At 42.0% G+C, this 57,671-nt stretch carries 41 protein-coding genes (2 of these 41 cut by a window edge); 14 read left to right on the top strand and 27 right to left on the bottom strand.

The window, feature by feature from the left end; all coding sequences use genetic code 11:
- From GS399_RS12955 to GS399_RS12940, 4 genes are all read right to left on the bottom strand, one after another.
- Nucleotides 1-2,355 carry the 5' portion of a SusC/RagA family TonB-linked outer membrane protein gene (locus tag GS399_RS12955; RefSeq protein WP_160845059.1) on the bottom strand. Its footprint begins 813 nt before the window's first position, so 2,355 of the gene's 3,168 nt are visible here — the first part of the coding sequence; the start codon lies at nt 2,353-2,355; its stop codon lies off the left edge, out of view.
- A gap of 449 nt (nt 2,356-2,804) precedes the next feature.
- Complete coding sequence (gene dnaA / locus GS399_RS12950) at nt 2,805-4,232, bottom strand: chromosomal replication initiator protein DnaA (protein WP_160845058.1); 1,428 nt, start codon at nt 4,230-4,232, stop codon at nt 2,805-2,807.
- Nucleotides 4,233-4,484: 252 nt separating this feature from the next.
- The gene (locus GS399_RS12945) at nt 4,485-6,032 is read right to left on the bottom strand and encodes an acyl-CoA mutase large subunit family protein (RefSeq protein WP_160845057.1); all 1,548 of its coding nucleotides are present in this window, start codon (nt 6,030-6,032) and stop codon (nt 4,485-4,487) included.
- A gap of 3 nt (nt 6,033-6,035) precedes the next feature.
- On the bottom strand, nt 6,036-6,563 hold the full coding sequence (locus GS399_RS12940; RefSeq protein ID WP_500778609.1) for a DUF7935 family protein: 528 nt from the start codon (nt 6,561-6,563) through the stop codon (nt 6,036-6,038).
- Nucleotides 6,564-6,657: 94 nt separating this feature from the next.
- On the opposite strand from GS399_RS12940, the gene GS399_RS12935 reads away from it, so the two are divergent.
- The 3 genes from GS399_RS12935 (at nt 6,658) to GS399_RS12925 (ending at nt 8,962) form a co-directional block, all read left to right on the top strand.
- The gene (locus GS399_RS12935) at nt 6,658-7,011 is read left to right on the top strand and encodes a HesB/IscA family protein (RefSeq protein ID WP_160845055.1); all 354 of its coding nucleotides are present in this window, start codon (nt 6,658-6,660) and stop codon (nt 7,009-7,011) included.
- Nucleotides 7,012-7,221: 210 nt separating this feature from the next.
- Nucleotides 7,222-7,536, top strand: a complete 315-nt coding sequence (locus tag GS399_RS12930; protein ID WP_160845054.1) for a hypothetical protein — start codon at nt 7,222-7,224, stop codon at nt 7,534-7,536.
- Nucleotides 7,537-7,627: 91 nt separating this feature from the next.
- Complete coding sequence (locus GS399_RS12925) at nt 7,628-8,962, top strand: sigma-54-dependent transcriptional regulator (protein ID WP_160845053.1); 1,335 nt, start codon at nt 7,628-7,630, stop codon at nt 8,960-8,962.
- Here the strand turns inward: GS399_RS12925 and GS399_RS12920 are convergent, their stop codons facing one another.
- The gene (locus tag GS399_RS12920; protein WP_160845052.1) at nt 8,963-11,461 is read right to left on the bottom strand and encodes an ATP-binding protein; all 2,499 of its coding nucleotides are present in this window, start codon (nt 11,459-11,461) and stop codon (nt 8,963-8,965) included. It lies immediately after the preceding gene.
- A 152-nt stretch (nt 11,462-11,613) separates the two neighbouring features.
- Between GS399_RS12920 and GS399_RS12915 the strand changes: the two genes are divergently transcribed.
- Complete coding sequence (locus GS399_RS12915) at nt 11,614-12,858, top strand: ABC transporter permease (RefSeq protein WP_160845051.1); 1,245 nt, start codon at nt 11,614-11,616, stop codon at nt 12,856-12,858.
- 62 nt (nt 12,859-12,920) lie between these two features.
- Nucleotides 12,921-13,406: a hypothetical protein gene (locus tag GS399_RS12910; protein WP_160845050.1), complete on the top strand. Its 486-nt coding sequence runs from the start codon at nt 12,921-12,923 to the stop codon at nt 13,404-13,406.
- On the opposite strand, the gene GS399_RS12905 is transcribed toward GS399_RS12910, so the two are convergent.
- Genes GS399_RS12905 through GS399_RS12885 form a run of 5 tightly spaced genes read right to left on the bottom strand, consistent with a single transcriptional unit; the run spans nt 13,384 to nt 18,568 of the window.
- Complete coding sequence (locus GS399_RS12905) at nt 13,384-14,130, bottom strand: tyrosine-protein phosphatase (protein WP_202409451.1); 747 nt, start codon at nt 14,128-14,130, stop codon at nt 13,384-13,386. The two genes, GS399_RS12910 and GS399_RS12905, sit on opposite strands and share 23 nt — an antisense overlap.
- Nucleotides 14,131-15,183, bottom strand: coding sequence for a dTDP-glucose 4,6-dehydratase (rfbB, locus tag GS399_RS12900; RefSeq protein WP_160845100.1), 1,053 nt, complete (start codon nt 15,181-15,183; stop codon nt 14,131-14,133). It lies immediately after the preceding gene.
- A 36-nt stretch (nt 15,184-15,219) separates the two neighbouring features.
- Nucleotides 15,220-16,251, bottom strand: a complete 1,032-nt coding sequence (galE, locus tag GS399_RS12895; RefSeq protein ID WP_160845049.1) for a UDP-glucose 4-epimerase GalE — start codon at nt 16,249-16,251, stop codon at nt 15,220-15,222.
- A 2-nt stretch (nt 16,252-16,253) separates the two neighbouring features.
- Nucleotides 16,254-17,243 carry a UDP-glucuronic acid decarboxylase family protein gene (locus tag GS399_RS12890; protein ID WP_160845048.1) on the bottom strand — a complete coding sequence of 330 codons (990 nt, stop codon included), beginning with the start codon at nt 17,241-17,243 and terminating at the stop codon, nt 16,254-16,256.
- Nucleotides 17,243-18,568 (bottom strand): UDP-glucose dehydrogenase family protein, encoded by a 1,326-nt coding sequence (locus GS399_RS12885; RefSeq protein ID WP_160845047.1) that lies wholly within the window; start codon nt 18,566-18,568, stop codon nt 17,243-17,245. The genes GS399_RS12890 and GS399_RS12885 overlap by 1 nt, the downstream gene beginning before the upstream one ends.
- A gap of 139 nt (nt 18,569-18,707) precedes the next feature.
- Here GS399_RS12885 and GS399_RS12880 point away from each other — a divergent pair, with 139 nt between their 5' ends.
- Nucleotides 18,708-19,946, top strand: coding sequence for a 3-deoxy-D-manno-octulosonic acid transferase (locus GS399_RS12880; RefSeq protein WP_160845046.1), 1,239 nt, complete (start codon nt 18,708-18,710; stop codon nt 19,944-19,946).
- Between the two features lie 60 nt (nt 19,947-20,006).
- Here GS399_RS12880 and GS399_RS12875 read toward each other — a convergent pair whose 3' ends face one another.
- From GS399_RS12875 to GS399_RS12850, 6 genes are read right to left on the bottom strand one after another with little or no spacing between them, the layout of a single operon-like run.
- Nucleotides 20,007-20,327: a Dabb family protein gene (locus GS399_RS12875; RefSeq protein ID WP_160845045.1), complete on the bottom strand. Its 321-nt coding sequence runs from the start codon at nt 20,325-20,327 to the stop codon at nt 20,007-20,009.
- Between the two features lie 38 nt (nt 20,328-20,365).
- Nucleotides 20,366-21,454, bottom strand: a complete 1,089-nt coding sequence (locus GS399_RS12870) for a family 10 glycosylhydrolase (protein ID WP_160845044.1) — start codon at nt 21,452-21,454, stop codon at nt 20,366-20,368.
- Nucleotides 21,455-21,456: 2 nt separating this feature from the next.
- Nucleotides 21,457-22,548: a carbohydrate-binding family 9-like protein gene (locus GS399_RS12865; RefSeq protein ID WP_160845043.1), complete on the bottom strand. Its 1,092-nt coding sequence runs from the start codon at nt 22,546-22,548 to the stop codon at nt 21,457-21,459.
- An 8-nt stretch (nt 22,549-22,556) separates the two neighbouring features.
- On the bottom strand, nt 22,557-25,214 hold the full coding sequence (locus GS399_RS12860; protein WP_202409449.1) for a glycoside hydrolase family 2 protein: 2,658 nt from the start codon (nt 25,212-25,214) through the stop codon (nt 22,557-22,559).
- Between the two features lie 54 nt (nt 25,215-25,268).
- Nucleotides 25,269-26,726, bottom strand: coding sequence for an alpha-L-fucosidase (locus GS399_RS12855; protein ID WP_160845042.1), 1,458 nt, complete (start codon nt 26,724-26,726; stop codon nt 25,269-25,271).
- Between the two features lie 9 nt (nt 26,727-26,735).
- A complete protein-coding gene (locus GS399_RS12850; protein WP_237487938.1) occupies nt 26,736-27,959 on the bottom strand; it encodes an ROK family protein in 1,224 nt (407 codons plus the stop codon).
- 316 nt (nt 27,960-28,275) lie between these two features.
- Between GS399_RS12850 and GS399_RS12845 the strand changes: the two genes are divergently transcribed.
- Nucleotides 28,276-31,440 carry a SusC/RagA family TonB-linked outer membrane protein gene (locus tag GS399_RS12845; protein ID WP_160845041.1) on the top strand — a complete coding sequence of 1,055 codons (3,165 nt, stop codon included), beginning with the start codon at nt 28,276-28,278 and terminating at the stop codon, nt 31,438-31,440.
- A gap of 26 nt (nt 31,441-31,466) precedes the next feature.
- Nucleotides 31,467-33,098 (top strand): SusD/RagB family nutrient-binding outer membrane lipoprotein, encoded by a 1,632-nt coding sequence (locus GS399_RS12840; RefSeq protein ID WP_160845040.1) that lies wholly within the window; start codon nt 31,467-31,469, stop codon nt 33,096-33,098.
- A 55-nt stretch (nt 33,099-33,153) separates the two neighbouring features.
- Here the strand turns inward: GS399_RS12840 and GS399_RS12835 are convergent, their stop codons facing one another.
- Nucleotides 33,154-34,356, bottom strand: coding sequence for an ROK family protein (locus GS399_RS12835; RefSeq protein ID WP_160845039.1), 1,203 nt, complete (start codon nt 34,354-34,356; stop codon nt 33,154-33,156).
- 301 nt (nt 34,357-34,657) lie between these two features.
- Between GS399_RS12835 and GS399_RS12830 the strand changes: the two genes are divergently transcribed.
- The 4 genes from GS399_RS12830 (at nt 34,658) to GS399_RS12815 (ending at nt 44,215) form a co-directional block, all read left to right on the top strand.
- Entirely contained in the window at nt 34,658-37,864 is a 3,207-nt protein-coding gene (locus tag GS399_RS12830; protein ID WP_160845038.1) for a SusC/RagA family TonB-linked outer membrane protein, read from the top strand.
- 5 nt (nt 37,865-37,869) lie between these two features.
- Nucleotides 37,870-39,462 carry a SusD/RagB family nutrient-binding outer membrane lipoprotein gene (locus GS399_RS12825; RefSeq protein ID WP_160845037.1) on the top strand — a complete coding sequence of 531 codons (1,593 nt, stop codon included), beginning with the start codon at nt 37,870-37,872 and terminating at the stop codon, nt 39,460-39,462.
- A gap of 122 nt (nt 39,463-39,584) precedes the next feature.
- Nucleotides 39,585-42,890: a VCBS repeat-containing protein gene (locus GS399_RS12820; RefSeq protein WP_160845036.1), complete on the top strand. Its 3,306-nt coding sequence runs from the start codon at nt 39,585-39,587 to the stop codon at nt 42,888-42,890.
- Nucleotides 42,887-44,215 carry a vanadium-dependent haloperoxidase gene (locus GS399_RS12815; protein WP_160845035.1) on the top strand — a complete coding sequence of 443 codons (1,329 nt, stop codon included), beginning with the start codon at nt 42,887-42,889 and terminating at the stop codon, nt 44,213-44,215. The genes GS399_RS12820 and GS399_RS12815 overlap by 4 nt, the downstream gene beginning before the upstream one ends.
- A gap of 27 nt (nt 44,216-44,242) precedes the next feature.
- On the opposite strand, the gene GS399_RS12810 is transcribed toward GS399_RS12815, so the two are convergent.
- On the bottom strand, nt 44,243-46,483 hold the full coding sequence (locus GS399_RS12810; RefSeq protein WP_160845034.1) for a GH92 family glycosyl hydrolase: 2,241 nt from the start codon (nt 46,481-46,483) through the stop codon (nt 44,243-44,245).
- A gap of 198 nt (nt 46,484-46,681) precedes the next feature.
- Between GS399_RS12810 and GS399_RS12805 the strand changes: the two genes are divergently transcribed.
- A complete protein-coding gene (locus tag GS399_RS12805) occupies nt 46,682-48,844 on the top strand; it encodes a glycoside hydrolase family 3 N-terminal domain-containing protein (RefSeq protein ID WP_160845033.1) in 2,163 nt (720 codons plus the stop codon).
- A gap of 3 nt (nt 48,845-48,847) precedes the next feature.
- On the opposite strand, the gene GS399_RS12800 is transcribed toward GS399_RS12805, so the two are convergent.
- The 9 genes from GS399_RS12800 to GS399_RS12760 form a co-directional block, all read right to left on the bottom strand.
- On the bottom strand, nt 48,848-49,357 hold the full coding sequence (locus tag GS399_RS12800; RefSeq protein WP_160845032.1) for a DUF4251 domain-containing protein: 510 nt from the start codon (nt 49,355-49,357) through the stop codon (nt 48,848-48,850).
- 52 nt (nt 49,358-49,409) lie between these two features.
- Nucleotides 49,410-50,426, bottom strand: coding sequence for a ferrochelatase (gene hemH, locus GS399_RS12795; protein ID WP_160845031.1), 1,017 nt, complete (start codon nt 50,424-50,426; stop codon nt 49,410-49,412).
- A gap of 100 nt (nt 50,427-50,526) precedes the next feature.
- The gene (locus GS399_RS12790) at nt 50,527-51,213 is read right to left on the bottom strand and encodes a fatty acid desaturase (RefSeq protein ID WP_160845030.1); all 687 of its coding nucleotides are present in this window, start codon (nt 51,211-51,213) and stop codon (nt 50,527-50,529) included.
- A gap of 9 nt (nt 51,214-51,222) precedes the next feature.
- The gene (locus tag GS399_RS12785) at nt 51,223-52,071 is read right to left on the bottom strand and encodes a 4-hydroxy-3-methylbut-2-enyl diphosphate reductase (RefSeq protein ID WP_160845029.1); all 849 of its coding nucleotides are present in this window, start codon (nt 52,069-52,071) and stop codon (nt 51,223-51,225) included.
- 36 nt (nt 52,072-52,107) lie between these two features.
- On the bottom strand, nt 52,108-52,710 hold the full coding sequence (locus GS399_RS12780; protein ID WP_160845028.1) for a carotenoid biosynthesis protein: 603 nt from the start codon (nt 52,708-52,710) through the stop codon (nt 52,108-52,110).
- A gap of 23 nt (nt 52,711-52,733) precedes the next feature.
- Complete coding sequence (locus GS399_RS12775) at nt 52,734-53,828, bottom strand: glycosyltransferase family 2 protein (protein ID WP_160845027.1); 1,095 nt, start codon at nt 53,826-53,828, stop codon at nt 52,734-52,736.
- Nucleotides 53,829-53,832: 4 nt separating this feature from the next.
- Nucleotides 53,833-54,456, bottom strand: coding sequence for a lysophospholipid acyltransferase family protein (locus GS399_RS12770; RefSeq protein WP_160845026.1), 624 nt, complete (start codon nt 54,454-54,456; stop codon nt 53,833-53,835).
- Nucleotides 54,457-54,491: 35 nt separating this feature from the next.
- A complete protein-coding gene (locus tag GS399_RS12765) occupies nt 54,492-55,538 on the bottom strand; it encodes a TerC family protein (RefSeq protein WP_160845025.1) in 1,047 nt (348 codons plus the stop codon).
- Between the two features lies 1 nt (nt 55,539).
- Nucleotides 55,540-56,511: a polyprenyl synthetase family protein gene (locus GS399_RS12760; RefSeq protein ID WP_160845024.1), complete on the bottom strand. Its 972-nt coding sequence runs from the start codon at nt 56,509-56,511 to the stop codon at nt 55,540-55,542.
- 341 nt (nt 56,512-56,852) lie between these two features.
- On the opposite strand from GS399_RS12760, the gene GS399_RS12755 reads away from it, so the two are divergent.
- Nucleotides 56,853-57,671, top strand: the 5' portion of a protein-coding gene (locus GS399_RS12755) for a hypothetical protein (protein ID WP_160845023.1). Its footprint extends 558 nt past the window's final position; only the first 819 of its 1,377 coding nucleotides appear in the window; its start codon is at nt 56,853-56,855; its stop codon lies beyond the right edge, outside the window.

Genomic DNA, 57,671 nt, shown 5'->3' with positions numbered 1-57,671 from the left:
CTTGCCGAGATTGTCCGAATTGATTCCCAACTCGAAGCCTTTGTTTTCAACACTGCCTACATTTTGAAGTGAGGTTGCGAATCCTGAACTGATAGGGATGGGTACATTTAAAAGAAGATCCGTTGTTTTTTTATAGTAGGCGTCTGCCACCAGACTAATTCGGCTGTCAAATAACCCTAAATCGATACCGGCGTTGTATTGAAGCGTTTTCTCCCATTTCAGGTTGGGATTCGACAAACTTGCCGGTGCAAACCCGGTAGTAAGCGAAGCGAAATTGTAAGTGACAGCATTAAGCGGAGCGAGCGCCTGGTAGTAACCTATTTCCTGGTTACCGGTAGATCCGACGCTGAAACGTATCTTCAGATTACTGATGGCATCAATATTTTTTATAAATTTTTCATCGCCGGCATTCCATGACAGGCCGACGGATGGAAAGTAGCCCCAGTAATTGCCTTTGCTGAATCGCGATGAACCGTCTGCCCTTCCTGAAAATGTAAAATTATAGCGATGCAGGAAAGAATAATTGATTCGCGCTAAAAAGGAATTTAATGACCACTCATAAGTACCTGACGATGGTGTATTTATTTGCGCCCCGCTTTGCAAATTATTATAAGTCGTCTGATCTGTTACAAAGTTTTTCGAGCCGGCAAGTACGTTTTCACTTTTTGAATGCTGCGTGGTGTAACCCGCCAGAACGCTCAGTGTGTGTTTGTCGTTAAACGAGTGGTTATAATTTACGGTATTTTCGTTCAACCAGCTATTCGTTTGCCTGCTTCCAACAGCGGCTGATCCTAAAAGCAGATAGCCGTTACTAGAATTTGAAGGCGCATAATAATTTTGCTTTGCGCCGATCAGGTCAGCGCCAACACTAACTTTCGCACTGAAATCCCTCGTAAACTTATATTCACCGAAAGCGTTGCCGAGTATTCGCGTAATATTGGTTTGGTTTGTTACCAGGTCCAGATCATACACCGGGTTTCCGGGTGTCGTCATGTAAGGGTTATTAAGATTAAAAGTACCGTCGGCATTGTAAAGCGAAATAACCGGCGAGGTAACAATTACATTAGTTATAGCATTAGGACTTGATAAGCTGGTGCTCGATGAATTTGTGGCCGCTCCCTGCGATGTACTATAACTGCCGGTTGAATTAATTCCGAATTTAAATTTGTCAGAAAAATCCCGCTCATAGTTAAACCTTCCCGCGTACCTGGTGAAATCCGTGTTTTTTACAATTCCGTCCTGAGAAAAATAATTTCCTGATACCGCAAACCGGGATTTATCGTCACCGCCAGCGAAAGAAAGCTCGTGGTTTTGCACTGGCGAGGTATGAAACGCCGCGCTTTGCCAGTCAGTTCCGTTACCAATTGCCGCGATCTGGTCGGGAGTAAACGACGCGGGTTGATTTGTGCTTGCAAGAATATCGTTTCGCAGCGAGGCCCACTGACTGCCGTTCAGCAAGTCGATCTTATCGGAAAGCTTTTGCGTTCCGTAATAACCCTGGTAGGATACGCTATTTGATCCTCGTCTACCTTTTTTTGTTGTTATCAGCACAACTCCGTTTGCACCACGTGATCCGTAAATAGCCGTCGCCGACGCATCTTTTAAAATATCAATCGATTCAATATCGCTCGGATTGATGGTAGAAAGAGCATTTGTGCCGGCGCCTGAACCAGCCCCGGTTGAGGTGTTGCCGTTATCATTGTAAATTGGAAATCCGTCAATTACATACAAGGGCTCGTTGCCGCCGGTGATAGAATTTCCGCCGCGTATACGAATGCTGGCAGATGCACCTGGCTGACCAGAGCTTTGTGTTACCTGAACTCCCGGGGCAGCGCCGCGAAGCAGGTTGTCAACAGACGGAGATACCTGATTTAAATTTTCACGTGGAACGGATGATACAGAACCTGTTACATCACTCTTGCGTTGTGTGCCATACCCAACAATTACTACATCGTTAAGCAAATTAACCGATTCTTCAAGCTGAATTTCGACAGTGCTTTCGCTAACAACCAACTCCTCCTTTTTGTATCCTATTAAACTGACGATCAGTGTATAAGGGAATTTCTGGCCGGTAACAAAATTAAACTGCCCCTGATCATCTGTCGCCACTTCGTGAGTAGTTCCTTTTATATGGACAAGCACACCGCCCAACGGAGATTTTGTTCGCGAATCGATCACCCGGCCCCGTAAGGTCGAGTTAATCAGCGGCCGCGTTGTCTGGGAAAACGCTGAAGAATAAATTAAAGAGGTAAGAAACAGACTAACCAGCATCTTCAGTGTCTTGCCTGTTTTATTTTGGGTGATTACCCGCAAAGCCGGAAAGGAAAGCGTCCCGGCTTTTCCAATATTTTGCATAATTTTACATGATTTAATTTGTGGATTGAAGCAGGCGACAACGCCAATTGAATACCTGTTTCATAAATTTTTGAATCCGGAGGGAATGCCATTTGCATTCCCTTTCGTTTTTAAGTACATATTATTTTCATACGCTAATTGAAATTAATATTAGTGATCAGTGGTCGGCAAAAGCCGCAAGAAGAATAAATGAGAGTTCAGCCGGAACCGCCAGAGATTAGTATCACATTCGGCAACAACACCAACAACGACAACACTTTGAGTAAGTGGCTCTATTGATTTGTGCTAATGTGTCCATTTTGTTTGCTTTGAAAAAACGTCTTATTCGTTTCGACATTGCAAATGTAAAATAAAGATTTATTTAAACAAATAAAATCTATAGATTTTATAGACTATTAATAAAAGCAATAAAAAAAACCGCTTTTTCAGCGGTTCCCTAAATCTTTTTATTAAGACATTTTAAGCTTTTTTTGGATGTCCTGCACATATGCCTTAAACTTCTTATCCGTATCAATCAGATCTTCAACGGTTTGACATGCATAAATAACAGTTGAGTGATCCCGGCCACCGAAGAACGCGCCTATCGATTTAAGAGACGTTTTAGTATGGCTTTTTGCAAGGTACATGGAAATTTGACGGGCTTGTACAATTTCACGTTTACGGGTTTTGGATTTCACCATTTCGACCGGAACTTCAAAGTACTCGCAAACCAACTTTTGAATATATTCCATTGAGATTTCCTTTGAAGAATTCTTGATGAAATTTTTCAGCATCGATTTAGCGAGGCCAAGATCAATTTCCTTACGGTTCAGTGTCGATTGAGCGAGTAAAGAAACCATCGCACCTTCCAATTCGCGCACGTTATTGTCGATATTATGAGCCACATACTCAACTACTTCGCCCGGTAGATCAATTCCATCGGAATACATTTTCTTTTTCAGGATGGCCATACGGGTTTCCAGATCCGGAATCTGTAAATCTGCAGAAAGCCCCCATTTGAACCTGCTTAATAAACGCTCTTCCAGGCCTGCCAGATCCTTAGGTGGTTTATCAGATGTTAAGATAACCTGTTTTCCTGACTGGTGGAGATGGTTGAAAATGTGAAAGAATATATCTTGTGTCTTTTCTTTACCGGCAAAGTTATGAACGTCATCCATAATGATCACATCCATTGCCTGGTAGAAATTCACGAAATCGTTAATCGTATTATTCTTTAACGAGTCGACAAATTGCTGACAGAATTTTTCGCAGGATACGTAGATAACCAACTTATCCGGAAGGCTTCTTTTGATTTCATTACCAATAGCCTGGACAAGATGGGTTTTACCCAAACCAACGCCGCCATAAATCATCAGGGGATTGAAAGAAGTACCACCCGGCTTTCCGGCTACCGCATAACCCGCAGAACGGGCAAGGCGGTTACAATCACCTTCTATAAAGTTCTCAAAGCTATAGTTTGAGTTCAATTGCGGATCAACCTGAAGCTTTTTTAATCCCGGAATAACAAAAGGATTTTTTATATCCTTATTTAATGCAACAGGAATTGGGATAGATTGATTTTTACCTTCAGCACCGTTTCCGTTGGATGGCATATTAGTAGTAAACGGTTTGCTGTTTGAAGATTTTTCTACAACAATATTATACTCAAGGCGACCTTCGTCTCCTAATTGCTTTTTGATAGTCTTTCTAAGCAATCCGACATAGTGCTCTTCCAGCCACTCATAAAAGAATAAACTAGGCACCTGGATAGTAAGAACATTGCCTTCTAACCTCAAAGCCGAGATCGGCTCGAACCAGGTTTTAAAACTCTGGGGAGGTATGTTGTCCTTAATAATCTGGAGGCAATTATTCCATACACTGGTACTAGTTTTTTCCATATAAAAATTCTAAAAATCTGATTTACAAGTAATGCCGAAGGAAAACATGGGGTCGCTTCGGAACATCGAATATTCGAAAAAAAATTTACTCTTTAAACTTATTTTTAAAAATAGTATTAAGTTATTGTTATCCAGCGAGATAATTCGTTTACCTGATACTTTTATTGTCTTAAACGTCCATAAAACACCGTTTTGGATTTCAGCTCCTTTTTCCATTCTGATCGGTAAAAAAAAGCTCGTATTTTCAGCCTTTTAATATTCACCAAACTGGCTTCGCAATGTATCGGCAATTTCGCCAAGAGTAGCGTACGCTTCTACGGCTTCTAAAATAAATGGTATCAGGTTATTGGCAGTTCGGGTAGCGTCTGATAGTTTATTTAACGCTTCTCTTACCAGTTCATTGTTTCGCTCCGCTTTTAATTTTTTCAGGCTTTCGATCTGAGATTTTTCGCTTCGCTCATCCACCCGAAACGGTTCTTCAACAAGCTTTTCTTCGGTGGTGAATTTATTCACTCCAACAATAATCCTTTCGCCGTTTTCAATAGCTTGCTGATATTTATAAGCCGATTTAGCAATTTCATTTTGCATGTATCCGGCTTCTATCGCATGCACGGCTCCCCCCATCGCGTCAATATTTTCGATGTATTGCCAGGCAAGCGTCTCAAGCTCATCTGTAAGCGATTCGACAAAATAGGAACCGGCAAGCGGGTCCGCGGTATCGGCTACCCCTGTTTCATAAGCAATAATTTGTTGGGTTCGCAAAGCGATCTGTGCCGCCTTTTCTCCGGGAAGCGAAAGGGCTTCATCATATCCGTTTGTATGAAGCGATTGAGCTCCTCCTAAAACTGCGGCGAGCCCTTGCATAGTAACTCTTGCAATATTATTTAACGGCTGCTGAGCCGTCAGCGTAGAACCGCCTGTCTGCGCATGAAACCGTAATTTTTGTGCCGCTTCCTGGCTCGCTCCGAACTGCTTTATAATTGTTGCCCACATCCGCCTTGCCGCCCTGAACTTTGCAAGTTCTTCAAAGAAATTGTTGTGACAGTTAAAAAAGAAGGAAATGCGCTTAGGAAAAATGTTGATGTCTAAGCCCCTTTCAATGCCTGCTTTAATATACTCTTTTCCGTTAGCTAACGTGAATGCCAGCTCCTGCACGGCATTTGCGCCGGCTTCGCGGATATGGTACCCTGATACGGAAATGGTGTTCCAAAGCGGAACTTCTTTTGCACAATATTCAAAAGTATCGGCAATGAGTCTCAGCGATTGTTCCGGCGGATAAATATAAGTTCCCCTGGCAACGTATTCTTTCAAAATGTCGTTTTGCACGGTCCCGCTCAATTTAGCCAATGAATGTCCTTTTTTCCTGGCGACCGCAATATACATGGCGAGTAAAATTGGTGCCGTGGCATTAATGGTCATCGATGCGCTCACTTCTTCGAGATCTATTCCATCGAGTAATATTTCCATGTCGTGCAACGAATCAATAGCCACACCAACTTTTCCAACCTCACCTTCTGCCAGCTCATGATCGGAATCATAACCGATTTGAGTCGGCAGGTCAAAGGCGATCGAGAGCCCCGTCGTTCCATGAGCCAACAGATAGCGGTACCGCTTATTAGATTCCGCCGCAGTTGAAAATCCAGCGTATTGGCGCATTGTCCAAAGTTTACCACGATACATATTTTTTTGTATCCCACGGGTAAAAGGAAAATGTCCCGGAAGTTCTTCATCTGGCCTGCCAGCCGTATAAACATCCTTTATTTCAATTCCCGAATCGGTTACCTTGTTTTTACTGGACATATATTAGAATAATTCGCTTATATCTTTTTTTATCAAATGCAACGCAGCGTCATAAACGTTGTCGGCTGAGGCAAGTTTGTTCAATATTGTACGGCTAAAATCACCGGCGTTACTGTCAGAATTCATCTGTGCAAAGCTCCCGTTAATCAAAATGATAGTATCATCTTTAATCTTCTTTAAAACAGCCCACGAACTTTCGGAGATATACAATTGCTGAGTAACGTTGTGCTGAAACTCCGTCCTGATCTCGGCTAAAATTAGCTTTTGCATTTCGGCGGCAGACAACCCGGCTACATGAAGCCTTAATAACATGTTACTCGGATTAATACGCTCGATAAAAAGAATAGCTCTCTCGTATGCTTGCAGACGAAGCGGTATGATATGCTGAGCGCTGGCTTTCCTTTGTTCAATAAGCATCCATTTGGTTTTACTTTGCAGATACGCTTTTAACAAAACCCAGGATATAAAAAATGCGATGGCACCAATAAAAAAATACAGTAAAAAAGAAATTAAATAGACGGATTGAAACATGGCTAGAATTTGTTTAGAGATGGTCATAAAACCACTGAGAGAACAAAAATGTATAAATTAACTTATATTTGTCACTCCCAATAAATAAAAGATTATGAGTACACTAACTGCAGCTGAAACTGCACCGGTATCATTAACAGAAGGCGCTATAAAAGAAGTAAAAAAACTGATCGATCAACAGGAACTTGGGCCCGATTACGGTCTGCGCTTGGGTGTTGAAGGCGGAGGCTGTGCCGGTATGAATTATATTTTGGGGTTTGACCAAATGAAGGATGGCGACCAGGAGTATAACATCGAAGGAATACGTGTTTTTATGCATAAAGCCCATGGTCTATATCTTGTTGGTATGCAGGTTGATTTCCAGGACGGCCTGAACGCCCGCGGTTTTACTTTTAATAACCCTAACGCTGCGAGCACGTGCGGTTGTGGCACGAGCTTTTCTGTTTAAGAAGTTCATTCAATAAAAATTTTTAAATCCCGCCCTGTGCGGGATTTTTGTTTTACGGCTGTTTCATAATTCGGCAAGGTGTTGATTTATTCAACACTATTCAACATTTCGCATACAGCCTAACACATTGAAAAACAGCTCCTTATTTTATTGTAATTTTTTTGGCACCATTATGTACCTAATGCATTCGTCAACATTTAGATACTATTTATGAAAAAGATCATTTTATCCGCTGCAGCAGTAGCCATTTTGGGAATCAGCGCTACTAAAGCAAGCACAATCACACGGCCCTACATCTCTACCAATACCATACAACAAGACAGTACACAAAAAGCTACTGTAAAATTAACAGATCTGCCTGAGGCTGTTAAAACAACATTAACATCGGATGAATTCAAAGAATGGATTCCATCAGCAGCTTTCCTTGTAAAATCGAAAGATGCTGAGTATTATGAAGTTCAGGTAACAAAGGGTCAGGAAACCAAAGCCGTTAAAATCGATAAATACGGCAAACCTGTCAGCTAAACACAGCTTTTTAAAATTAACAATTAAACCAACCCTTTGCGAAAGCCGGAATCCGTTCCGGCTTTTGTATTTTTGTCAGTAACACGATATTATGGCAAAAATACTTTTGATTGAAGACGATACTACTTTTGTTGAACTGCTGCGGTTCTTCCTCACCAAGCATGGCCACGAACTGCTTATCAAAAACGACATTAAAAGCGGCTTATCAGCATTAAACGAAGATACTTTTGATCTGCTCCTGCTTGACTACCGCTTGCCTGACGGAACTTCAATGGAGATTTTAAACTATAAAAGTGAAAGAGCGTTAACGCTTCCCGCCATTATGATGACCACGTTCAATGATGTGCGCATTGCTGTGAAGGCTGTCAGATCTGGTGCTTTTGACTATATAACGAAACCGGTCAATCCCGACGAGCTGCTTATGATTATCAACGAAGCACTGTTGGAGAAGAAAAACATAGAAAATTTATCCAGCCTGCAAACTTTGCCCGACTTCATCGAAGGCGATAGTGAAGAAGCTCAGAAGATCCAGGAATACAGCTCCCTAGTCGGTCCAACGGATATGTCGGTTTTAATCCAGGGCGAAAGCGGAACAGGCAAAGAATATGCTGCCAGGCTAATTCACCAGAAAAGCAATCGGGCAAAAAATCCTTTCATAGCAATAGACTGCGGTGCATTATCAAAAGATCTTGCAGCAAGTGAGCTATTCGGACATGTAAAAGGGGCCTTTACGGGTGCTATACAAGATAAAAAAGGTCAATTTGAACATGCCAGCGGCGGCACTCTGTTTCTTGATGAAATTGGCAATCTTAGTTATGAAGTTCAGGTAAAACTTTTGAGGGCATTACAGGAACGTACTATACAGCCTCTGGGCAGTCTGAAAAATATCCCGGTTGACGTACGAATTATTTCTGCAACTAACGAAGACCTACTGAATAGTATTGAAAAAGGAGATTTTCGCGAGGATTTATATCACCGCATTAATGAATTTAAAATACAGGTGCCTGCACTACGTGATCGCGGAAACGATATCGACTTGTTTATCGAACATTTCGTAAAACAGTCAAACACAGAATTAAACAGAAACGTAAAAACGGTTTCAACTGAGGTAAAAGAAATATTCCATCGTTACGAATGGCCGGGGAATCTCCGCGAACTGAAAAATGTGATTAAACGAATGGTTCTGCTAAGTCCTGGTGAAAAAGCCGAACTAGCAACTCTTCCTGAAGAAATGATTGCCGCAGTTAACGATCAGCCACAGAAAAACACCGGATCGGACATCAAAGCAGCTAACGAAGCCACGGAGAAAAAACTTATTCAGCAAACTCTGGTCAAAGTCAAATACAATAAATCGCTGGCCGCGCGCTTACTCAATATCGACCGGAAAACATTGTATTTAAAAATGGAGAAGTACGGAATAGAGTAATTAAACGGCAACATGGGCCACAAGATATTGATCAACTTCGCTGGTAAGATTCTGCAGCTTTTCGTTTAGCTGATTAAGTTCAGATTTCAGTTCCTCATCAATTGACTGACGAGTGCGCAAACGCAATTCTGCTTCCCGGAAAAGCGATGCAAGGTCGCGTGCTCCAAATTGCCCCAACCGTCCGGCAATCCTGTGAACTACTAATGCAACGCGGTCATGGTCTTTTAAGGAAATCAGTTTCTCTAGTTCTTCAGCATCCTTAGCACAGTCGAAAACAAATCGACCCAAGACGAAAACGGTTTGATCTTTATCACCGAAGGTCATTTTATCTACCAACGAAATATCGATCATGCTTTTATCAACGGCCGGAATATCACCCTTATCAGTTAGATTAATAATATGTAATATCTCGCTTTCTGTAAACGGCTTCATCAATACACCATTAAAACCAGCGTTCAGGATAGCACTCTGCTCCTCAGGCATAACCTGTGCCGTTAAAGCATAGATTTCAGTAGTTTCCGGTAGCTTCTTCCTTAATACACTACATAGCTCAAAACCGTCCATATCAGGCATACGCAGGTCAAGAAATATAATGTCTGCCGGACCAAAATCCGAATCCAGCAGCGACTGCGCCGTTTGAAATGTATTGTGGCTGATTTTGTTTCGGTTGAGAATCATTGAACATAGGTCGAGAATGAAACGGTCATCGTCAACTATCCATATTTTTTTTCCTGAAGGCTTGGCAATTTTTTGAGATTTTACGGATTTCTCGTCATTAGCTAAAGCGGAAGTTATCGCAAAAGCCAGGTAAAATTTAAACCTGGTCCAGGAACCTTGTTTACTGCTCACATAAATTCTGCCCTGCTGCCGTTCGATCAGCTCCTTAATAATGCTTAATCCGAGGCCTGTACCGGTTTGTTTTCCGTCGGAATTCTCCTGCTCAAACTCATTAAAGATCGTTTTCATTTTATTTTCTGCGATACCAATACCTGTATCCTCCACTTCGAAATTAAAATGCATAATGCCGCCATTTTTCTTCGCAGACACTCTCAGTGTTATACGCCCTTTGTTTGTAAACTTTAAAGCGTTTCCAAGTAGATTGAATAAAATCTGTTTTAACCGAAAAGAATCGCCTATTACCCAAACTTGTTTCGGAAGATTATACTCAGTAAATAATTCAAGTGATTTTGCTTTTACCTGCAAATCAAAAACCGTGATTACCTCATCAAGTAAAGCAAGCATGTTGAAAGGCTTTTCCGTAAACTTAACCTTACCGGAAATTATCCGGCTGTAATCGAGCACCTCGTTAACAATCTGCAATAAATGAACTGATGAGTGATAAATTGCATTTACTCCGCCATTTCCCTCCCCATTGGCCTTTTTAAGCTGCTCTGAGTATCCTATAATTGATTGCAGAGGCGTGCGTATTTCATGGCTCATATTTGACAAAAATCGCTGCTTTGCCGCTGAATGATACTCAGCTTCTTCTTTCGCTTTTTCAAGTTCTTTGCGGTACCGTTTATTCCGCATGATGTCCGCCATAATCATATAAAGGAAAATGACTGTCAATCCCAGAAATCCTATTATAATATAATTAATTCGTTTAATCCCTTCGTTTACGCTATTGCTTGCGAACTGGTTATTCTTAAGATTTTGGTCAATTGCCTCCTTTTCAACCTGGTGCAGCACACCAAGCATCTGGCCGGTTAGCACGTTTCCGGCTTCGAGTAAAATCGCTTCCCTGCTTGCAAACAGCCGGCTTTTTAAACGCTGGCGCATTTCAATTTCATTAATTGCCTGGCCAGCTTTTTCCAACATACTGTCACGTTTTGTAGATGCAATGGTGTCCTGACTGATATTTAGTTCTTCATTAATAATCTTTTGCTCCGATGCAACCTTTTTCTTTTTTCCGAATATTTTTCCAAAAAACGTCCTGTCGTCCTTGGTCTCCGCAGGGTACACGGTAGTAGTTGACACCTTTTTCTCGGTGGTTGTAACCGCGCTGTCGGGGTGTGCAGTACTTTGTGACAAAATACGTGTAACAGATTGTACCTCACGAGCCAGCGACTTATTGTCTATAAGCCCTTTGCGCTGTTGCACATAGTCGATAAAAACTTTGTCACGCTCTTTAAGCAAGCGCTTCATTTCGTTTATTCTACTTTGCTGCTGCTGGTTTGACAGATAAAGGTTGCTCAGTGTATCTAAGGTCAATCTCAACTGTTTCGACTCGTTGAGAAAAGCACTGTAATTATTGGGATTTCGCAGAGCCTGCGTACGTTGCAGTTGATCTAAACGAGTGATACGAGTGGATAAATTCCTAACCATCTGCAGTTTCTGGTCAGGCGCCGATATCATTTTAACGGTAACTAAAATTTCAGAAAAGACATTCCGGCTGATTTTCCATGCCAGGAAAAGTGCTACGCATGCTACACCGAAGGCTAATATTATTTTGCCGGTAATGTTACTCCTACCTTTCAATCGTTTATTGGATTTCCGCATTCAAAGTTATAACGTAAATAGCGCTCATTAAGCATCAGCCTGATTGTAAACTTCGTTTAATGCAAGTTGTTTCATATGAATTTCCCAGAAAACGTACTGTAACAATTGTTCCGATTAGTAAGTCAAATCAGCAGAATTTTTATCTTTATAGCATGAGTGTACAAATGAGCTATCGCGAGAATTTCAAGATGGCATTGCAATCCATCAGCAGCAATAAGCTGCGAACTTTTCTAACTGCGCTTATTATAGCCATTGGATTGACAGCACTCGTCGGTATTCTGACATCGATTGATGCTATAAAAAGCTCACTGAACGATACTTTTTCCAGCATGGGAGCTAATTCGTTTACTATCAGAAACCGCGGCATAGGTATTCGTATCGGTGGCGGCGGACGGGCCCCAAAACGTTATACCTCCATCACTTATGACCAGGCTGTTGAATTTAAGAATAGGTTTACTTTTCCGTCAACCGTTTCCGTAAACGTTTTTGCGTCCTTTGCCGGAACAGCGAAATATGGCAATTTGAAAACAAATCCAAACATCAGTGTGCTTGGAGCTGATGATTCATACATGTTTACGGGCGGATACAAACTTGCCTCGGGCCGTAATTTTTCTCAAAGTGAACTAGAACATGGCAGTAACGTAACAATAATCGGAGACGAACTTAAAACCAAGCTGTTCCCAGACAGCAGTGCGGTAGATAAAACCGTCTCCATAGGCAGCAATAAATTTAAAGTGATTGGTGTTTATGCGCCAAAAGGTTCGAGTGTGGGTTTTGGCGGAGATAAAATCTGCGTAGTTCCTTTGTTAAAAGGGAAACAAATCATGACAAATGATAATCCCTCTTATACAATATCTGTGATGACGGCTACGCCAAGTCAAAACGATGCTGCGGCTGGAGAAGCAACTGCTCTTTTCAGGAATATCCGCGGGTTAAAAGCTGGAATTGACGACAATTTTGAAATTACGAAAAGCGACGCTATCGCACAAACTCTTATCGATAACATCAAGTGGGTAACTTTAGCAGCCATAGTAATCGGATTAATCACACTTGTTGGCGCGTCGATAGGGTTAATGAATATTATGCTCGTTGCAGTAACGGAACGTACCCGGGAAATCGGCATTCGTAAAGCGATCGGCGCCACACCTTCGGTTATTCGCAAGCAATTTTTAATTGAAGCAATTGTTATCTGCCTCATTGGCGGGCTAACAGGAATTTTGCTGGGCATTGCCATAGGTAATCTGGTAGCTTTATTGTTAAAAGCAAGCTTTATAATTCCGTGGCTGTGGATAGTTATTGGCGTAATTATATGCGTTGTTGTTGGTATTGTTTCGGGCTTTTACCCGGCTTCTAAAGCATCGAAACTTGATCCGATCGAATCTTTGCGCTACGAATAGTCAATATCACGATTTGACATTTTTCAAATTTTACTCTCAGTGATTATTCCGAAATTTGCGCCATGGGTAAGCTGCGAATCAAGCAGCGTGTGTCAATCGGTCACCGCTATGTGCAACGCAAAGTAATATTCAGGCAATGGATGTTTTTCATCATGTTCTTAGTCATGATGAGTATCTCATTGTACGATTTGAATAAACGCTATATTTTGCCACTCGAAATTGGCATCGGCTTGTTAGTTGGGGGAACTGTCGGTTTTATTGGCCAGCGAATTTTCAACTTATTCTGGAATGAGGAAAAGCAGCAAATTGAAGCCAAGCGCGATTTGATAGGTGTTGTTATCCTGATACTTTACCTTTCTTTTTCATTTTCGAGGCGATGGATTTTTGGCCATTGGATACAGGGTCAGAAGTTATCGGCGTTTTGCTTTACTACTGTAGCGGGCGCGATGACAGGGCGTTTCGTTACGACACGAATGCAAATAAGAGCTATACTGGAAAAGCAGGGAATCATTCTCCGTTCAAGAACTAAACGACTAAAAGCGGATTAAGCAGCTGGTAATCTGTCAGTAATTTTTGCACGTAAGGCAATTTCAATGATTGTTTTAGAGCCGCGGAATGCCTTTGATGATGCATATCGCTACCGATGAAACTAACCATCGTATGATCAATAAGCTTTTCCGCTATTGTTTGCGAAGCTTTGCCATAGTATCCTGTCAGCGAAATAGTGTTAATCTGAAGATAACAGCCGGCATCTTTCAGTTGACTATAATTTTCCATTTCACCGGCAAAATAGGGATAACGCTCCGGGTGAGCCAGCACAGGCCTATATCCTTTTTGAAGAATCTGGTCGATTACGTCATATAGATTAGACGGATAATTAACAAATGACAATTCAAAAAGCAGGTAATTGCCGGGAAGTGTTAAAAGTGTTTCTGTTTCGAGTTTACTGACAAAAACTTCATCCATGTAATATTCCGCGGCAGCCTCTATTTGCATTGGCATATTTAGCCTGCTTAATTCTTCGCGAACAATATCTAATGCCGGTAAAATCTTCTCAGGAGTATTTTTGAAATAATCAGACATAACATGCGGGGTTGTTATGAGTTTGGTAAAACCCAGCTCGGCCAGTTCGCTGATTAATGAAACCGAATCCTGAAGTGATTTGGCGCCGTCATCAAGATTCGGTAAAAGGTGCGAGTGTAAATCAGCTTTTATAACTGAAAAGTCGACACCTGGATTTGTTTCTCTTTTCTTGAAAAGATTAAAAAGCATTTATCTGTCTGCGTATTGTTCCTGGTAATACGATTGGTAATGACCTGAAGTAACATCATTCAGCCATTCTTCGTTTGCCAGATACCAATCAACGGTTTTTTCCAAACCTTCTTCAAACTGGAGGCTTGGTGTCCAGTTAAGTTCACGTTGAAGTTTGGTTGAATCGATAGCGTAGCGAAGATCATGTCCTGCACGATCAGTAACAAAGGTGATCAGCTGTTCAGAAGTTCCAGGCTCACGACCCAGTTTTTCATCCATAATTTTACACAACAAGCGAATCAGATCGATATTTTTCCATTCGTTATGGCCTCCGATATTGTAGGTATCTCCGGCTTTTGCCTGATGGAAAATTACATCGATTGCCCGAGCATGATCTTCTACCCAAAGCCAGTCGCGAATATTTTCGCCTTTTCCGTACACAGGAACAGGTTTACTATTTTTAATGTTATTGATAGCAAGCGGAATCAATTTCTCCGGAAAATGAAACGAGCCATAGTTATTTGAGCAGTTGGAAATAACTGTATTCATTCCATATGTATCCTGGTATGCTCTTACGAAATGATCAGATCCAGCTTTGGATGCAGAATAAGGACTATGCGGATCGTAAGCAGTTTCTTCTGTAAACATTCCATCGTCGCCCAGCGTGCCATATACTTCATCAGTGGAAACATGATAAAAACGTTTTGATGCATAGTCATCTTTCCAGAATTTACGGGCAGCGTTTAACAGGTTTACCGTTCCGACGACGTTCGTCATTACGAAATCAAGCGGACTTACGATTGAACGATCAACATGAGATTCGGCAGCCAGGTGTATCACTGCATCAAATTGATGTTCCTCGAAAAGCTGATCAATAAACTGTGCATCAATGATATCGCCTTTTACAAAGGTGTAATTTTCTTTGAATTCGATATCTTTCAGATTGGCAAGATTTCCCGCATACGTTAATTTATCGAGATTAACAATTTGGTATGCAGGATAAGTGTTTACGAACCTGCGCACGACATGTGAGCCAATGAAACCGGCACCTCCGGTTATTAATATTTTCATAATTTATCAGTACAACTATTCAACGTTTAAAGCAGTTTATTACTCAAACGGATTTTCTTTAATATAATTTTCCCAGGCCCAGGCGGAACGCATCATTTCGTTTACATCTAGTTCGGCTTTCCAGTTCAGTTCAGCTTCAGCCTTATCGACATTGCCCCAAACTTTTTCAACGTCGCCTTCCCTGCGTGCACCGATCTGGTAATTCAATTTAACTCCTGTAGTCTTTTCGAATGCATCAATAATTTCCAGGACTGTGGTGCCTCTTCCGGTTCCTATATTAAACACTTCGTAGTTTGAAGAAAAACGCTTCTCCTCAAGACGCTTGATTGCGGAAACGTGCGCTTTTGCCAAATCAACCACATGAATGTAGTCACGGATACAGCTTCCATCAGGTGTGTTGTAGTCATTTCCGTATACGGTTATCTGTCCGCGTTTTCCAATGGCACTTTGGGTGATAAAAGGAACCAGATTTTGGGGAACACCTATTGGCAATTCGCCAATTAACGCAGATTCATGAGCTCCAACCGGATTAAAATATCTCAGTGATATTAGTTTATAGTTTGAGTTCACCCTGGCGGTGTCCTGCAAAATCTCCTCAGCTATTTGTTTGGTATTGCCATAAGGCGACTCGGCTTTCTTAACCGGGGCATCTTCAGTTACCGGTAATTCATCAGGCTGACCGTAAACTGTGCATGAGGAAGAGAATACAAAATTAACATTCCGATTAGCAAATGCAGTTAGAAGATTAATGAGCGAGTAAAAATTAGTCCGATAATATTTTAACGGTTTCTGAACTGACTCTCCAACCGCTTTAAAAGCAGCAAAATGAATTACGCCGCTAATCCCTTCATTATTGTTTATATATTCAATTATACGAGCTTCGTCGCATAGATCAAGCTGTTCAAACCCTGGCTTTTTGCCAGTAATCTTCTCAATCTGGCCAAGTACCTCTATATTAGAATTTGACAGATCATCTATAATAACTACTTCATATCCTGCCAATTGCAATTCAACAACGGTATGGGATCCGATATATCCGGTTCCACCGGTAACTAAGATTTTCTCGGCCATTATTAACGGTTATAGTTTTTAAAATCCTTATGTTCGATTTTTTCGATAAGATCTGTAGGAAGAGATTTGAAATATTCGTACGTAATTTTCAATCCTTCTTCTCTTGAAACTTTTGGCTCCCAACCCAGGATCGCTCTTGCTTTAGTGATATCCGGGCGGCGTTGTTTTGGATCATCTTGTGGAAGCTCCTTATAAACCAATTTTTGGTTTGTGCCGGTAAGCTTAATAATTTCTTCGCCAAATTCTTTGATGGTAATTTCGCTGGGATTACCAATGTTCATTGGTTGGACGTAATCTGAGAATAACAATCTGTAAATTCCTTCAATTAAGTCATCCACGTAGCAAAAAGAACGGGTTTGCGAGCCGTCACCGAAAACGGTTAAGTCCTCACCGCGAATTGCCTGACCTATAAATGCAGGCAAAACGCGCCCGTCGTTCAGACGCATACGCGGACCATATGTATTAAATATCCGCACTATCCTGGTTTCAACGCCATGAAAAGTATGGTATGCCATTGTCATTGCTTCCTGAAACCTCTTAGCTTCATCGTATACACCACGCGGACCAACGGGGTTTACATTTCCCCAATATTCTTCCGGCTGCGGATTGATATTCGGATCTCCATAAACTTCGGAAGTTGACGCTATCAGCATCCGGGCACCCTTGCTTTTTGCTAATCCCAACAGGTTATGAGTTCCCAACGAGCCGACTTTTAGTGTCTGAATGGGAATTTTGAGATAGTCGATCGGACTTGCAGGAGAAGCGAAATGAAGAATGTAATCTAAGTCGCCAGAAATGTGAACAAACTTTGAAACGTCATGGTTATAGAATTCGAAATTTTCAAGCTTGAAAAGATGTTCAATATTCCGGAGATCACCTGTTATCAGGTTATCCATAGCGATAACATGAAAATCTTCCTTTATGAACCTGTCGCATAAGTGTGACCCCAGAAAGCCGGCTGCGCCGGTTATTAAAATACGTTTTCGTGCCATTATGTTCCGATTATTTTTCGTCCGATACTATTATAATAAAATCCGCAGTCGATCATTTTCTGCAGATCATACAGGTTGCGTCCATCAAAAATTACCCGTGCTTTTAGTAAACTGCCGATCCTGTCGAAGTCGGGTGTACGAAACAACGGCCATTCTGTTACAATGATCAAAGCGTCAGCTCCGTTTAACGCCTCGTAAGGGTCGGACGAATAATCGATAACATCTCCTTTAAGTTTTTTAACGTTCTCAATCGCTTCAGGGTCATAAGCCACAATTTGCGCTCCTGCCTCTACTAAAGCATCGATTATATACAGTGAAGGAGCCTCTCGGATATCATCTGTTTCCGGTTTGAATGCCAGTCCCCATAATGCAAATTTTTTCCCCTTTAAATCATCGTTGTAATACTTGCGCAACTTTTCAACGATGACCACTTTTTGTTTCTCGTTGACTTCCATTACCGATTGAAGGATCTTGAAATCATATTGGTATTCGCTTGCTGATTTTTCAAGTGCCTGAACATCTTTAGGGAAGCAGCTACCGCCGTAGCCTACGCCTGGGAATAAAAAGCGTTTACCGATGCGGGCATCCGCACCTATTCCGCGCCGAACCATATCAACATCTGCCCCAACAAGTTCACAAAGATTTGCAATTTCATTCATGAACGTAATTTTGGTTGCAAGAAACGAGTTAGCCGCATATTTTGTCAGTTCAGATGAACGCTCATCCATAAAAATTATCGGATTGCCCGAGCGCACATACGGGCCGTACAATTCTTCCATCAATTTACGGGCTTTATCACTGCTCGTACCAACTACTACCCGATCGGGCTTCATAAAATCTTCCACTGCAACACCTTCTCGTAAAAATTCAGGATTGGAAACAACGTCCACTTCTCCGCCTTTATTAATATCCAGGTGCTCATCAAAAACAGCGCGCACCTTATCAGCAGTACCAACCGGCACAGTCGATTTCGTAACAATAACTTTGTAATTCCTAACCAGTCGGGCGATGTCTTTTGCCGCACCTAACACGTAACTTAAATCTGCCGAGCCGTCGCCGCCGGGAGGAGTTGGTAATGCTAGAAATATAATTTTTGCATCTTCAATTGCCTCAGCAAGATTAGTTGTAAAGGATAAGCGGCCCTGTTCTATATTTCTGTGAAACAGGATATCCAAGCCAGGCTCATAAATTGGGACTTCTCCCGCACGCATTTTTTGAACCTTTTGTTCATTAATGTCCACACAAATAACATTATTTCCGGTTTCTGCTAAACAAGTTCCGGTTACAAGGCCCACATAACCGGTTCCAACTACGGCAATTTTCATCAGTTTTTAATTTTTATGGCTTTAAAATAGCTTTTAACTCAGATTTCTTCGGAGTTATAATCCATTCATTAAGCGCAGGTTTCCAAGTTTCTAATTATTTTAACTTAACTTCGGCGAATATAATAATAAGGCAACTAAGATGCTTCTTTTTTACGATTTTGGCATTGCCGCTTACAATTTTTTGATAATCCTTTTTTCTCCATTTAATCACAAAGCTAAACTATGGGTAGACGGCAGAAAAAGACTACTTCAAACAATTGAAAAACAGGTAACTAAGGGTGAAAAACATAGCTGGTTCCACTTTGCTTCACTCGGTGAATTTGAGCAAGGCCGACCAGTTTTAGAGGCATACAAAGCCCGATATTCTGAGAAAAAAATTGTTGTCACCTTTTTCTCACCTTCAGGATATGAAGTAAGGAAAAATTATCCATTAGCCGACCACGTTTTTTATCTTCCGCTAGACACTAAAGCCAACGCGTCAAAATTTATTAAACTGATAAATCCGGAATTAGCTGTCTTTACCAAATATGATTATTGGTACCATTATCTTAACGAGCTTAAAAAGGTAGAGATTCCGGCCTGCGTGATTTCTGCAATCTTTAGAAAAGAACAACCGTTTTTCAAATGGTACGGTTTATTAAACCGAAAGATGCTCGGGTTGTTAACGAAAGTTTTTGTGCAGGATTACGACAGCAAAGAACTTTTAAATACCATAGATATTAACCAGGTCACCGTGAGTGGCGACACACGATTCGACCGCGTTGTGAGTAATGCGATGGCTGCAAGCTCATTTCTGGAAATTGACAACTTTGTTGAAGGGAAAAAAACCTTGGTTGCCGGAAGCACATGGCCGGAAGACGAAAAGCTTATTGCTTCACTGCTCACAGAATACCCGGACTGGAAAATCATCATTGCACCACATGAAATTACCGAAAGCCATCTAACGAGCATTGAAAAGTTATTTAAAGACAGCTGCAGATTTTCTTCGCTGAAAAAAACCATGGGGAAACCAATAAACCAACAATCGCGGGTGCTGATAATTGACAATATCGGAATGCTTTCCTCTCTTTACCGTTACGGCAACATCGCTTATATCGGAGGTGGTTTTGGAGCCGGTATACACAATACGCTTGAAGCCGCGGCATTTGGAATTCCGGTTATCTTCGGACCAAACTACCATCGGTTTCGCGAAGCAACGGAATTGATAAAATGCGGAGGAGGTTTTGCTATAAGCAACATCCGGGAATTGGAGCTGACTGTAGCCAAACTGCAATCTGAAGCTTTTGTTATCGAAGCCGGGTCAAACGCCAGGAATTATGTAATGAACCATACGGGGGCGACAAACAAAATTTTAGACGAAATCGATCGCTTTAATTAGTACTTCCTAACGATAAAATACTAATTTAAAGTCCACATTGCCTTGACCAGTTTTGACAGATTATACATCAATCATATCGTATACCACAACTTTTTCCCATAAGTGTGAGCAGCTATTAATAAACTCTTTGTGTACGGGATGATCCTGATAATATTTTTGCCCAGCCAGATCGTCGAAAAACATCAGTTCGGAAACACTATATGAATTATCGACGACATCTCGTTTCTCTGTTGAGGCAGGAATGCCGATATGCATTTTTTTTATCGTTTCGATCTTCTCCAGGGTTTTCAGACCAGCTATCAATCGGTCTACATCAGCTTGGGATTTTGGATTTTTCAACCAGAAAAGTACGTGATGTATAACAGGTTTTAATGTTTGCATGGCTCAATTTAGTTCATTTGCTCAAAAACCGCAACTTGTCAGGATTTCTTTGTTAAAGCGTTCTTAAGTCCCTCGAGAACAGTGTCTGTTACATTTCCAAACAGCGATACGCCCGAAGCGCCATTTGCCAGAGCGATTTCAATTCCTTTCTGAACTTCGGCGTCATTTTTAAAATCCGGAATATACAAACCTGCGTATAGAGGAAATTTACCGTTTAACGCTTTTACACCTTCTTTCACTGCCGTGCCGATCCAGGATACATTTTCCTTGTAAAACCCATGATAGATCATCGGGCAAACTCCGCTTAAATTCCAGTTAACCCAATCTTGTTTTACGTTGCGGTGGGCGATATCGGGTGTCGGAAAAACGGCCGCTGTGATTGGTTTTTTATATTTTTCTGCAACAGCGGTCAAGCGTTCGACAACCTGGTTTACTCGCTGATACCTGAACACACGCCATGACGGGCTAGCTTCCGGATATTGAACGCTGTCAATGTCAACGCCATACTCCTTCTTATAAGCATCTTTGCATACTGAACAGTAGCAAAAATCGTACTCTGGAAGTTCACTGGTTTGTACGATATCATATTTATCCCACAAATTAACAGGGAGAATCACATCGCAAAAACGTACATAGTCCAGATGAATTCCGTCGACATAATCTTTTTTTAACGCTGCTTCATAATCATTTTCAAGGTACTGTTTTACCTCTTCCCGTGAAGGGCAAAGCCAGCGATAGTAGTTCACGTAGGGCGGCTGATCGGCGCAGGATTTACCGCTCCGGCTAACCGCATACCATTCAGGATGAGCGTCAAGTAATGACTTTTCGCCCCTGTTCATCGTCCATATCCAGCGATGAGCCTCCAATTTGTTCGCCTTGGCGGCGCGGCAATGTCGCTCACTGTCGCTTTCAAAAAATATAGCATGAATTCCAGCTTCATGGTATTTTCTATATCGTTCAGCTAACTGTTCATCGGTATCTTTTGGATCGGGATTGGTCCAGACCCAGTTCTTCAAACGCTTCTTTTTCGATGCAAGGTAATTTTCGGCGTTTGAAGCTGCAGGTAACAGCGCTAAGGAAGCACCTGCAATCATTGAACTTTTAAAAAATTTTCTCCGGCTTGACATAATTATTTCTTTATAGAGGTTATAAGTCCTTCGTCGTTAATCATAAAACTTTCTCCATCAACAGCTGAAACATCGGCCGTGAATTGGCGACCGGTCGCGTTTAAAGTCAGCTTCACCTTCTGCAGGCCTATCTCCTCAACTGAAGCTATCTGAAGATCTTCAAGCGAAGCAGCATATCTCCCGTTACTTTGCTGAAATCTTTTCTGGCTGTAATAGATCAACCATAATCGCTTTTTTAATTCTTCAGCAAAGGGAAGCTTAAATACGTCGCTTTGCTTTTTTGTAAACTGTATATAGCCCCATCGCTCAGGGTAGTGCATATTTATTACTCCCTGTGGCGACCAAACCCAGTTATGTTCTGGTGATGTTTTCCCTGCAGCATCCGTTGCCTTGACATACTTTCCATTTTTATACGCTGTATCCCATTCAACCCGCGAAAAATTAATACGCCAAATGGTTCCTTCCTTTGGAATTGTAGTCGAAAATCCCATTTTTATTGAATTAAATGGGATAGCCATTTCAACGGTCCAGCTCCTATCTTTTCCGGAAGCGTCATTTAATTTCCCATCTATTGAAACGGCAGACTGCAATCCTTTTACATCCCAGCTAACGAGTGCGTCTCCACCATTACGGTAAGGCTTTGGCAGGTATAAGTCGAAGATTTTGTTCAGCGCATTTATTTCTATTTCAAAATACTGATGTGAGCCTCCTTGCGGACTGATAAATATTTCAAAGTCGTTATCGTGAAAAATAATATCGTCGTGTTTTTTCTGATAAGCCCAAATATCCGGCTCGTCCAATTTCGCGGCAACGAATAATGTCGAATCGTTCCACAGCATTTTTACCCGTGTTTTTAAAGCAGGTATAGGCTTCGATGATCCTTCTATGTCAACAAAATCATCAGTCCAGGCTGCACTTGCCCAGGAGTTTTCATCCAGGCTTCCGTCAATTTTCAATGCCGCTGTAGTTTGCCTAATTATATAGCTTTTGGGGTCTGTAAAAAGACTTTTAAACGCATCAAAAGTATTTTGTGCCACTGATTGCTGCGAAAGCGAAATGACAAAAGCGATGATCAGGCCCAATCTATTAATCATGACGCTGTTTATTTTATACTTATCATTTTTTCCGACAAATTCCAGCCGCTAATCATAAGCAGAGGTTGATCTTTGTTCGTGACGTCTTTGTATTCAAGCAAAACCTTCTTTGAATCTCCAGGCAATACAGATATATAGTTATCCGAGTAAAAGACCGGCAATAGACGTTTGTGAGTGGCAGGATCCACCAACGACAGGCGGTTAAAAAAGGCCATCGGAGATCCGGAAGGATTGTTCAAAGTCGCCTCAATCTTGCCATTATTGATTTTTTTCGCTGTTACTTCAAGCTTCGACACAGGCATATTCTTAAGTCCTGAATAGTTTCCCTTTTCGTCTGCCAGCCAATAAATATTCTCGCTCAACTTTTCCTTATTTTTAGTCAGGAGCTGTAAAACCAAAAACACCCCCTTTTCCTTTGCCATTTTCTCTACAACTGGCTTTATGGGCAAGAAATTTTTAACAGACGACGGCTGGACTTCCACAAATATCTGGGTGAGTAAACTATCCTTCCCATCCATATCAGCCACACGCACAGCCAGCATCAGGTCGCGTTTCGCCTCAAAATGATTGTTTACAATGCTGACCATTCCCGTCACTGGGTTATACATCGGGTGAAGCATTTCGCTGCCATTGTGCAGGCCATATAAACAAGCGTTTGGATCAAGATAGTAATCATACATCTGGCCGCGCATGGCCGTCCAGGGGTTTTGGGTTTTCCAAATGATTGTACCGGTATACCAGCTCCACATATGTGAGCTAAACCCTTCCATCAGGGCACGATACTGGTCATAGTTTACCAACTGCGCTTTAGTGGCAAAATCTTTTGCATCAGAAACTTTACCATATGGATCAATCGATTTATCATACCCGATATACTTATGATAATCCCATACCGAATCTACTTTTGATTTACCGCCTTCCGAGTACCCGGGAGCAATTCTGTTTTTTTCAGGAATAAACCGTTCAAGTGATTCATAGTCGCCAACGCCGACCGAGCCTACTTCCGAATTAAACGGGAATGTTTTTGTCTCCCAGAATGTCGCAATATCCTGAATACCGTAAGGACCATCACCATTTCCACCGAGCGTATTCAGCGACATTTTATCAGAATTTGAATATTCTATAAACCAACGGGTTCCATCAAGTTTTGGCAAGATGCTATCACGCATTGCGAGCAAAATATCTTCCGGCGGCGTTATCTCATTTCCACCACACCACATGGCGAGTGACGGATGATTTCTCACCAATTTGATCTGATCCGCGACAGACTTTAAAAACAAACTGTGGTCATCCGGATATTTCCGCCGCGTCCATTGATCATCAGCTTTCATGGGGTCGAGCCATTTCCCGTTAGCATCTCCGGACATCCAGAAATCCTGAAATACCAGCATGCCGTATTTATCGCATGCGGCGTAAAACTCAGGGCGTTCAACGAGCGCACCGCCCCAAATCCGGATCAGATTTAAATTCATATCGCGGTGAAAACGCACTTCGGCATCATACCTGGCATCTGAAAAACGCAACATTGCATCCGAAATAATCCAGTTACCACCTTTAATAAATATTTTCTGTCCATTTACCGTGACGTAAGCGCTATGTGTTTCGTTATTCCAGGCGGATTTTATTTCGCGAACACCTACAGAAATGTTTTCCGCATCGGATAAACTACCGCCAGCAAAAAACTCAATTTTTGCATTATAGAGATTTTGCGGTCCATAACCGTGCGGCCACCACAGCTTAGGATTGGCAAGTGTCAGATCCGAAAGAGTGAATTCCTGCGAAGTATTTGGCGCGACAGTCACATTTTTTGAAACGGATTTTCCATCAATAGAAAGTTTCAAAATTCCTTTTACAGTCGCCGAGGTAGAGTTTTGAAGTTCAGCTGATGCCTTAACAATAGCCGGCCGCTGCTCGCCGGTAACATGGCGTGTTCCAGGCACGATTGTTACGACGTGTGGATTTATCAGATTAATTGACCCGGTTTTTTCAATCGTTACTTGATCCCAAATCCCGGTATTGCGGTCTCGCATTGGCTGTATCCAATCCCATCCAGCCGTGTATTGCAAGCCAACTCCTTTGGCGATGCGTCCGTCACCGCCCTGGCCACCGTTTGGATTTCCGACAGGATCAGGGGGATAAACCAATACCGCCAACCGGTTTTGTCCCGCTTTATTTAACAGCGATGTGATATTATACGATTGACGCAGGAACATGCCCTTATGCGTTTGTTTATTGACTTTCTTTCCGTTCAGATAAATTTCGCAACTATAATTAACGCCCCGAAAATTCAGATATACCTGCTGGCCGGGTACAGTAATCTTTTCTGTAAAGTCCTTCACGAACCAATAAGTATAGTAATCCCGGCCGGTTTGATAAATATCCTTGATCAAATTGTTATTCATACCATAAAACGGATCAGGAACCTTCGAATTATTCAATAAAGTCGTTAGCACAGTTCCCGGAACAGTGGCGGGTATCCAACTATTTATTTTGAAAGATTGCGAAGAAATATTGAAGCCGTTTGCAGTTACTTCCGAAACCGGTGCACATTTCCATCCGGCATTTAACTCATACGAGGTTTGGGCCCTGATATTTAAACCTGGCAATAAGAACAAGATCATTGCAGGGAACATCAGGCGCCGGGCTAAAGAGACTGGCAGCTGCATTCGGTTCGGATTGAAACGCAGGATAAGAGCTCGCAATGTGTTCAGTTTTAATTGTTAATACTCAATTTTAAAACAAGCTGCCGATTTCAAACCAGCGGTATTTGCTGAAGAAGGCAAGGTAAGAGAAATGCCATTTTCAGTTTGTCTCCAACGAAGTTTAACATTGCTTCCTAAAAGGCTTACCTTTTTCAGCTTTTCAGAACCTTCCAACGGAATCTCCATTGTCGACGGAAAATTGATTGACTTGTTATCGAAAAGCTTAAAAGCGTAGATTGTATTAGAATTCTTATTTTTTGTGTAGAAGATGTCGCCGGCAGAGTATGGGGCCACGGCGCGTGAATTATAAATACCTTCTCCATTAATTTTCATCCAGTCACCGATATCGCTTAAACGTTTGTAAGCTTCCGGATCCCAGTCACCATCCGGCCCCGGACCAATATTCATCAGAAAATTGCCTCCCCGGGATACTACTTTTATTAAAAGCTGGATAATTTTTTGGCTCGATTTATATTGATCACCCGGCACGTAACTCCAGGAGTTTCCCATGGTCATACAGGTTTCCCACGGACTGCCCAACGGCCTTTCAGGAACTTCCTGTTCGGGGGTTGTGTAATTCTCGTAAGGCCCGGCCACTGTACGGTCTACCACAATTAAGCCAGGCTGATTTCTCCGGCCCATCGCAGCAATTTTCGCCATATCGATATCCTGGTCATAAGGAATCGTTCGTTGCCAGTCGACGGCCGTATCGATCGTATTTTTCGGGCGGACCCATCCTCCGTCAAGCCACAATATATCGACCTTACCGTAACCGGTCATTAACTCCTGTATTTGATTAAAAGTGAAGTCTTTGAACTTATTCCATTTCTCAGGATATTTTGAAGGGTCGTAATTTACATTGCGATCTTTTGGCGGGAAATATGGCCACCAATAGTCCGGCGAGTGCCAATCGGCTTTTGAAAAGTATGCCCCGATCATAAAGTTATCCTTCCTGAAGCTGTTAAAAATTTCCTTCGTCACATTGGCGCGTGAATCTTTCGAGAAAGGAGTTTTGGAATCTGTAATTTTATAATCCGTTTGCTTTGTGTCAAACATCGAAAAGCCATCATGATGCTTTGTTGTAAAGATCATGTATTTCATCCCGGCATATTTTGCGGCTTTTACCCACTTTTCAGGATTAAATTTTACGGGATTAAACGTTGTCTGAAGATTTTCGTAGGCTTTTTTATAACCTTCATAAGTTTCCGAATAAGGGCCTTTCCGCTGAGTCCATCCTTCATCTTCCGGGCAAATACTCCAGCTTTCAACAACTCCCCATTGGCTGTAGGTTCCCCAATGCATAAACAGTCCGAATTTCAGATCCTGCCATTGCTCAAGTTTCTGACGTACAGCAGGATCTTCCGGCTGTTGATATTCTTTGGACATGTTATGCTGCTGTGCAGTACCAGCAGTTGCAGATAAAATTAAACAAGCGGCAAACAGGCATTTAACTAAGTTTTCGTAGGATGATGTCATACAGCTAATTTACGTTACCGCTTCGATACTATTAAGCTTCTCTTCGAGTGCTTTTCCAAAATTCTCCACGACCAGCGCGGCTCCTCCGATCAGCTGAGCCCGTGTATTCAGATCTGATATCTTAAACTCGGTAAACTGTGTCAGTCTTGGAATGCAGTGTTCGTTAATCGCCTGCTGAATCGGCGCCAGCCACAACTTCCCTACCATACTGCCTTTTCCGCTCAATACAATCGCTCCGGGATTCATCAGGTGAATCAGTATTGCCAGTCCCTGACCTACATGATACGCCGCTTCTGATATCAGCTTTACCGAGAATACATCGCCCTTAATTGCTTCGGCGATGATGATATCTGCATTGATTTCCGGGTAATTCGCCAGGCTCGTTGTCAAGCCTTCCTTTATCCCCTGCCTGGCATTTGCCGTTACAGCAATCAGCGAGGCTTCTGTTTCCAAACAACCGTGCTTGCCACAAGTACATAACTTCCCGTTTTTAAACAACGGAATATGGCTGAACTCGCCAGCCAACCCATTGTTGCCTGTAAATAACTGGTCGTTTAAAATCATCCCCAACCCGATCCCCCAGCCCAGGTTCAGTACCATCACGTTTTTGATATGCGCCGCCACACCGAACTTCTGTTCTGCTATGGCAATGGCCGTTGAATCGTTCTCTAAAAATACCGGAATTGATATCTGTTGCTGGATATAGCCCACCAGCGACTCGCCAGCAATACTGGAATAAGTATAATTGACATTTTGCTCCGTGTCAATGAAACCCGGCATCGTTAATCCGACACCAATGATCGTCTCTCTTGCTATCTCCTTCTTCTCAAGAAATTCATTGATATAAGCAATCAATGCATCCGGTGTCAGTTCGTTAATAGGAAATTCATAACGCTCCGTGTCAGTTACAAACGCGTTATTCATATCCACTATAACCATCTGGGCCGAAAACTGATCCATCGCCACCGACAATATATAATGGGAATCGGCAACAAGAGAATATACAAGCGGCTTACGGCCCCCGCTCGAACTGGCATAACCGTTCACCGTCACGTAGCCCGCTTTTGTCAGTTCCCCCAAAACTTTAATCACATGAGGAATACTCTTTCCTGTCAGGTTACTCACCTCAGTACTCGTCGCTACCTTATTATAATACAAACACTTTATTGTCTCGCTGTTTGAAAACAACGGGCTTAGCTTATTAACGGGCATAATTAAATAATAGTAATACATATTTAAAGATTTTTTTCGACTTCTTAAAAGACTTTTTAAAAATTTAAAAAAGTATTCTTGTTTTTGGAAATAAAAAATTAATTTAGATTTTGTATTTAATTAATAAAGGGATTGTGAATAACCATTAAAATCTTGAAAGTATTGATTCTTATTTCATAAAAAATGATTTAATTTTTAAAAAATCATACTAAATCGACCAAATATTTTAAAAAATACCAATTTTATATTCAATTTAGTTTTATATTTTATTTTAAAAAGTTCTCACATATTAATAATTGAATAATATCACACAATAATTTATACCAAACCAACTTTTATGAATTTCAAATCTTTACAAAAAAGCAAAAAAGGCAACCCATGGCGACATGGGGTACTCGCCGTCCTGCTAGTGGGCACTATGTGCCCAGTTGACAGAATTTATGCAGCTATGCCAGCACACAATCTTTTTACAGCTGCTAAGCAAACTGCCATAAGAGGAAAAGTCACGGATGAATTAGGAGCTCCGATCCAGGGGGTCTCAGTAAAAATCAAGGGATCCACAACTGGGGTTATCACCGATGTTAACGGTATTTACAATTTAAATGCAAATGGCAATGCTATTCTTGTTTTCTCCGCGGTCGGATTTGAAACCACCGAGGTTCAGGTAAACAACCGTTCCACTGTAAACATTCAACTCGCTGGGAGCACCAAACAATTAACTGAAGTTGTAGTAACAGCGTTGGGAGTGAAAAAACAAGCAAGAGCTGTTGGGACATCGACGACTACTGTAGACGGATCGAAATTTACTCAATCACGTGAGACGAACCTCGCGAATGCGCTTACAGGTCAGGTTGCCGGTGTTAGCGTTTCCGGTACATCAACAGGGCCATCGGGAAGCGGTCGTGTTACAATCCGTGGTAACTCTTCGCTTACAGCGAACAACCAGCCATTATATGTTCTTGATGGAATTCCCGTATCAAATTCGAATGCCGGCTCCTCCGGACAATGGGGTGGCGCGGATTATGGTGATGTGCTTAGCACGATCAACCCGGATAATATTCAGAATATAACCGTACTTAAATCAGCTGCGGCTTCAGCATTATACGGTTATCGTGGTGCAAACGGCGCAATTTTAATTACTACAAAGTCGGGACAGGGTTCAAAAGGTATCGGAATCGACTTGAACTCCAATACAACATTTAGCAATGTAGACGACCAACGTGATTATCAATATGCATACGGACAAGGTTCACAAGGCATAAAGCCCGCTAATGCTAATGCTGCTCTTGGAACTTCGACATTTAGCTGGGGATCTAAACTTGACGGATCTCAAGCGGTAAATTTTTTGGGTGACAATTATGCATATATCGCTCAGAAGAATAACTTCAAAAACTTTTACGAAACAGGGATCAACAATCAAAGCACCGTTGCCTTTTCAGGGAATGCCGATCTAGGAAATTTCAGGTTATCACTAATGAACAACTATATGAAAAATCCTATTCCGAATTCTAATTTGAAACAACAGGGTCTTAATTTAAACTCCACAATCAATATTAATAAAAAACTCACGACCACTGTTACTGCGGACTATATTTTTGAAACAGTAAAAAATAGGGCTTCTTTTTCCGATGCTCCAGGGAATGTTTTAGCAGGCCCTTTATATCTTGCCAATAGCTTTGATATCAGGCTACTTGAAAACTATAAAACCGCAACAGGATCAGAGATTTTACCTGGTGCCGACACCTATTTTAATAACCCTTACTTCGTAGCTTATGCCTATCAAAATTCAACCAAGCGCAGTAGGTTAACTGGTGGTGTGACTTTGAAATATGAAATCACTAATTGGTTAACTGCTCAGGGCCAAGTAACTCGTGATGGAAATACTCTTGATTTAGTTAACGTGCTTCCATCGGGAACAGGTTATCAACCAGGTGGGAGCTTAACACAATATACAGACACCTATCGTGAACTCAACTATGGAGGATCTTTAGATTTCAATAAAAAATTTGGCGAATTTTCGACTAAGCTTCTTTTAGGAGGCAATTCTCAGGATGATCTGACTTCTCGTAATGGCATTGTTGGAGCTAGTCCATTCATTGTTCCCGGGTTTTACACTCCGAGTAATATAAGCAGAAAGCCGCTTGAATACCAATACACTCATCTTAGAGTGAACTCATTATTCGCAAGTGCCGATTTGGGTTACAAAAATTGGTTGTTTTTAACGTTAACCGGCCGCCAAGACTGGTATTCAACTCTCGCAATAAACTCAAACACGATTTTCTATCCTTCCGCAGCGGCTAGTTTCGTTTTTTCAGATGCGTTTAAACTTCCAGATTTTATCAGCTTCGGTAAACTCCGGGCTTCAACAGCCAGAAGCTCAAAAGGCGCTGACCCTTATTTGAATGTTTTGACTTACGGATTGCAAGGTTATACAATTAATGACCAAACTGTTGGATACATAACACAAAATGCTGTTCCAAATCCAAATCTTAAACCGGTAAAAATCTCCGAAAAAGAGATAGGCCTTAACATGGATTTTTTTGATAGCAGAGTCGGATTCGATGTGGCCTTTTACGATAAAACCACTAAAGATGACATACTTCCGGTTACGATATCTCCAACATCAGGATACACTGGCCGTAATATAAATATCGGCGAGATGCAAAATAGAGGTTTTGAATTATTGCTAAACGCCACACCGTTGAAATTCGGAAGCTTCGTATGGAATACCTCGTTTAATATCGGTATAAATAATAATAAAGTTATTGCACTAGCGCCTGGACAAGATGCCATTGTAGTTGACGGAGCGTTTCCTCGTTGGGGTAACGGCGTGAGCATTCAGCAGGTAGTTGGTAAACCGTACGCACAAATTGTAGGCTACGCATATAAAAGAAATGAAGGAGGCCAGATAATATATGATGCAGACGGTCTGCCTGAGAGATCTAACCTGCCAGTGCCACTTGGGTCGGGTGTATACAAAACGACCGGTGGATTTAGCAATGACTTTAAGTTCAAGTCATTTAGTGCCTCGATTTTGTTTGACTTCAAATACGGTGCAAAAATCTATTCTGGAACCAACTTGTTGTTATACAACGATGGCCTTCAACAAAAAACACTTGGAGGAAGAGAAGGCGGATACGTTGGACCGGGTGTAAACGAAGCCGGCCAGCCGAACACCGTTGCGGTTCCTGCACAAACATACTGGCAGGCGATTTCGGCACAAGACGATCATCATGTAACGGAGGAATTTGTATACGATGCTAGTTTTATTAAGCTCCGTAGCGCTTCAATCGGATACAGTTTGCCAGCCTCCGTATTGGGAAAATCACCAGTAAAGGGTTTAACAATTTCATTAATCGGTCGCAACTTGGCAACCATTATGAAGCACACTCCAAATATCGATCCGGAATCAAATCTGACAGGCGGAAACGGGCAAGGACTTGAATTGACAGGATATCCTTATATCCGATCACTTGGATTTAACTTAAATGTCAAGTTCTAAGCGATAATTTTTAATTAGTAATTACAATGAAAAAGAAATATATACTAATACCAGCACTTGCAGGATTGTTAATCACCGCAGGTTGCGATAAAAATTTTGAAGAAATAAACACAGACCCTACAAAATTAAATTCAGCGTCAATGAATTATAATTTTCTTTTCACAACAGCTGAGTTGGTTACTTCGGGTAATAGTGATGCAAACGCTTATGAAGATTGGCGAGGAAACCTGATTTACGCGTCAACAATGGTTCAACATTTGTCTTCTACCACAGGATATTGGGCCGGCGACAAATACACCCTGAATGGCGGTTACTTGTCTGCATACTGGGATGTCAATTATCCGAACAGTATAAAAAACATTACGGACATTATTGAAAATGTAAAAAGTAATCCCAATCAAACAAACTTTTATAATATTTCCCGAATTTTTAAAGTTTTTATGTTTCAACGCATGACAGATCTTTATGGAGATATTCCATACAGCCAGTCAGGTCAGGCATATTTGTCGCAAAACCTCACACCGGTTTATGATTCACAGGAATCAATCTATGCAGACATGTTGAAGGAATTGGACGAGGCCGCTGCTGCCTTAAATGCTGCATCACCTAATACTGTTGGAGCAGCCGATATGCTATACGGAGGAGATGTGTCGAAGTGGAAAAAATTCGCCTATTCTGAAATGCTTCGCTTGGCGATGAGATTAATTAAAGTTAAGCCACAGGATGCAAAAACTTGGGCTGCAAAAGCGGCTGCTGGAGGAGTAATGACAGCTATTTCTGACAATGCGATATTGCAGCATCCCAATCTGGCGCCACAAAATAATTTAGCAAATGGCACCGGATCCGTTCTGATCTCACAAGACCCGAACGCAACTCGCATTAGTAAGACATTTATGGACTATCTTAAATCGTCTGGTGATCCGAGAACGCGATTTATTGCGACATTGGTAACTCCTTCAAATATCGGTACCAATACCGATCCGGCAGTTCCCGGTTATGATGCCAATACCAATACGATTGATTATGGCGACACAACTGTTACCAAACAGTTAGGCCAGCCAAATGGCTACGATGTGACAGGCACCAGAGGCATCAACACCGCTCCCAACTGGCCTGGCGCACAGTACAAATATTCTGTTGTTAACCGTTACACTGTTGCTCGTTTTGAAGCCCCGACATTCTTTTTAACTGCTGCAGAAACACAACTTTTATTGGCAGAGGCAGCCGAGCGTGGATATGTAAGCGGAAGTGCGGCAACCTTTTATACAGCGGGGGTTACAGCGGCGATGCAGCAATTTGCTCAATATAATTTAGGTGCAGTTTCGGGAATTAATGTTCCTGCATCTGAAATCGCCTATTTCTTAAGTAAAAATCCTTATGCTGGCGGTGCTGCCGGAATCAGCCAGATAAACACCCAGTATTGGGTTGCTAGTTTTGGCGATGAATATGAAGCATGGACTAACTGGAGAAGAAGTGGAATTCCTGCGCTTACTCCTGTTGCGGCATATCCGGGAAATGCAACCAACGGTACCATTCCGAGACGCTATACTTATCCGACAAATGAAGCAGCAGTTAATCCCCAAAATTACCAGGATGCTGTGAATCGTTTATCTGGTGGAGATAAGATGACTTCTCGTGTGTGGTGGGATAAACAATAATTATTATAAACAAAGAAGGCTGCAATTATGCAGCCTTCTTTGTTTATAATAATTACTAAACTTCCATCTTTATTTGATTGAATTTTTGATGAAGTGCTTTTTCAAAATTCTCCACGACCAGCGCGGCTCCTCCGATCAGCTGAGCCCGTGTATTCAGATCTGATATCTTAAACTCGGTAAACTGTGTCAGTCTTGGAATGCAGTGTTCGTTAATCGCCTGCTGAATCGGCGCCAGCCACAACTTCCCTACCATACTGCCTTTTCCACTCAATACAATCGCTCCGGGATTCATCAGGTGAATCAGTATTGCCAGTCCCTGACCTACATGATACGCCGCTTCTGATATCAGCTTTACCGAGAATACATCGCCCTTAATTGCTTCGGCGATGATGATATCTGCATTGATTTCCGGGTAATTCGCCAGGCTCGTTGTCAAGCCTTCCTTTATCCCCTGCCTGGCATTTGCCGTTACAGCAATCAGCGAGGCTTCTGTTTCCAAACAACCGTGCTTGCCACAGGTACATAACTTCCCGTTTTTAAACAACGGAATATGGCTGAACTCGCCAGCCAACCCATTGTTGCCTGTAAATAACTGGTCGTTTAAAATCATCCCCAACCCGATCCCCCAGCCCAGGTTCAGTACCATCACGTTTTTGATATGCGCCGCCACACCGAACTTCTGTTCTGCTATGGCAATGGCCGTTGAATCGTTCTCTAAAAATACCGGAATTGATATCTGTTGCTGGATATAGCCCACCAGCGACTCGCCAGCAATACTTGAATAAGTATAATTGACATTTTGCTCCGTGTCAATGAAACCCGGCATCGTTAATCCGACACCAATGATCGTCTCTCTTGCTATCTCCTTCTTCTCAAGAAATTCATTGATATAAGCAATCAATGCATCCGGTGTCAGTTCGTTAATAGGAAATTCATAACGCTCCGTGTCAGTTACAAACGCGTTATTCATATCCACTATAACCATCTGGGCCGAAAACTGATCCATCGCCACCGACAATATATAATGGGAATCGGCAACAAGAGAATATACAAGAGGCTTACGGCCCCCGCTCGAACTGGCATAACCGTTCACCGTCACGTAGCCCGCTTTTGTCAGTTCCCCCAAAACTTTAATCACATGAGGAATACTCTTTCCTGTCAGGTTACTCACCTCAGTACTCGTCGCTACCTTATTATAATACAAACACTTTATCGTCTCGCTGTGCGTAACCAGAATTTCAAGCTTAGAAGTAGACATAGTTATAATTGGCAATTAAAAATAAATTTTATACTTTTTAAAAAATTTACAAAGTATTTGCGTTTACGTAAAAGAATTTTTACCTTGGAAATTAGTTTCTTAACAAATTTATTCTTTTACAAGCACAAATAATAATGCATGTAAATTGACTGTTTCGAACATTCCTAAGCAAACACATCTCACTTAATTTATAAACACATGACGAAAAACAACAAATTTTAATCGCTGTAACCGCAAGGCTTGCAGCCATCTCTCTAAACTGCCTTGCAAAACACACTCATCACCAAACCAAGTAAAAAGTATGAAAATCAATAACCACGTAAAAAAGACGAAGGTTAAGGATAGCTTTCCTCGGCTTAACCTGACTACTAAACTTGCGGTTGCGTCCTTATTCCTCTTACATTTTGACGCCTCAGCAAATGCTAATGTACTTAGCCCTCTCATAAACACATCCGGGTCTACCACATTCCTTACACCTTTTACAAACAATGCAGATATCAGAATCAGCGGTAAAGTTGTAGACGAAAAAGGTGAGCCTTTGGTTGGCGTTTCGGTAAAAATTAAATCTACAAACACCGGGGTCGTAACAAACGCATCGGGTTCTTTCAGTTTGACAGTACCGGACAATGCCACGCTCGTTTTCACTTATATCGGATATAATACGCAGGAAATAGCGGTAGCAGGGAAAACTACGCTTAACGTGTCAATGACACCAAATGCTAAAAATCTAACTGAAGTGGTTGTAACAGCCCTTGGTATCAGAAAGGATCAGAAAAAATTGGGCTACGCAGTTACGACCGTCAATGGCACTGATTTAAACCAGGCAAAAGAATCAAATGTTGCAATGTCCTTATCAGGACGAGTTGCGGGATTAAGCGTTAGTGGCGCTAATGGCGGCCCTGGTTCATCTGCCCGTGTATTGCTTCGCGGCTTAACAAGTTTCAGCGCTGGATCTCCGCTCTACGTTATCAATGGCGTCCCGATGGATAACACGCAACGAGGTGCATCCGGAGAGTGGGGCGGAGCTGATTATGGCGACGGTATTTCCAATTTAAACCCGGACGACATTGAAACAATGACAGTTCTGAAAGGACAATCAGCTTCCGCACTTTACGGATCGCGCGCTGCAAACGGTGTTATTTTGATAACAACAAAGTCCGGAAAGAAAAACAGCGGCTTTGGCGTTGAATTTAACAGTAACGGTCAGTTTGATCAGCCTGTTGATAATACTGATTTCCAGGATGTTTATGGGCAAGGCCAATATGGCGCAAAACCGGCAACTGCCGCGGCAGCGCTTCTTGCGGGAAACCTTGGATGGGGAGCGCGATTAGATGGTTCCCAGGTTATTCAATTTGACGGCAACTCATATCCATATGCAAATGCCGGTAATAATTATTTGTCCTTTTACCGCACGGCGCCAAGTTTCACAAATACACTTTCATTAACAAGTGGTGGCGAAAACGGAAATGCCAGGTTATCAATTGCTGATTATAGGGGAAATTCAATCATCCCAAACAGTTACCTCGACCGAAAATCGTTCAACTTTAACGGAACTCAAAATATCTCTAAAAAGTTAGAAGTAACACTGGTAGCCAACTATTTAATCGAACGGGCGAAAAACAGACCTTCCCTGAGTGACGGGCCAGGAAACCCAAACAACGTCCAGTTTCTAGCAGCAAACGAAGACCCAAGCATTTTATCTCCCGGAACAGCGGCTAATGGACGCGAGTTAACTTTTACAAATGACACGTATGTAACCAACCCTTACTTCGCAGCTTATAATTTCTCAAAAAACACTGATAGAAAGCGCTTGATATCGTCTATTGCGGCTAAATATAGCTTTACCGACTGGTTATTCGCACAGGTCCGTGTTGGATATGACAACATCAATGACGATCGTACCGACATCGAACCAACTGGAACTGCATACCGAAATGACAACGGAACAATGACCGAATACGGCTATGTAACAAATGAGATCAACTACGACGCTCTGATCAACGGAAGACATGACCTGGTAAAAAACCTACTGAATCTTGATCTTTCGATAGGAGGAAATATTCGTAAAAGCTCGTATGATGGGACTTCAATTGCTGGTTTGAATGGATTTATTATTCCGTATTACTACAACATTACCAACTTCTCGGCTAGAAATGCACGACCTATCGATAACAATTCGAAAAAGCAAGTAAACTCAGCTTACTATTCAGCCGACTTCTCTTTTAAGGATTATTTGATTTTGAGCACAACAGGACGCTATGATGTGTACAGCAGCATTTCGGAAGATGTTGGAAGAGGAATTTTCTCACCATCTGTTTCAGGAAGCTTCATTTTTTCTGAGCTTTTAAACTCTGACAAACTGAGCTATGGAAAAGCGCGTTTGTCGTATTCGCAAACCAGCGGCGACCCGGATGCTTACACCAACACTGTTTATTACAATGTAAACAACTCAATTAATGGTGTGCCTGCAGGAGGTTTTTCAACTCAGCTGCCAAATTTATTTTTAAAACCATTCACTCTTCGCGAAGTAGAGGCCGGTTTGGAATTTAAATTTTTCGGTGACCGGTTAGGATTCGACATTGCCTACTTTACCCGCAAAACTAAAAACGAGATCATTAACAGTACGATCGATCCGTCAAGCGGCTACAATAACAAGTTCATTGGTACTGGATCTACTCAGAACCGCGGCGTTGAATTAGAAATCCATGGAACTCCCGTACGCTCGGCTTCCGGATTTGTCTGGACACCTTCCTTTAACTTTACGTATGTTAAGAATAAGATCCTGCAAACCGATGGCGTTACAAACTCAAACGTCGCATTAGGAACTTACCGCCCTCTAAATGCGAGTCTTGCACTTGTGGCTGGCCTGCCAGGTCCTCAGATTATGGCCAATGATTACGTACGCGACGCAAACGGAAAAATCGTTGTTGATGGCACTGGAGTTCCGGTTCAGGGTCCTCTCCAGGCGATGGGTTCAACCATTCCGAAGTATTACGGAGGATTTAATAACAACTTCGTTTACAAACAATTTAACTTGTCGTTCCTTGCCGATTACAAGTTTGGCAACAAAGTTTTATCTGCAACCAACTACTACAGTATTTTCCGCGGCTTGAATGAAATGACACTGGATGGTCGTGAAACAGGTGTCACTGTAGATGGAGTTACTTCAACAGGGGCGGCTAATACAGTCAATATAAATGCACAGGATTATTACCAAAATTTAGCACGCCGGATTTCGTCGTTAAACGTGCTTGACGGAAGCTTTATCAAATTGCGACAGGTAACATTTGGTTATTCTCTACCAAGAAACATACTTGCCAAAACACCATTCAACGGTATAACCGTGTCTTTCGTTGCACGTAACCTCTGGACGATCATGAAGCGTACGGACAACATTGATCCGGAATCAGGAATCTCAAATGATATCCGTTACACGGGTATTGAAGGCACGAGTTTACCTGCAACAAGAACCTATGGATTTAACGTAAACTTTAAATTTAAAAACTAACAGACATGAAAAAACGACTCATATATCTTATTGCAGCCGCTTCTTTTATGGCTAGCTGTACCAAGGATTTCGATGATATAAACACGAATCCGAATAAGACAACAGCAGATTTGTTTAATCCGAATTACCTGATGTCTCAGGCGCAATTGCAATTCTCACAAACAGGATATGACCAGTTGTTATTTCAAAGTATGTGGACTCAATCGCTTGCCTCTACATTCAGTTATTATAGCAATGGCGACAAATACGTTTTGGGAGGTAGTGGAACCAGTTACTATAGCCGCACCTGGAACAGGGGCTATGGAGCCCTAACACTGGTTGACGAAATGAAAAACTTAGTTGCGGGGAAACCAGAGTACAACAACCTCGACAACTGTGGCACAATCCTTCGCGTAATGTTCATTCAACGTGTTACCGACCTATATGGAGATGTTCCTTATTCTGAAGAAGGACAAGGAAAAACAGGTAATACAACGCCTAAATTTGATTCGCAGAAAGATATCTACACTGCGATGCTGACCCAATTAGAGGCCGCTTCCGCAGCGCTGGATGTATCAAAGGATAAACCAACATCTGACCTGTTCTATGGTGGAGACATTGCGAAATGGAAACGCCTGGCAAATACGCTGATGCTTCATGCTGCAATGCGCTTAGTTAAGGTCGATCCTGGAACCGCTCAAAAGTATGCAGAAAAAGCATACGCAGCCGGAACAATGACCAGTATCGCTGATAACGCTTTTGTTAGAACCGATAACGCGAACGGAAATGCAAACGACAACACGAATGCATATCTGGTTACAGACGATTTCCGCGAAGTTCGTTGGGCAAAAACGCTGATGGACTACATGTTATCGAATAACGATCCACGTGTTTCGGCCATTGCTGAAATTTCAGCAGGCACCGGCAAAGCCGCTAACGAAAAGCAGAGTGCTGGTATATCTACGTATGAAGTGCAAATAGGAATGCCCAACGGTTACGACCTTAACGGTGGAGCTACCGACATTTCTAAGGCGCCCGGCTACCCTGGAGTTTCCCCTGCGGATCCTACTGTTGCCAATGACGCAGCTGCGCCCGATGGAAAATACTCTCGTCCGCGTTATGCTGTTTATGGCGATCGGAGTGCTTCGAACATCATATTAACTTATGGCGAGTCGGAGCTATTACTTGCCGAAGCGGCTACAAGAGGCTGGAATACGGGAGCAGCAGCGACTCACTTTTCAAATGCCCTGACTGCCGATATGCTGACACTGACTCAGCTAAATTCAACACCGGCTGCCGTAGTTGATGCTGGAAGCATCGCTAGCTATGTTGCTGCTCATCCATTGGTTCCGGCGACTGCCTTACAGCAAATTAACATGGAGTATTGGGTTCATACCTCTGCTACCTTCAATTTCAATGAAACATTTGCGAATTGGAGAAGATCAGGATTTCCTGTACTCACTCCTGTGTCGTACCCTGGACAATATATCGCTGGCGGAATTCCCAGAAGAATGCCATATCCGATTACTTTACCACAAACCAATGGTGCGAACTTCCAGGCTGCAGTGTCAGCTATGGGTGGCGACACTTTTTCAACAAGAGTTTGGTGGGATAAATAATTAACGAATTAAAATCTTTTACATAAAGAGACCTACTGGTCTCTTTATGTATTTATAAGCAATCTAAACACTTTTTTTGCCGACAAACTATTAACTTTTGCATTTAAATCCGGCTAGGTCTCATGTCTAAAATTAAAGCTCTCTTCTCGTCTTCATCCTGGCTTTTGCGATGCTGTTTACAAACTGGTCTAATACTCTCTGTTGTTCCGTCGGTGGCTCAACAACCCCTTTTTAATCTCCTTGATCCGAAGCAAACAAGTATCCATTTCAGTAATGACATCAAGGAAAACGAAGCACTCAATGTGCTTTCCTACGAATATTTTTATAACGGTGGCGGAGTGGCCGTTGGCGATGTAAATAATGATGGTCTTCCCGATCTTTTTTTTACCGGCAACATGACAGCCAACAAGCTCTATCTGAACCAGGGAAACTTGAAATTTAAAGACGTCACAAAAAATGCTGGAAAAGGCTTGGAAGGCCGGCCCGGAAGCTGGAAAACTGGCGTGGCAATGGCCGACGTAAATAGTGATGGTTGGCTGGATATTTATGTTTGCTATTCAGGTACTGCGGAACCCGACAAAAGAAAAAATCAACTTTTTATAAACAACCAAAACGGCACTTTCACCGAAAAGGCCAAGGAATTCGGACTTGACAACTCCGGCTACAGCACACAAGCTGCATTTTTTGATTATGACAACGATGGAGATCTCGATATGATGCTGATCAATCATAATATCAAAAAAATTGATAATATGGAGCTGGCTCAGGTCAAAAGCATGACCGACGAATATGCAGAGAATAAACTCTTTGAAAACAATGGAAATCATTTCACCGACGTATCAAAAAAAGCGGGAATTATCCAAAACCCGCTTACGTTTGGCCTTGGTATCGCCATCGCTGATGTGAATAAGGATGGCTGGCAGGATATTTATGTCACCAATGATTATAACGAACCCGATTATCTCTATATCAATAATCACAACGGCACATTCACCGATAAATCGAAAAGCTTTTTTAAACACCTCTCGCATTTTTCTATGGGGGTGGATATTGCTGATTACAATAATGACGCGCTCCCCGATGTATTAACCCTCGATATGCTTCCGCCGGATAATCATCGTCAGAAATCGCTGCAGCTGGAAGAAAACTATGAGTCATTCGCGCTGATGCAAACGCAAGGCTTATACAAACAATATATGCGGAATATGCTCCAGCTCAACAATGGCAACGAAACATTCAGCGAAATTGCTCAGCTGACAGGCCTGGCCGCAACCGATTGGAGCTGGTGTCCGTTATTTGCCGATTTCGACAATGACGGATATAAAGACATCTTCATAACGAACGGATATCTCCGTGATTATACCAATAAAGATTTCCTCCGTTATTGGGGCGATTATAAAATAAAAAAAGCGATGGCCCGGGAACCATTTCTTCTGATGGATCTGGTGACGGCAATGCCTTCAACAAAACTTCCCAATTATATTTTCAGAAATAATCAAGATCTGACATTTACAAACGAACAATCGGCCTGGGGGATGACGAATCCGTCGATCTCAAGTGCAGCAGTTTACGCAGACCTGGATAATGACGGCGACCTTGACCTGGTTGTTAGCAACATAAACGAAGAAGCATCGCTTTATCAAAACACGGCTAGTGACACTAGGAAAGCGTCTTTTTTGACTATTAAACTTACTGGTTATCCGATAAATACTAACGCCGTCGGGGCAAAAATTCATATTTACAACAGGAACACACAGCAATACCAGGAGTTAAATCCAGGTCGCGGTTATCTTTCAAGCATTTCAACGGTGCTCAATTTTGGGCTAGGAAAGGAAGATCATGCCGATTCAATTCGCATCATCTGGCCTGACGGAAAAGTACAGCGCCTGAAGGATATAAAATCAAACCAGCATCTGACGGTCAATTATAAACCGGAGACAGGTTCGTTCGCAGATCTTCCTAAAACAGGAAAACCATATTTAACAGAAAACGCGCCGCTGATAAGTTTTCAGCCTAAAGAAAATACAATTAATGATTTTAAGCGCCAGCTGCTGATGCTTTTCATGTATTCGAAAACTTCGCCGGTGTTGGCCAAAGCTGACATAAATAAGGATGGGCTTGAAGATCTTTTCATCAGCGGCGATCAGGAATCGCCCGGAAAAATTTTTATTCAGCAAAGCGATGGCAGTTTTCAGTTTTCAGACCTTTTGGGTGGAAACCAAACTTCAACGGTCTCGGCAGCGGCTTTTTTTGATGCTAACGGCGACGGCTTTCCGGATCTTTACCTGGCCAAAGGAGGATATTCCCTTTATCAGCCGAATACGCCCGAGTTGCAGGATCAGCTTTTCATCAATAATGGCAAGGGCATTTTTAATTCAGCACCTCTTCCGGATGTTTCAGCAAGCAGCAAATCCTGTATTCGCCCGTGTGATTTCGACGGAGACGGTGACATAGACCTTTTTATCGGCGGACGCGTTATTCCGGGCGAATACCCTAAAGCCGCTAAAAGCTATCTCCTCGTTAACGGGGGAAAAGGAATGTTCACGGTAGCACAAACGCCCTTTGCAGATGCCGGAATGGTTACCGACGCTCAATGGACAGACATTGATAAAGACGGCAGAAAAGACCTTATTGTATGTGGAGAGATGATGCCAATAAAAGTCTACAAAAACACAGCAGGTGGCTTTGAAGATAAATCTTCAGAATATTTCTCAGCGCCGCAAAGCGGATTGTGGTTTTCTCTGACAGTCGCAGACATCAACGCTGATGGCTCGCCGGATCTGATAGTCGGCAATCTCGGGTTAAACTCTCCGGTGCATGCGACAGTTGCTCAACCTGCCGAATTGTATTTTGATGATTTCGACAGTAACGGCTCTATCGATCCCTTTTTTAATTTCTATAATGGAGACACATCATATCCATTCGTAAGCCGCGACGAATTAAATGAACAGATCTACCCGATGCGGAAAAAGTTCGGTTCTTACAAAGCTTATGCCGACGTTTCAATGAAAGATATTTTCACGCAGGAACAACTTAACAAAGCCGGCAAGCTTCAGGCGACAACTACCGAAACAACTTGCTACATTTTCCGCGACGGCAAGTATCAGCCTGCAGCACTACCGCTCGAAGCCCAGTTCGCGCCGGTCACGGCGACGATTGCACGTGATTTTAACGGCGACGGAAAAATAGATCTCCTATTATTGGGCAACCATTCAGATAACCGCCTGAAGATGGGAAGTATTGATGCAAATTATGGCGTTCTCTTAACCGGAGACGGGAAAGGGAGTTTCAGTTATCAATCGCAAACAGTGAGTGGACTTTCAGTAAAAGGAGATGTTAAATCCGCGCTGGAAATCAGGATTAATAACACAAATTATCTGGTAATCGGCCAGGCAAATGAACCGGTTAAGTTTTACAAAGAACAATGAAATTTTTAAAAAACGTCGTCTTTATCCTGTTTTTCAGCGCCAGTGTTTGCTTTGCCGACAGCAAAAAAAATCAGCCTGCTTATCTCGAAATCGCACCTGTTATAAACTCGATAAACATGGTGATGATTCACGATGTGATCAGCCCTCCGGTTGCTGCGAGGTATTATGCGTACTCCATGTTGTCGGCTTATAAAATTATCTCTGAAAACAATAAAGGTATTCCCGCAGCCGGTACATTCATTAAAAATTTTCCAAAAAACAATAGCGCCGCTCAGGATGAAGCATATACGATTGCCGCTATTTACAGTATGCTGGAAACCGCCAAAATAATGCTGCCGTCAGGATATATGATTCAGGATGATCAGGACAATTATATCCGGTTATTAAAAAAGAACAAAATCCGTCAGGAGGTAATTGACAAGGCTATTGCGATGGCTGCCAAATCTTCGGAAGAAGTGATCAGTTTTTCGAAATCGGACAATTACAGCAAATTAAGCGCGATGTTGCGTTATACACCAATAAAAGGAGACGCGTTCTGGTATCCGACACCGCCGTCTTACCTGGATGCCGTTGAACCTAACTGGAATCGCATTCGTCCATTGGTAATCGATTCAGCTGCACAATTTAAGCCTGCGCCTCCGGTCGCATTCAGTAAAGACTCTACCAGCAAGTTTTTCAAAATGGCGAAGGAAGTGTATACAACAGTTAAACAAGCGGATAACGGAAAAATTTTAATGGCATCGTTTTGGGACTGTAACCCTTTTGCTATCACCACTTCAGGGCACATGAACATCGGCTTTAAAAAGATCAGCCCCGGCGGCCACTGGATGAATATTGCCGCGCTGGCTGTGAAAAAAGCGAATCTGAGCACGGACGAATCTGTAGAAGTCATGACAATTGAAGCGATCACCCTGATGGATGGGTTTATCGGATGTTGGGACGAAAAGTATCGTAGCAGCCGTGTGCGGCCGGAAACTTACATCAATCGTATTATTGATATTAACTGGAAGCCTTATCTGCAAACTCCCCCCTTTCCAGAATACACCAGCGGGCACGCCGTTGTTTCAAATTCTTCTGCCACCATACTAACGTATTTGCTCGGCGACAATTTCGCCTATACCGATGATACCGAACTTCCATTTGGTTTAGGTCCGCGGTCGTTTAAATCCTTTAAGCAAGCCGCGGCGGAAGCTTCCATCTCACGTTTGTATGGCGGCATCCATTACCGGGATAGCATTGAAGAAGGGAACAGACAGGGCGTAGCCGTTGCAACAAACGTTATCGAGAAAATAAAAAAGGCCGGAGTAAAACCTATCCGTCAATAAAAAAGCGGCTTCATCGCCGCTTTAGTATTATTTGTGCTTGTCCGTCATTCTAATCACCAGCTTTCCTCCGTTCATAACATCCTGGTAGCTAATATAAAAATGGTCATACTTCTTGCCATTTAACGTGATATCATCAATATAGATATTCTTAGATGAGTTATTCTGAACATCGATTGTAAACGTTTTATTTTCAGGCAAGCTGATCACCGCTGAATTAATAGTCGGACTACCAAAAACATATTGTCCGCTTACGGGATTTACCTGGTAAAACCCAAGACTGGATAATACATACCAGGCCGACATTTGTCCGACGTCTTCATTACCTATAATTCCATCAGGTTTATCTGTGTAAAAATTATTCAGAATAAAACGCACATTTTCGGCCGTCTTCCATGGCTGGTCAACAAAAGAATAAAGGTACGTGATATGATGGCTTGGCTCATTTCCATGTGCATACTGCCCTATTAAACCGCTAACATCGGGGGATGCTTCCTTTCCCATATCGCCTTTGGCTATAAACAGCGAATCCAGTTTTTTGATGAACGCATCTTTACCGCCCATCAGCTTAACAAGCCCTTCGACATCCTGCGGTACCAGCCAGGTATATTGCCAGGCATTTCCTTCTGTGTAATCATCCTGCCGGTGACGTGATACAAACGGGCTGAATGGCGTTCGCCATTCGGTCTCGCTTAGACGGCCTCGCATGAAACCTGACTGTTTATCGAAATAGTTTTGGTAATTATGCCCCCGTTTGAAAAAATAGTTGTAGTCGGTATTATTTCCTATCTTTTTGGCCATTTGTGATATACCATAATCGTCGATCGCGTACTCCAGCCCCATTGCAACGCTCTCAACTGTGCTGTCGGCTGGAATGAAACCATATTTTTTGTACAAGTTTAAACCGCCGAAATTGTCACGCATAGCAGTGGTTTTTACAGCTTCGTATGCCAATTTTGAATCAAAACCTTTAAAGCCTTTAAGATAGGCGTCAACCACTACAGGCACCGCACTATAACCAACCATGGTGTTTGTCTCACATCCCATCAAGTGCCACATCGGGAGACTTCCCTGCTGTTCATAAACAGCGAGCATCGTATTAATAATGTCATTAACGCGTTCAGGCTGGATAAGCGTATAAAGCGGGTGCAGCGCTCTGTAAGTATCCCAAAGTGAATAAGTGGTCGTATTTTGAAATGATGCTTTCCGGTAAACTTTTTTATCTGTGCCCCGGTAATCGTTATTGACATCATTGAAGGTTGAAGGCGCAATCATCGTATGATACATCGCCGTATAAAACTTCTTCATTTGAGAAAGTGAGTCGGTTTTTACCGAGACCTTACTCAGCTGTTTATTCCAGGCCTGGTCGGCTCGAACGACAATTTCCGAAAAGTTCCAGGCGGGAATCTCTTTGCTGATATTGAGCATCGCATTCGCCGAACTCACGGGTGAAATTCCGACTTTAACAAATACTTTTTCATTTGCCTTTGTTACGAAGGATGTAACGCCCTTTACCTTTTTACCTTTCAGTTCTGCCCCGGTCGCCAATGTGGTGGAGTCATAAACGGCGAATTCTTTTATCGGTTTTGAAAACACGGCTGTAAAGTAAATACGCTGATCCCTGGACCAACCTTTTGAGAACCGGTACCCTTCTATAGTGGTGCTGTTCACCTGTTTGATGTAGGTTTCAACCGGCTGGTCCCAACCAATTCCCTGTTCCAGATCGATAATTATGTGCGCATCGTTTGCAGCCGGAAAAGTATACTCATGAAAACCTACACGGTTCGTCGCGGTGAGTTGCACGCCGATATTGTAGCGTTTAAGTTTCACCTTGTAATATCCCGGCTTAACCGTTTCATCCGCATGGCTGAACAATGAATAATAACCCTGTTGCTGAGAGTCTTTAGGCCCTCCGGCATGAGTCATGACAGGGCCGGTTGTAGGCATTACCGAGATATCACCCAAATCTCCAATACCTGTGCCGCTTAAATGTGTATGCTGAAACCCAAGAATGGTAGAATCGGAAATATGATAGCCGGAACACCAATCCCAGCCTTCGTGAATATTGGTAGGGCCAAGCTGTACAGCACCAAAAGGTACCGATGCACCGACGAAAACATGGCCATGAAAGCCCGTTCCTATCAATGGATCGACGTACTTTGTAAGGCTGGGCGTTGCAGCTACCGTTTGTTTTTTTACCTGGCTGTAGCCTGACATTGCAACAGCTAAAAGTATTGAAGAAGTTATATAAAGTTTTCTAATAGCCATCATTTAACAGAATTTACAGCAAGTTGCCAAAACATTCAGAACGTCAGCCTGAAAAGTAACTATTGGACAATACCCGTTTTCAAGAAAGTGCTGTCGGTTAAAAATGAAAAAAATCATCGCAAACCTACGTACGAAATATATATTTTACATAAATAGTCATAATTCATTAACTATGTAAAATCTTTCCAGAATTAAGAAGATATGCGATTATTTAGCTGCTTTACACGCACCACCTTACTTATAATTTTTTGCATCACCCAATCATTTAGTCAAACTTTACCTGCTTTTAGAAATGCCAGTTTATCAAATGAAAGCCGGGTTGAAGATTTAATAAAGCAATTAACTATTACGGAAAAGGCATTATTGCTAGGGTATCGCAGTCAAGCGGTAGAGCGTTTACAGATTCCCGCTTACAACTGGTGGAACGAAGGCTTGCACGGAGTTGCGAGAGCTGGTGAAGCAACGATTTTTCCGCAGGCAATTGGCATGGCTGCAACGTTTAACCCCTCGCTTTTGCGCCAGGTAGGATCAGTTATCTCTACGGAGGCGCGCGCTAAATATAATCTTGCTATTGCTCGCGGCGATCATGGCATGTACGTAGGCCTCACTTACTGGTCGCCCAACATCAATATATTCCGGGATCCGAGATGGGGCCGTGGACAAGAAACTTACGGAGAAGATCCATTTCTTACCAGCGTGATGGGGCTTGCCTATGTGCAAGGTATGCAGGGATCAAATCTCAATCAGCTAAAAATATCTGCTACTGCCAAACATTTTGTGGCACACAGCGGCCCTGAAAATACACGAGATTACTTTAACTCGAATGTGAGCCGAAAAGATTTGAACGACACTTACTTGTATGCTTTCGGAAAATTGGTGAAGGGAGGTGTCTCAAGTGTCATGACGGCTTACAACAGCGTGAATGGTGTTCCGAATTCAGTAAACTCCGCCCTGCTGCGGGACATCTTAAGGAAAGAGTGGGGTTTTAAAGGATACGTTGTGACCGATTGCGGCGCACTTGACGATGTATTCAATACTCATAAGTACGTCAAAACTTCTGTAGAAGCGGCTGCGGCTGCGATAAAAGCGGGCGTTAATCTCGACTGTTCAAGCGTACTTCAGAAAGACGTGGAAGAAGCTGTAAAACTAAAACTCATTACCAACGAAGACGTTAATAACGCACTTAGACCACTGCTTCTGACTCAAATGAAGCTTGGCTTTTATAATGATCCGCAAAAATCTCCTTACTATAATTACCGGGACGATAGTATTCATAATTCGAAACATGTCGCTTTAAGCAGACTAGCCGCACAACAAAGCATGGTTCTGCTAAAGAACGATAACAAACTGCTTCCTTTAAAAGATAAGAGCTTTAACAGCATCATGGTTCTTGGGCCAAATGCAGCATCTCTCGACGCTATTGTTGGGAGTTATCATGGTGTAAATGCCCAAATGGTCAATTTTGTAGAAGGTATTTCAGGTGCCGTAAGTAAAGGTACACGTGTGGAATACGATTTAGGGACGAGCGATAATGATTCATCACATTTCGGTGGAATATGGGGGGCTGGCAATGCCGATGTTACAGTAGCAGTCATCGGACTAACTCCGGTTTATGAAGGTGAAGCCGGCGATGCATTCTTATCAGCAGCGGGTGGCGATAAAAAAGACCTTAATCTTCCTGACAACCAATTAGCGCTTATGAAGGCGCTGCGTAAAGGTGTTAAAAAGCCGATCATCGCCGTTGTGACCGCGGGCAGCGATGTTAACATTGCAGCAATTGAGCCTTATGCAGATGCAATCATCCTGGCCTGGTATCCGGGTGAACAGGCTGGCAATGCACTCGCTGATATTATTTTAGGAAAAGTATCACCATCCGGGCGTTTGCCGCTAACTTTTTATAATTCTGTAGATGACCTGCCCTCTTTTGATAATTATGCAATGAAGGGCCGCACTTACCGTTACTTTACCGGAAAAGTCCAGTATCCTTTTGGATTTGGATTGAGCTATACTACCTTCAATCATAATCTTCAATCAACATTGAAAAAAGAATACCGTCAATCGGATACGATAACAGTAACCTGCCAGTCAACTAATACAGGCAGCATAAAAGCTGATGACGTTATACAAGGCTATATCCATTATCCAAAAATTGATGGTATGCCTGTTAAGGAATTAAAGGCATTCGCGCGACTAACTTTGGAGGCTCAGCAAAGCGGCCTGGTAACTTTTAAAATACCGGTTAGTGAATTAATGAAATGGGATGCGGCTAAAAACAAGGCAGTACTTTATCCGGGAAAGTATGAACTGATAGTCGGAAAAAACGCCCTGGATGATGAAGTGGTTGCTCTTTTTACTATCAAATAACTGCTACTTCTTTTTCTTGCTTTCCCGAAGCTTGTCAACTATTCCATTAAACGATATTGCTTGCCGGTTATTACTTGTAACCTGGAGGCTGGAGTACCCTTCATCGGAAACGGTAAGATACATTTGACGCACATCCTGATTTTTAGGCACGATCGAAATTTGCCAACCGCCTTTCTTTCTTGCCGACTTTGTATAAGTAAAATCTGTAGAAGTAAACTTTATACCGCCCTGGCTGGGATCCATCGGAGCTACGTAATCACGTCCGTAATACGGAAGAAAAACGATCATCGTATCATTTTTTATCTGAACATCATACTCCGATGTAAGCTGGATATTCCGCCCTCCCATTGGCTGCGCAAATTGCGCGATAAATCTGAATTTTTTTGAATCGACGAGCGCTTTGGTATCAGCGATGGCCTTCGCCTTTTTTTGTTCTTTTGTCTGGCTGTAAGCTGCAAACCCAAACGATGAAAACATGGTTAGCAAGAGTAGAATTTTTCGTATTGGTTTCATAGTAATTGATTTACTCCAATATAAGAAATAATTTACTGCTCCCCTATACTTATCAGCAGGAGGTTGCTAGTGCAGTAAGAGCATCGATCCACTTCGGCTCATCGTTCAAACTTTCCACCAGCTGAACGTGCTCACCACCCAGTGCCTTAAATTCTTCGTGATATTCGACGCTAACCTCGTAAACCGTTTCGAGGCAATCAGCCACAAATGCCGGGCAGAATACCAATAATCGTTTTTTGCCCTCTTTCGCAAGCTTCGCAATCACTTCGCTGGTATATGGCTGTACCCATGGGTCTTTACCCAACCGGGACTGAAAGCAAACAGAATATTTTTCCTGGGTGATACCAAGCTGTGCAGCAATGAGCTTCGCGGTATGATGAGATTGTGCAGAATAACAAAACTTATTGGTATCATTTAATGAATCGCAGCAGCCATTAACCTGCAGACAATACTGGTGTGTATGATCGCATTTTTTCAAATGCCGCTGCGGCAATCCATGGAAACTAAAAAGTATGTGGTCGTACGATTCAGGGTTATGTTTTTTACCATTCTCAGCAAATGTCTCAATCATTCCTGTGTTATCGTGGAAGGAATTAACAAAGCTAATTGGCGGAATCGTTTGCCATTTACTCACAATATCCATTACTTTTTGGTGTACCGAACCGGTACTGGCCGAAGCGTACTGAGGGAAAAGTGCAAGCACTTTAATGCTGCTAACCAGCGATTTTTTCATCCGCTCCAACGCATCTTCAATTGAAGGACTCTGGTAGCGCATGGCCAGTTCTACCTGGAACTGATCGCCTAATTTTTCCTGCAAAAGCTCCTTTTGACGAATACTGTAATATAAAAGCGGCGAGCCTTTTTCACTCCATATTTCTTTGTAAAGCTTAGCTGATTTCGGCGCACGAAATGGTACTATCGCGCCTTTAACTAAAAAAGTCCTGCCAACAAGGTAAATATCAATTACCCGTCCATCCATTAAAAATTCATCGAGATATTTTTTAACATCCGGCACCGATGGGCTGTCTGGCGTACCTAAATTTACAAGTAGAATTCCTTGCTTACTCATTCAATTATATTCTCAGCTGGTTTATGAAAAATGATTGCAAAAGTAATTCATTCAATCAGGTAGTTGGCTATCAAAACAACCGCATTTAGTTTTTTACCGCTTAATGACCAACGGACTTAGTTTTCCATAATTTCCACCACGGAAGATGCGGCGTTTCATGATGTTCATAATGATAGCCGAAAAAATAACAACTTATAAACGCTACAAAATGATTTTTCGATTGAGTGCGAGAAAAGTGCTTATTAGTATGTTCGCCATGATGAGGAAGCCATGTGCCGAAATAAAAAAGTTGCAAGGTGCTTAACAACGACGGGAACACCCAAAACAAAAGTAAGTTCGCTTCACTGATCCACAACTTTAACAGATTGTAAATGATGGCCATCAGAACAATTTGCCACCACGACAGATATTCGGAAATAAATTTTACGTACCAACCTAAAAAACCTTTTTCTGAAAAGTCTGGATCATCATCTGTATGAACGTTCTTATGATGCTTATGATGTTTAATATATAATTTCTGGTAGGGAAAAACGGCGTATAAGGCGGTACACAGTTGACCGATGATTGTATTTACCTTTTTATCGTGAGTGACAGTCCCGTGCATCGCGTCATGAGCCGTAATGAAAAGTCCGGTATATAAATGCATCATCCAGAACACAGCAAGATAGGCAAGCGGATTTTTAAATGAGAAATGCCATTGCATCAGCAAAACAAAGCTAAGCAGCCATATACAAATAATGGTTAGCGCGATTAAAAGCCCTTTTGATGATTTATTATTGCCAGGCATAGAAAGGTTTTAGAAAGTCTGAAGGCGGCTTTTAACATCCTCCATTAACCACATGGGTGTTGAGGTTGCACCGCAAATTCCAACTCGTTCATTTGCGGCAAACATGCCGGAAGTAAGTTCTTCCGCGCTGCTTATAAAATAAGTATGTGGATTATACTTTTTGCAAACTTCATAAAGCACTTTGCCGTTGGATGACTTTTTCCCGGCCACAAAAACGATTCTGTCGAATTCAGACACAAATTCTCGAAGTTCTTCGTACCGGTTCGATACTTGCCGGCAGATAGTATCATTTGCTTTAACCTCATGTCCGCGACTAAGCAGTTCGGCCTTAATTTGGTAGAACTTATCGGTGCTTTTCGTGGTCTGGCTGTAAAGTGTAAATTTCTGGGGCAGATCCAGGTTATCCAATTCGCGGATATCCTGAAAAACCAGGGCTTCATTATTTGTTTGCCCTTCCAATCCTACTACCTCCGCGTGGCCATGTTTACCAAAAATGAGAATGTTGTCTCCTTCATCATACGAAGTTTTTATACGGTTTTGCAGCTTCAGAACCACAGGGCAGGATGCATCAATAAGCATAATATTTCGCTCAAGTGCAAGTCTATATGTTTCGGGAGCTTCACCATGCGCACGGATCAGCACTTTTTCATTACTTAAATTGTTAAGTTCCGAATGGTCAATGATCCGCAGACCCTTGGCCTTCAGTCGCTCAACCTCCTCATCGTTGTGCACAATATCTCCTAAACAGTACAGGTAACCCTGCTCCTCTAATATCTCTTCCGCCATTTCGATCGCATAAACTACTCCGAAGCAAAACCCGGACGAACGATCGATAGAAACCTGTAAGTTATAACTCATGATAGTTAATTAATGGCAAAATTACGAAATTGTTTATCAGAACGCCCACTTGTTTAAAATGGCGAAAAATAAAAATTGAACCAGAAGCAATACAGCCGCTGTTGCGTTTCGTTTTTCAAATTTAAATCGAAAAATCACAAACAACATCAACCATGAAATAACGAACCAAGCCAGGTAATTTTGTAGAGGTATTCTTCCCGATTGCCAGCTCCAATAATCAAACTTAACTGCCACGGGTTCGATCAAACGGTCGAGTAACACCATAACTATCGCACCAATTGACACTTTAAAGTATTTGCTCCCGAACGGAACGTAAGATAAGGCCGAGCTAACCCCGAATACAAGCAAAACCCAGTTTATGCCAATTAATAACGGTATGTCCCACAGTTTAATACCCAGGGTGCTTCCGTACGCATACTTACCAAAAATTAATTCGGTTTTTACACCGGCCAATTCAATAAAAAATCCGGACAAATAAATAGTAAGAAGGGCGAAAAAAAAAGCATTGTTCTTATTAGCCTGATCAACATATATCAGCAAAAACATCAGCAGCAGATGAAAAGGAACGAGCTTTAGAAATATAGAAACCGTCTGAGCATTCAAAAAGCCCGCCAGGCCAACGATGTGAAAAACTATCACCAGCGAACAACAAATACGGCTTATTAACCTGGATTGATGATGCGGCCTTTCCAAACAATTCGATTAGTTAGATAATTTTTGATAGAGATGATTGCGACCGTGAGCAAGGCGATCATTTGAAACGGATGAAGTATCACGTTGTATATAACGCTCTGCCCGGAAAGCAGCGAAATCATTACCCGGCTCAGAATAATCAACGTGATTGCAAACAGCAGTAAGCTGACATCCATATAGTATAATGTATACAATTGACCGCCGAAGATAAGAAACTCGTAAAATAGTAATCCTGCAATGCTGTTGTTAAACCCAGCCAGGAGATTCTTACCAAAGCCGCTTATCGCTTCGTCAAACGTTTTATACATTCTGCAGAAGACAAAGCCATTGGCAAGCAGGGCTTCGCCATTATAACCTGATGATTTAACAAGCTTCATAATTTCGATGTCTTCCACCACTTTGTTTTTGACTTGTTCGTGCCATTTGTTAAGCCGGTAATCCTCTGCTTTAAAAAACATAAACTGGCCGCTTGCGGCGGCAAATGAAGCGTTCCGCGATAAACGCACTAATCGCAGCGGCAACAAATTAAGCAGAATAAAATGCATCAACGGCACAACCAGTTTTTCGCCCAAACTAACAGTCACCTGATTAGTGAACAAGCTTAACAAGCTGAGCCGGGAAACGCGCATGCGGTGAATAGCCGCTTCAATGGCTCCATCAGCAATCTGCTCATCCGCATCCATAAAAAGCAGGTATTTTCCGGTCGCATTTTCCGCAAGTTGATGGCATGCGAAATTTTTTCCGAGCCACCCTGCTGGCAACTCTTTGCCGTTTATAATTTTAAAGCGGGAATCCAGGCTGCAGAATTCCCGGCATACGGTGTACGTATCATCTGAAGAATTGTCGTTTAAAATAATTACTTCAATGTGCTGATAATCCTGAATTTTTAAGGAGGTTAGTAACGCCACAATATCGTTGGCCTCATCACGAGCAGGAATTAATACCGACACAAGCTCGTGATAGTGACGCGGAGAATGAGGAAGTTTTGGATTAGAGATAAAATTGAATACCGTAACCGAAAATCGAAGTATGAGAAAACAGAAAATCAGGTACAGCAGGATCATTCAATTATACACTAATGGCGCATTGCTGCTGCCGCGATGTTTCGTAATGGTCATTATAAGCGTCGGCAATCGCCGTTAAATCCAACGGCTCTGCAGGCGTCCATCTTTTTAAATAACAAGTTAAGGTCGGTTTTCGTTTATCAAAGTAATCAACGAACGAAGCCGCAAAAACGTATTGAAATTGGGTCTCACACGCATTAATGATTCGCAAAATGCCTTTCTCAAAACTTATCTTATCTAAATGATTGGAATATAGCTTTCCCTGCGGGAAGTACAAAACTAAATTATCAGGGTTATTGAGAAGCTGACCGGCATAATGTAACGTTTCGATAACTGATTTGGATTTCCTTTTTACCGAAAACGCTCCCAAATATTTAAGAAACCAAACTTTATGATAATTCTCTTCGGTTACCAGCACATAAAATCTTTTTTTGAGGTATCGCTTGTTTAATATAAAAAGAATAAAGCCATCCCACCATGAAAAATGATTGGCAAGCAGCAAAATTGGCAAGCCAGCTTCTTCTTCAGTTCCTTTATAAATTACGCGGTCGAAGTCAGAGCGCATAATTCTACCAATAAACCAGGAAAAAAATATATAAAGAAGTTTACTAGTTTTTGGTGTGTTCATACCGGCCTGTTTTCTAATATGAGAAATTTTACCGGTTAACCGGCAACTTCTTTTTTTGGAAATATCAATGATGCCAGAATACTCAAAGCCAGGATACCAACGATTATGATTAGGGAGTGGATGGTTTTAAATCCCCATTCCGTTAGCCAATGATGACCCAGCATCTTTAAACCAATAAATGTCAGTAAAACTGCCAGTCCGGTTTTCAGATAATGAAACTTCCGGATAACATTTATCAGCAAAAAGAACATGGATCTCAAGCCCAGTATGGCAAAAATATTTGAAAAGAAAACGATATACGGATCTTTGGTAACCGAGAAAATCGCCGGAATAGAGTCTACAGCGAATATTAAATCGGTAAACTCAACAACCAACAGAACGATAAAAAGCGGTGTAACAAGCCAGCGGCCGGCGCTCTTGTAAAAGAAATGATTACCCTCAAACGACGGATGAACACGAAGATATTTAGAGGCCAGCTTAACTACTTTATGATTCTCAGGATCGATTTTTTCGTCATCATCTTTTGCAAAGAACATAGTAATTCCTGTATAAACCAGGAATATTCCGAACACGTATGTTATCCAGTTGAATCGGGCTATTAATACTGCGCCTAAAAATATAAATGCAAAACGCATGACTAACGCGCCAATAATGCCCCAGAACAATACTCTGTGATAATATTTTTCCTCAACGCCGAACGCGGAAAAAATAAGGACCATGACAAAGATATTATCAACGGACAAGGCGTACTCGACAATGTATCCTGTTATAAATTCAACACCAAGCGTATGACGATAACTATTCAGGCTTGATTCAAAATTTCCCGGAATCAGCTTCACATTGTGCGAATGCTTTTTTACAATGTCTGCTAAGTCGCCATAGGTAGAAATGCCATGCAAATGCTCACCGGCATAAATCAACAGGAAATAAAAAGCTATTGCAAAAGACACCCAGATCGAGCTCATGATAGCCGCTTCCTTGAAGCTTATTACATGATCTTTTTTGAAAAGGCCTAAGTCAATTGCCAGTGCAATGACAATAAAAATGATAAAGCCTCCAAAAGACAAAAGCTCGTTTGACATCTTATTTTTTCCGTTCCGTTGTAAATCTCACTAATTGTTCAAGTCCGGTGCGAGCCTCATGGTTTGGAAAAGTATTCAAAATATTGAAAGCGTCTTCCTGGTAGCGGTGCATTTGCATTTCGGCATAAGCAAGGCCGCCGCTGTTTCGCACGAAATGAATCACTTCGGCAACCTTATCAGGTTCTTCATTATGGTTTTTAACCAGGTTTGTTATCCTTCTTTTTTCCGCGGATGATGCCTTATTTAAGGAGTAAATAAGCGGCAAAGTGATCTTTTTTTCTTTAATGTCGATGCCAAGCGGTTTACCCACATCATCAGTTCCAAAGTCGAACAGATCGTCTTTTATTTGAAAGGCAATCCCAATCTTCTCTCCAAAGGCGCGCATTTTTTCGACAGTTTGGATATCGGCGCCAGCCGACGCCGCACCACATGCACAACATGACGCAATTAAGGACGCGGTTTTCTGGCGGATAACTTCATAGTAAACGGCTTCATCAATGTTCAGCTTTCGTACTTTCTCAATTTGCAGCAATTCGCCTTCGCTCATTTGTTTTACCGCCTCACTTACAATTTTAAGCAGTTGAAAATCATCATTATTTACAGAAAGCAACAATCCCTTTGCAAGCAAAAAATCGCCGACTAAAACAGCGATTTTATTTTTCCATAACGCATTAATTGAAAATAGTCCTCTGCGTTCGTACGAGTTATCAACCACATCATCATGCACCAAAGTAGCTGTGTGCAGAAGTTCAACCAAAGCCGCTCCGCGGTGGGTAGCATCTGTGATTCCTCCACATAAACTCGCGGAAAAAAACACAAACATGGGCCTTATTTGCTTGCCCTTACTTTTAACAATATAATGAGTAATTCGATCGAGTAGCGGAACTGAGCTTTGCATAGACTCTTTGAACTTGTCTTCAAAAACATCCAATTCTGCGGCAATGGGTTTTCTGATCTCGTTAAGTTTCAGCATGAACAATAGTTACGTAGCAGAATGTACTGCCTGATAGCTTTTTTGCAAACATAACTCAAAAAACGGATTTGACGAGTGGTAATTGGTCGGCAAATTCATTTCTTATAACGAAGCAAGCTAATCATGCTATTGAATTTTGCACTCATATTGAGATATTTACACGTCAATTGTGCATTTTATTGTGTAGCGTCTCCCACGACAACTTCACTAGTAATTAATTATTTTTAGTGTATCGATTTAAGAATCGTTAATCATCTCTTTTAACTGCTAAACACAAACGAAATCGAGTGTCCCCAGGCTTCGTTTTTTTTTAATACTTACGGAACTTAACAAGCCTGAATATGAAAATTTACATTTCATCCATTACTTCCCTTGTACAATTACTGACGAATCAAAGTAATCAGCTAATTGACGCGCTGACGACCAAAGGAACGTCCACTTATGAGGTCGTAGACGGAGACAAAACCTATACCGTGACACTAAATGTTCAAGACGGCACACCATCTCCACCAGCAGATGTGGTTCCTTATGGAGTAAGTGTGCACTACGGGCAAGGAACTGGTCATGCAGATTATACAACGGATACTATTCCGTTTGCTATCCAACTGATGAAGGATATGCATTTCAATTTTGCCAGGACAGATGCCACTACTGACGAAGTTGGAACCCCTGAAAATCCAAGTTTTGATCCTTTTATGGATGCTGCACAAGCAGCAGGTATTGGAATTATGGCCGTTCTAAGCGTGAGCGCAGCCGGATCAAATCCTCCCGCTTCAGGCGTGGCAGGAAACTGGTCTCAATCAGAATACGATGAATTATATAAAAAGGGGTTAAAAAAAGGTGCGGGTTTCATCCTCAAATATTACGGACGAATTAAATGGATTGAACTTGGGAACGAATTGGACGTAATTGACGACCACATGAAACTTCGGTATGGAAGTGGTACCGGTGAACCTGCAGATCCTACCGGAGATCCGTTACGTTGGGCAAGTACATATAATGGCGAAAACGTTTGTTGGGACATGAGTTATTACGGTGCCTATTTTCACTATATAAAAGGAATGTATAATGGAATAAAACTATTTGACCAAGATTGCAAAATAGGAATGAATTATGCTAATATACACTATGGCCTGTTTATGAGATTTTATGATGATATG

The organism is Hufsiella arboris, assembly GCF_009834875.1.
In the GTDB taxonomy this organism is placed as follows: Bacteria; Bacteroidota; Bacteroidia; order Sphingobacteriales; family Sphingobacteriaceae; genus Hufsiella_A; species Hufsiella_A arboris.
The sequence above is the reverse complement of the archived record's forward strand: the minus strand, read 5'-3'. Positions and strand labels throughout refer to the sequence as shown.

Excerpts from the sequence above, each read along its gene's own strand:
- GS399_RS12920 (WP_160845052.1), bottom strand. The coding sequence starts at position 11,461 with ATGCGGAAATCCAATAAACGATTGAAAGGTAGGAGTAACATTACCGGC.
- GS399_RS12805 (WP_160845033.1), top strand. The coding sequence starts at position 46,682 with ATGCGATTATTTAGCTGCTTTACACGCACCACCTTACTTATAATTTTT.
- GS399_RS12915 (WP_160845051.1), top strand. The coding sequence starts at position 11,614 with ATGAGTGTACAAATGAGCTATCGCGAGAATTTCAAGATGGCATTGCAA.
- galE (WP_160845049.1), bottom strand. The coding sequence starts at position 16,251 with ATGGCCGAGAAAATCTTAGTTACCGGTGGAACCGGATATATCGGATCC.
- GS399_RS12925 (WP_160845053.1), top strand. The coding sequence starts at position 7,628 with ATGGCAAAAATACTTTTGATTGAAGACGATACTACTTTTGTTGAACTG.
- GS399_RS12785 (WP_160845029.1), bottom strand. The coding sequence starts at position 52,071 with ATGAGTTATAACTTACAGGTTTCTATCGATCGTTCGTCCGGGTTTTGC.
- GS399_RS12860 (WP_202409449.1), bottom strand. The coding sequence starts at position 25,214 with ATGCAGCTGCCAGTCTCTTTAGCCCGGCGCCTGATGTTCCCTGCAATG.
- GS399_RS12825 (WP_160845037.1), top strand. The coding sequence starts at position 37,870 with ATGAAAAAACGACTCATATATCTTATTGCAGCCGCTTCTTTTATGGCT.
- GS399_RS12905 (WP_202409451.1), bottom strand. The coding sequence starts at position 14,130 with ATGCTTTTTAATCTTTTCAAGAAAAGAGAAACAAATCCAGGTGTCGAC.
- GS399_RS12835 (WP_160845039.1), bottom strand. The coding sequence starts at position 34,356 with ATGTCTACTTCTAAGCTTGAAATTCTGGTTACGCACAGCGAGACGATA.
- GS399_RS12935 (WP_160845055.1), top strand. The coding sequence starts at position 6,658 with ATGAGTACACTAACTGCAGCTGAAACTGCACCGGTATCATTAACAGAA.
- GS399_RS12885 (WP_160845047.1), bottom strand. The coding sequence starts at position 18,568 with ATGAAAATTGCCGTAGTTGGAACCGGTTATGTGGGCCTTGTAACCGGA.
- GS399_RS12770 (WP_160845026.1), bottom strand. The coding sequence starts at position 54,456 with ATGAACACACCAAAAACTAGTAAACTTCTTTATATATTTTTTTCCTGG.
- GS399_RS12865 (WP_160845043.1), bottom strand. The coding sequence starts at position 22,548 with ATGATTAATAGATTGGGCCTGATCATCGCTTTTGTCATTTCGCTTTCG.
- GS399_RS12815 (WP_160845035.1), top strand. The coding sequence starts at position 42,887 with ATGAAATTTTTAAAAAACGTCGTCTTTATCCTGTTTTTCAGCGCCAGT.
- GS399_RS12840 (WP_160845040.1), top strand. The coding sequence starts at position 31,467 with ATGAAAAAGAAATATATACTAATACCAGCACTTGCAGGATTGTTAATC.
- GS399_RS12810 (WP_160845034.1), bottom strand. The coding sequence starts at position 46,483 with ATGATGGCTATTAGAAAACTTTATATAACTTCTTCAATACTTTTAGCT.
- dnaA (WP_160845058.1), bottom strand. The coding sequence starts at position 4,232 with ATGGAAAAAACTAGTACCAGTGTATGGAATAATTGCCTCCAGATTATT.
- GS399_RS12820 (WP_160845036.1), top strand. The coding sequence starts at position 39,585 with ATGTCTAAAATTAAAGCTCTCTTCTCGTCTTCATCCTGGCTTTTGCGA.
- GS399_RS12800 (WP_160845032.1), bottom strand. The coding sequence starts at position 49,357 with ATGAAACCAATACGAAAAATTCTACTCTTGCTAACCATGTTTTCATCG.
- GS399_RS12775 (WP_160845027.1), bottom strand. The coding sequence starts at position 53,828 with ATGATCCTGCTGTACCTGATTTTCTGTTTTCTCATACTTCGATTTTCG.
- GS399_RS12875 (WP_160845045.1), bottom strand. The coding sequence starts at position 20,327 with ATGCAAACATTAAAACCTGTTATACATCACGTACTTTTCTGGTTGAAA.
- GS399_RS12765 (WP_160845025.1), bottom strand. The coding sequence starts at position 55,538 with ATGTCAAACGAGCTTTTGTCTTTTGGAGGCTTTATCATTTTTATTGTC.
- hemH (WP_160845031.1), bottom strand. The coding sequence starts at position 50,426 with ATGAGTAAGCAAGGAATTCTACTTGTAAATTTAGGTACGCCAGACAGC.
- GS399_RS12850 (WP_237487938.1), bottom strand. The coding sequence starts at position 27,959 with ATGTATTACTATTATTTAATTATGCCCGTTAATAAGCTAAGCCCGTTG.
- GS399_RS12910 (WP_160845050.1), top strand. The coding sequence starts at position 12,921 with ATGGGTAAGCTGCGAATCAAGCAGCGTGTGTCAATCGGTCACCGCTAT.
- GS399_RS12870 (WP_160845044.1), bottom strand. The coding sequence starts at position 21,454 with ATGTCAAGCCGGAGAAAATTTTTTAAAAGTTCAATGATTGCAGGTGCT.
- GS399_RS12930 (WP_160845054.1), top strand. The coding sequence starts at position 7,222 with ATGAAAAAGATCATTTTATCCGCTGCAGCAGTAGCCATTTTGGGAATC.
- GS399_RS12845 (WP_160845041.1), top strand. The coding sequence starts at position 28,276 with ATGAATTTCAAATCTTTACAAAAAAGCAAAAAAGGCAACCCATGGCGA.
- GS399_RS12945 (WP_160845057.1), bottom strand. The coding sequence starts at position 6,032 with ATGTCCAGTAAAAACAAGGTAACCGATTCGGGAATTGAAATAAAGGAT.
- GS399_RS12760 (WP_160845024.1), bottom strand. The coding sequence starts at position 56,511 with ATGCTGAAACTTAACGAGATCAGAAAACCCATTGCCGCAGAATTGGAT.
- GS399_RS12880 (WP_160845046.1), top strand. The coding sequence starts at position 18,708 with ATGCTTCTTTTTTACGATTTTGGCATTGCCGCTTACAATTTTTTGATA.
- GS399_RS12940 (WP_500778609.1), bottom strand. The coding sequence starts at position 6,563 with ATGTTTCAATCCGTCTATTTAATTTCTTTTTTACTGTATTTTTTTATT.
- GS399_RS12790 (WP_160845030.1), bottom strand. The coding sequence starts at position 51,213 with ATGCCTGGCAATAATAAATCATCAAAAGGGCTTTTAATCGCGCTAACC.
- GS399_RS12890 (WP_160845048.1), bottom strand. The coding sequence starts at position 17,243 with ATGGCACGAAAACGTATTTTAATAACCGGCGCAGCCGGCTTTCTGGGG.
- GS399_RS12830 (WP_160845038.1), top strand. The coding sequence starts at position 34,658 with ATGAAAATCAATAACCACGTAAAAAAGACGAAGGTTAAGGATAGCTTT.
- GS399_RS12855 (WP_160845042.1), bottom strand. The coding sequence starts at position 26,726 with ATGACATCATCCTACGAAAACTTAGTTAAATGCCTGTTTGCCGCTTGT.